51 protein-coding genes, 3 tRNA genes and 3 pseudogenes (1 of these 57 running past the window's edge) are annotated in these 57,671 nt (G+C 65.9%); 34 read left to right on the top strand and 23 right to left on the bottom strand.

The genetic code is table 11. The annotated features are described in order from the left end of the window. From murJ to NV2_RS27100, 6 genes are all read left to right on the top strand, one after another. On the top strand, window positions 1-2,590 hold the 3' portion of the coding sequence (gene murJ, locus NV2_RS27125) for a murein biosynthesis integral membrane protein MurJ (RefSeq protein WP_168436081.1). It extends 1,379 nt beyond the left edge of the window; the window shows 2,590 of its 3,969 coding nt (coding positions 1,380-3,969); its start codon lies off the left edge, out of view; the stop codon is at window positions 2,588-2,590. Window positions 2,591-2,899: 309 nt separating this feature from the next. Then, complete coding sequence (gene sigM, locus NV2_RS27120; RefSeq protein WP_067880542.1) at window positions 2,900-3,433, top strand: RNA polymerase sigma factor SigM; 534 nt, start codon at window positions 2,900-2,902, stop codon at window positions 3,431-3,433. 182 nt (window positions 3,434-3,615) lie between these two features. After that, entirely contained in the window at window positions 3,616-4,494 is an 879-nt protein-coding gene (locus NV2_RS27115) for an RsmA family anti-sigma factor (protein ID WP_157103118.1), read from the top strand. Between the two features lie 101 nt (window positions 4,495-4,595). Then, entirely contained in the window at window positions 4,596-5,582 is a 987-nt protein-coding gene (gene trxB / locus NV2_RS27110) for a thioredoxin-disulfide reductase (protein ID WP_067880506.1), read from the top strand. A gap of 56 nt (window positions 5,583-5,638) precedes the next feature. Further along, window positions 5,639-5,968, top strand: coding sequence for a thioredoxin (gene trxA, locus NV2_RS27105; RefSeq protein WP_067880503.1), 330 nt, complete (start codon window positions 5,639-5,641; stop codon window positions 5,966-5,968). 239 nt (window positions 5,969-6,207) lie between these two features. Continuing rightward, complete coding sequence (locus tag NV2_RS27100) at window positions 6,208-7,395, top strand: N-acetylmuramoyl-L-alanine amidase (RefSeq protein WP_067880500.1); 1,188 nt, start codon at window positions 6,208-6,210, stop codon at window positions 7,393-7,395. A gap of 97 nt (window positions 7,396-7,492) precedes the next feature. Here NV2_RS27100 and NV2_RS27095 read toward each other — a convergent pair whose 3' ends face one another. From NV2_RS27095 to rpmH, 9 genes and pseudogenes are all read right to left on the bottom strand, one after another. Beyond that, a complete protein-coding gene (locus NV2_RS27095; RefSeq protein ID WP_067880497.1) occupies window positions 7,493-8,233 on the bottom strand; it encodes a hypothetical protein in 741 nt (246 codons plus the stop codon). 223 nt (window positions 8,234-8,456) lie between these two features. Then, window positions 8,457-9,458, bottom strand: a complete 1,002-nt coding sequence (locus NV2_RS27090; RefSeq protein WP_067880493.1) for a ParB/RepB/Spo0J family partition protein — start codon at window positions 9,456-9,458, stop codon at window positions 8,457-8,459. 76 nt (window positions 9,459-9,534) lie between these two features. Continuing rightward, window positions 9,535-10,473: pseudogene (locus NV2_RS27085) on the bottom strand (ParA family protein); the annotation flags it as partial. A 384-nt stretch (window positions 10,474-10,857) separates the two neighbouring features. Next, window positions 10,858-11,601, bottom strand: coding sequence for a 16S rRNA (guanine(527)-N(7))-methyltransferase RsmG (gene rsmG / locus NV2_RS27080; protein WP_084475557.1), 744 nt, complete (start codon window positions 11,599-11,601; stop codon window positions 10,858-10,860). A 131-nt stretch (window positions 11,602-11,732) separates the two neighbouring features. Beyond that, window positions 11,733-12,323 (bottom strand): Jag family protein, encoded by a 591-nt coding sequence (locus NV2_RS27075; RefSeq protein ID WP_084475545.1) that lies wholly within the window; start codon window positions 12,321-12,323, stop codon window positions 11,733-11,735. Between the two features lie 73 nt (window positions 12,324-12,396). Next, complete coding sequence (gene yidC, locus NV2_RS27070) at window positions 12,397-13,590, bottom strand: membrane protein insertase YidC (RefSeq protein ID WP_067880488.1); 1,194 nt, start codon at window positions 13,588-13,590, stop codon at window positions 12,397-12,399. Window positions 13,591-13,594: 4 nt separating this feature from the next. Next, window positions 13,595-13,948: a membrane protein insertion efficiency factor YidD gene (gene yidD / locus NV2_RS27065; protein WP_067880485.1), complete on the bottom strand. Its 354-nt coding sequence runs from the start codon at window positions 13,946-13,948 to the stop codon at window positions 13,595-13,597. Then, complete coding sequence (rnpA, locus tag NV2_RS27060; protein WP_084475543.1) at window positions 13,945-14,352, bottom strand: ribonuclease P protein component; 408 nt, start codon at window positions 14,350-14,352, stop codon at window positions 13,945-13,947. Before rnpA ends, yidD begins: the two co-directional genes overlap by 4 nt. A gap of 85 nt (window positions 14,353-14,437) precedes the next feature. After that, window positions 14,438-14,581, bottom strand: coding sequence for a 50S ribosomal protein L34 (gene rpmH / locus NV2_RS31135; RefSeq protein WP_068159283.1), 144 nt, complete (start codon window positions 14,579-14,581; stop codon window positions 14,438-14,440). Window positions 14,582-16,130: 1,549 nt separating this feature from the next. Between rpmH and dnaA the strand changes: the two are divergent. From dnaA to NV2_RS27010, 11 genes and pseudogenes are all read left to right on the top strand, one after another. After that, window positions 16,131-17,225: pseudogene (gene dnaA, locus NV2_RS33060) on the top strand (chromosomal replication initiator protein DnaA); the annotation flags it as partial. Window positions 17,226-18,177: 952 nt separating this feature from the next. Next, complete coding sequence (gene dnaN, locus NV2_RS27050; protein WP_067880479.1) at window positions 18,178-19,347, top strand: DNA polymerase III subunit beta; 1,170 nt, start codon at window positions 18,178-18,180, stop codon at window positions 19,345-19,347. A 127-nt stretch (window positions 19,348-19,474) separates the two neighbouring features. Further along, a complete protein-coding gene (gene recF / locus NV2_RS27045; RefSeq protein ID WP_067880476.1) occupies window positions 19,475-20,698 on the top strand; it encodes a DNA replication/repair protein RecF in 1,224 nt (407 codons plus the stop codon). Window positions 20,699-20,936: 238 nt separating this feature from the next. After that, window positions 20,937-21,482 (top strand): DUF721 family protein, encoded by a 546-nt coding sequence (locus tag NV2_RS27040; RefSeq protein ID WP_067880533.1) that lies wholly within the window; start codon window positions 20,937-20,939, stop codon window positions 21,480-21,482. 430 nt (window positions 21,483-21,912) lie between these two features. Next, entirely contained in the window at window positions 21,913-23,964 is a 2,052-nt protein-coding gene (gene gyrB, locus NV2_RS27035; protein WP_067880473.1) for a DNA topoisomerase (ATP-hydrolyzing) subunit B, read from the top strand. A 60-nt stretch (window positions 23,965-24,024) separates the two neighbouring features. Next, window positions 24,025-26,523, top strand: coding sequence for a DNA gyrase subunit A (gene gyrA / locus NV2_RS27030; protein WP_067880470.1), 2,499 nt, complete (start codon window positions 24,025-24,027; stop codon window positions 26,521-26,523). A 79-nt stretch (window positions 26,524-26,602) separates the two neighbouring features. Then, window positions 26,603-27,583, top strand: a complete 981-nt coding sequence (locus tag NV2_RS31890; RefSeq protein WP_067880467.1) for a DUF3566 domain-containing protein — start codon at window positions 26,603-26,605, stop codon at window positions 27,581-27,583. Window positions 27,584-27,723: 140 nt separating this feature from the next. Continuing rightward, window positions 27,724-27,797 (top strand) — tRNA-Ile (locus NV2_RS27020). 32 nt (window positions 27,798-27,829) lie between these two features. Then, window positions 27,830-27,902: transfer RNA gene (locus NV2_RS27015), tRNA-Ala, on the top strand. A 104-nt stretch (window positions 27,903-28,006) separates the two neighbouring features. Further along, complete coding sequence (locus NV2_RS31975) at window positions 28,007-28,114, top strand: DLW-39 family protein (protein WP_210749024.1); 108 nt, start codon at window positions 28,007-28,009, stop codon at window positions 28,112-28,114. Between the two features lie 15 nt (window positions 28,115-28,129). Beyond that, window positions 28,130-28,202, top strand: a tRNA-Ala gene (locus tag NV2_RS27010). A 366-nt stretch (window positions 28,203-28,568) separates the two neighbouring features. Here NV2_RS27010 and NV2_RS27005 read toward each other — a convergent pair. The 3 genes from NV2_RS27005 to NV2_RS26995 form a co-directional block, all read right to left on the bottom strand. Beyond that, the gene (locus tag NV2_RS27005; RefSeq protein ID WP_067880464.1) at window positions 28,569-29,096 is read right to left on the bottom strand and encodes a DUF5994 family protein; all 528 of its coding nucleotides are present in this window, start codon (window positions 29,094-29,096) and stop codon (window positions 28,569-28,571) included. 44 nt (window positions 29,097-29,140) lie between these two features. Next, window positions 29,141-29,503 (bottom strand): DUF5994 family protein, encoded by a 363-nt coding sequence (locus NV2_RS27000; protein WP_210749025.1) that lies wholly within the window; start codon window positions 29,501-29,503, stop codon window positions 29,141-29,143. Between the two features lie 111 nt (window positions 29,504-29,614). Beyond that, window positions 29,615-30,118, bottom strand: coding sequence for a DUF5994 family protein (locus tag NV2_RS26995; protein WP_067880461.1), 504 nt, complete (start codon window positions 30,116-30,118; stop codon window positions 29,615-29,617). 281 nt (window positions 30,119-30,399) lie between these two features. Between NV2_RS26995 and NV2_RS26990 the strand changes: the two genes are divergently transcribed. Further along, complete coding sequence (locus NV2_RS26990; protein WP_051025538.1) at window positions 30,400-31,128, top strand: TetR/AcrR family transcriptional regulator C-terminal domain-containing protein; 729 nt, start codon at window positions 30,400-30,402, stop codon at window positions 31,126-31,128. A 7-nt stretch (window positions 31,129-31,135) separates the two neighbouring features. On the opposite strand, the gene NV2_RS26985 is transcribed toward NV2_RS26990, so the two are convergent. Then, window positions 31,136-31,915, bottom strand: coding sequence for a sigma-70 family RNA polymerase sigma factor (locus tag NV2_RS26985; protein WP_157103117.1), 780 nt, complete (start codon window positions 31,913-31,915; stop codon window positions 31,136-31,138). Window positions 31,916-32,278: 363 nt separating this feature from the next. Here NV2_RS26985 and NV2_RS26980 point away from each other — a divergent pair, with 363 nt between their 5' ends. Next, window positions 32,279-32,710: a DUF5994 family protein gene (locus NV2_RS26980; RefSeq protein ID WP_157103116.1), complete on the top strand. Its 432-nt coding sequence runs from the start codon at window positions 32,279-32,281 to the stop codon at window positions 32,708-32,710. Between the two features lie 181 nt (window positions 32,711-32,891). On the opposite strand, the gene NV2_RS26975 is transcribed toward NV2_RS26980, so the two are convergent. Then, a complete protein-coding gene (locus NV2_RS26975; RefSeq protein ID WP_063023213.1) occupies window positions 32,892-33,371 on the bottom strand; it encodes a DUF5994 family protein in 480 nt (159 codons plus the stop codon). Next, a complete protein-coding gene (locus NV2_RS33015; RefSeq protein ID WP_373863617.1) occupies window positions 33,368-33,775 on the bottom strand; it encodes a DUF5994 family protein in 408 nt (135 codons plus the stop codon). Before NV2_RS33015 ends, NV2_RS26975 begins: the two co-directional genes overlap by 4 nt. Window positions 33,776-34,133: 358 nt before the next feature. Here NV2_RS33015 and NV2_RS26965 point away from each other — a divergent pair, with 358 nt between their 5' ends. Further along, on the top strand, window positions 34,134-35,024 hold the full coding sequence (locus NV2_RS26965) for a phosphatidylinositol mannoside acyltransferase (RefSeq protein ID WP_036509911.1): 891 nt from the start codon (window positions 34,134-34,136) through the stop codon (window positions 35,022-35,024). A gap of 466 nt (window positions 35,025-35,490) precedes the next feature. Then, window positions 35,491-35,922, top strand: coding sequence for a DUF5994 family protein (locus NV2_RS26960; protein WP_157103115.1), 432 nt, complete (start codon window positions 35,491-35,493; stop codon window positions 35,920-35,922). Window positions 35,923-36,118: 196 nt separating this feature from the next. Here the strand turns inward: NV2_RS26960 and NV2_RS26955 are convergent, their stop codons facing one another. Beyond that, window positions 36,119-36,835, bottom strand: coding sequence for a TetR/AcrR family transcriptional regulator (locus NV2_RS26955; RefSeq protein WP_084475539.1), 717 nt, complete (start codon window positions 36,833-36,835; stop codon window positions 36,119-36,121). Window positions 36,836-37,002: 167 nt separating this feature from the next. Here NV2_RS26955 and NV2_RS26950 point away from each other — a divergent pair, with 167 nt between their 5' ends. The 10 genes from NV2_RS26950 to NV2_RS26905 all read left to right on the top strand — a co-directional run bounded on the left by NV2_RS26950 (window position 37,003) and on the right by NV2_RS26905 (window position 47,803). Further along, window positions 37,003-38,793, top strand: a complete 1,791-nt coding sequence (locus NV2_RS26950; RefSeq protein WP_067880449.1) for a multicopper oxidase family protein — start codon at window positions 37,003-37,005, stop codon at window positions 38,791-38,793. 5 nt (window positions 38,794-38,798) lie between these two features. Beyond that, a complete protein-coding gene (locus tag NV2_RS26945) occupies window positions 38,799-40,064 on the top strand; it encodes an oxygenase MpaB family protein (RefSeq protein WP_067880530.1) in 1,266 nt (421 codons plus the stop codon). A gap of 16 nt (window positions 40,065-40,080) precedes the next feature. Further along, window positions 40,081-41,145, top strand: a complete 1,065-nt coding sequence (locus tag NV2_RS26940) for a lipocalin-like domain-containing protein (RefSeq protein WP_157103114.1) — start codon at window positions 40,081-40,083, stop codon at window positions 41,143-41,145. A 119-nt stretch (window positions 41,146-41,264) separates the two neighbouring features. Further along, the gene (locus NV2_RS26935; RefSeq protein ID WP_067880443.1) at window positions 41,265-42,374 is read left to right on the top strand and encodes an AI-2E family transporter; all 1,110 of its coding nucleotides are present in this window, start codon (window positions 41,265-41,267) and stop codon (window positions 42,372-42,374) included. 110 nt (window positions 42,375-42,484) lie between these two features. Next, the gene (locus NV2_RS26930; protein WP_067880440.1) at window positions 42,485-43,492 is read left to right on the top strand and encodes an adenylate/guanylate cyclase domain-containing protein; all 1,008 of its coding nucleotides are present in this window, start codon (window positions 42,485-42,487) and stop codon (window positions 43,490-43,492) included. Between the two features lie 658 nt (window positions 43,493-44,150). Further along, the gene (locus tag NV2_RS26925; protein ID WP_084475537.1) at window positions 44,151-45,188 is read left to right on the top strand and encodes an ATP-binding cassette domain-containing protein; all 1,038 of its coding nucleotides are present in this window, start codon (window positions 44,151-44,153) and stop codon (window positions 45,186-45,188) included. Further along, on the top strand, window positions 45,185-46,027 hold the full coding sequence (locus NV2_RS26920; protein WP_084475535.1) for an ABC transporter permease: 843 nt from the start codon (window positions 45,185-45,187) through the stop codon (window positions 46,025-46,027). The genes NV2_RS26925 and NV2_RS26920 overlap by 4 nt, the downstream gene beginning before the upstream one ends. A 94-nt stretch (window positions 46,028-46,121) precedes the next feature. Further along, on the top strand, window positions 46,122-46,322 hold the full coding sequence (locus NV2_RS26915; protein WP_067880437.1) for a hypothetical protein: 201 nt from the start codon (window positions 46,122-46,124) through the stop codon (window positions 46,320-46,322). 73 nt (window positions 46,323-46,395) lie between these two features. Next, a complete protein-coding gene (locus NV2_RS26910; RefSeq protein WP_067880524.1) occupies window positions 46,396-46,923 on the top strand; it encodes a peptidylprolyl isomerase in 528 nt (175 codons plus the stop codon). Between the two features lie 28 nt (window positions 46,924-46,951). After that, window positions 46,952-47,803, top strand: a complete 852-nt coding sequence (locus NV2_RS26905; RefSeq protein WP_067880434.1) for a rhomboid family intramembrane serine protease — start codon at window positions 46,952-46,954, stop codon at window positions 47,801-47,803. A gap of 24 nt (window positions 47,804-47,827) precedes the next feature. Here the strand turns inward: NV2_RS26905 and NV2_RS26900 are convergent, their stop codons facing one another. Then, the gene (locus tag NV2_RS26900) at window positions 47,828-48,310 is read right to left on the bottom strand and encodes a PH domain-containing protein (protein ID WP_067880431.1); all 483 of its coding nucleotides are present in this window, start codon (window positions 48,308-48,310) and stop codon (window positions 47,828-47,830) included. Window positions 48,311-48,386: 76 nt separating this feature from the next. Further along, window positions 48,387-48,650 carry a cell division protein CrgA gene (gene crgA, locus NV2_RS26895; protein ID WP_067880428.1) on the bottom strand — a complete coding sequence of 88 codons (264 nt, stop codon included), beginning with the start codon at window positions 48,648-48,650 and terminating at the stop codon, window positions 48,387-48,389. 94 nt (window positions 48,651-48,744) lie between these two features. On the opposite strand from crgA, the gene NV2_RS26890 reads away from it, so the two are divergent. Genes NV2_RS26890 through NV2_RS26880 form a run of 3 tightly spaced genes read left to right on the top strand, consistent with a single transcriptional unit; the run spans window position 48,745 to window position 50,602 of the window. After that, on the top strand, window positions 48,745-49,383 hold the full coding sequence (locus tag NV2_RS26890) for an aminodeoxychorismate/anthranilate synthase component II (RefSeq protein WP_067880425.1): 639 nt from the start codon (window positions 48,745-48,747) through the stop codon (window positions 49,381-49,383). Next, complete coding sequence (locus NV2_RS26885) at window positions 49,380-50,102, top strand: RibD family protein (protein ID WP_067880422.1); 723 nt, start codon at window positions 49,380-49,382, stop codon at window positions 50,100-50,102. Before NV2_RS26890 ends, NV2_RS26885 begins: the two co-directional genes overlap by 4 nt. Next, on the top strand, window positions 50,099-50,602 hold the full coding sequence (locus NV2_RS26880; RefSeq protein WP_245662793.1) for a dCMP deaminase: 504 nt from the start codon (window positions 50,099-50,101) through the stop codon (window positions 50,600-50,602). Before NV2_RS26885 ends, NV2_RS26880 begins: the two co-directional genes overlap by 4 nt. Here the strand turns inward: NV2_RS26880 and pknB are convergent, their stop codons facing one another. The 5 genes and pseudogenes from pknB to NV2_RS31810 all read right to left on the bottom strand — a co-directional run. After that, a complete protein-coding gene (pknB, locus tag NV2_RS26875) occupies window positions 50,603-52,501 on the bottom strand; it encodes a Stk1 family PASTA domain-containing Ser/Thr kinase (protein ID WP_067880516.1) in 1,899 nt (632 codons plus the stop codon). Next, a complete protein-coding gene (locus NV2_RS26870) occupies window positions 52,498-54,030 on the bottom strand; it encodes a protein kinase domain-containing protein (RefSeq protein ID WP_084475533.1) in 1,533 nt (510 codons plus the stop codon). Before NV2_RS26870 ends, pknB begins: the two co-directional genes overlap by 4 nt. Before the next feature lie 70 nt (window positions 54,031-54,100). Continuing rightward, a complete protein-coding gene (locus tag NV2_RS26865; RefSeq protein WP_067880419.1) occupies window positions 54,101-55,567 on the bottom strand; it encodes a peptidoglycan D,D-transpeptidase FtsI family protein in 1,467 nt (488 codons plus the stop codon). After that, window positions 55,564-57,036 carry an FtsW/RodA/SpoVE family cell cycle protein gene (locus NV2_RS26860; RefSeq protein WP_067880417.1) on the bottom strand — a complete coding sequence of 491 codons (1,473 nt, stop codon included), beginning with the start codon at window positions 57,034-57,036 and terminating at the stop codon, window positions 55,564-55,566. Before NV2_RS26860 ends, NV2_RS26865 begins: the two co-directional genes overlap by 4 nt. Next, window positions 57,036-57,671, bottom strand: a pseudogene (locus NV2_RS31810) (serine/threonine protein phosphatase); the annotation flags it as partial. The pseudogene NV2_RS31810 and the gene NV2_RS26860, both read right to left, overlap by 1 nt.

Here is a 57,671-nt window from a genome sequence, read left to right as displayed (position 1 = left end):
CATTCTGGGCATTACCGGCGTCAAGATCGTCTTGTCGCTGCTCACTCCGGTGATCTTCAACGACGACCAGGTGGTCGTGGCCCTCGGCGTGGCCAATGGTCTCGGCTTCGTCGCCGGTGCCGTGATCGGCGGCTGGTTGCTGCATCGCAGTCTCGGTGACCTGCGGATGACCAATGTCGGGCGCACCGTGACCCGCGTCGTGCTGGCCTCGGTGGCCGGCGCGGCGGTCACGCTGATCGTCGACGAGGTTATCGGGCTGTCGCGGCTCGACGGCGGTATCGCGTCGGTGATCCGGGTCGGCCTGGACGCGATCGTCATGTTCGGTGTGGCCTTCGGGCTGATGCGCTTGGCCGGGGTGCCGGAGGTCGTGGCGATCACGGTCGCCATCTCCCGCCGGCTGGGGATCACCCCGCCGGCGCCGGATCTCGGTCTCGATGGAGATGCCGATATCCATGCCACCACCGTGCTGCCCCGCCCCGATTTCGACTCGCCGTACTACTACAGCTACGACCCGTACACCGATGCCCAGACCATGGTGCTGCCGGTGATCCGTCCTGATGCGATTGACCGCGCCGGACAGGGCGAGTTCCCGTACCCTGTTCGGCAGAGAAACGCAAATGTCGGTGGCCCACCGGCACAACGGACTTCGATATTCCCGGGCGAAGGAGGAGCGAGGGTGAGCGACGACGCGGCGGAAGGTAAGCCTTCCGCCGAGGCTGCCGATGCGGCAGGCGCAGTGCGCACCGACGACGTCTCACCCGGCAGGGTTCCGACGGCCGACCGCGCGCATGATTCCGATGATCCCGACGGTGCAGCGAGCGAAACCGGCCACGAAGGTGATGCCGGTCCGGCCGCGTTCTCGGGCGACGGTGCCGAGGAGGGGGCGGTTTCCGACCCCGTCGATCCCACGGAGGACACCGTCCGGCATGCGCCCGGCGCGGTGGCCGAGCCATCGCGCAGCGCGTCCTACGACACGGGCATGCTGCCGGCCGTTTCGCCGGAGATGCCGCCGATGCGAGTGGAGCCGTCGGCTCGGCAGGTGCAGCGCGGCCCCAAGCTGATCCCGGGCGCGTCGGTGGCCGGCGGCCGCTATCGGCTGCTGGCCGACCATGGTGGCGCGCGCGGACTGCGGTTCTGGCAGGCCCAGGATGTGAAATTGGATCGCGAGGTCGCGCTGACCTTCGTCGATGCCGACCAGAAGGCCGGTGACAAGCCCGGCCACGACGGCCCGCAGGCAATCCTGTCGCGCACCCTGCGCCTGGGCAAGATCAATTCACCGGGGCTGGCTCGGGTGCTCGACGTGGTGCGCGGCAGTTCGGGCGGCATCGTGGTGGCGGAGTGGACACCGGGCCGGTCGCTGCGCGAGATGGCCGAGACCAGGCCGTCGCCGATCGGCGCTGCCCGGGCTGTCCGAGTACTCGCCGCGGCGGCCGAGATGGCCCATCGCGGTGGTGGTTCGCTCTCGATCGACGATCCGGACCGGATCCGCATCAGCGCCTCCGGCGACGCGGTACTCGCCTTCCCCGGCACGCTCGCCGATTCCGACGCCCAATCGGATGTGCGAGGCCTCGGTGCCATGTTGTACGCGCTGATCACAGCGCGCTGGCCGATCCGGACCGGCGGGGTGAGCGGCTCGGCGGCTACGGTCGGCGGGTTGAAGCTGGCCGATTTCGGCAGCGACGGCTCCGCGGTGGAGCCGCGGCAGATCCGCCCGGAGGTGCCCTTCGAGATCTCCGCCGTCGCGGTGCGCTCCCTGGAATCGGACAAGGGGGTACGGACCGCCGCGACCGTACAGCACGTCCTGGAGCAGGCCTCGGTCGTCGATCAGAAGACCGAGTTCATCCCGGTACTACGGCTGGGACAGCGCGCGGTGGCGAATCCGGACGAATCCCTGGCGGATCCGGAACTGCTGGCCGCCGAGCGCGAACGGTCCCAGCGCATGATGTGGATTCTGGTCGGGCTGGGTGTGCTCGCGGCGCTGGTGGTCGGTGTGATCATCTGGTGGCTGCTGAGCATTTTCGCGCCCAGTACGTCCGACGAGCCGCTCAACGAGCAGCGCAAACTGGGATTGACCACGGCCAGCGTCGCTCCGCCGGCGCCGGCGGAGGCCTCGGAGGGCTCCGAGGCCGCCCCACCGCCGCCGGCTGCCGTGGTCCCCGTCGCCGCGACGGGCGTGGCGGTCTACTCGCCGGAGGGCACACCGGACAGCCCCGGGGACGTGGACGCGATCCTGGACAACAATCCGACCACCACGTGGCACACCGATCAGTACTTCCAGCAGTTTCCGGCGCTGAAGAAGGGGGTCGGCGTGCTCGCGACGCTGCCGGCCCCGAGCAAGGTCGCCAACGTCGTCATCGATTCGCCCTCACCGGGCACCGTGGTGGAGGTCCGCACCGCGCCCACGGCGGTAGCCACGCTGGATCAAACGCAGCTCGTCGGCCAGGCCACGCTGGCCGAGGGTCCCACCACAATTCCGGTGCGGTCCGACCAGCCGACCCGTTATGTCCTGCTCTGGATCACCCAACTGGGCACCGACGGTGGCAAATTCCAAACGTCGATCGGCGATATTCGCTTCGAGGCGGCTCCCTGATCGATGTTCTTCCGGTGGGAAACCACTATCTCGTAATATTTTCTCGCCCTGGTTGCTACCGATTCGTAATAAACGGTATGATTCCCAGCGCGCTCTCAGCAGGGGAGCTCCCTGGGACCTGGCGCCTCGGTCCTGGATGATGCGAAGTTTTCGGCCCGTCCGGGTGTAGGACAGCGGGCCGCCGTGAGCGCTGTCCAAGGGGTATGTGTGCCGTTCGAAGCGATCGAGGGATCCGGTGGGAGGACTTCCGAGCCGTCTACTGTCCGTCGTAGCTCGTTCGAGCCGGACGAGGCAGCCACCGATTTCGAGCTGCTGACCGCCCACGTCGCGGGGGATCGCGACGCCTTCGGAATTCTGTTCCGCCGCCACTACAACCGACTGTGGCAGCTGGCATTACGGACCTGCCGAACCCCGGAGGATGCGGCCGATTCCCTGCAGGACGCATTGTTGTCCGCGCACCGCAAGGCCGCCGGCTTCCGCGGCGACGCCGAGGTACGCAGCTGGCTGCATCGCATCGTGGTCAATGCGTGCCTGGACCGTATGCGCCGCAACAAATCCCGGATCAGTACCTCACTGTCGGACGAATCGGTCGCCGAGCCCGCGGTGGAGCGCGACGACATCGCACAACAGGAGGTCCGGATGGTGGTCGCCGCGGCGCTTTTCACCCTGCCACCCGACCAACGGGCGGCTTTGGTTGCGATCGATATGGAGGGGTATACCGTGGCGGAGACAGCCCAGTTGCTGGGCGTCGCCGAGGGGACGATCAAGAGTCGCTGCGCCCGTGGCCGTAAGCGCCTACAGCAGGAGTTGGAATTCTTGCGAAATCCGGGGAACCGGACGTAGCCGAGAAGCGTCATTACTAACAGACGAACAAATATTCGTGCTTACCCCCGCCTCGCTGCGGTCGCGGGTGGGCACTGCATCATCAGGCCGGCCCCGGAGAGGCGATGGACGATAAGGGCGAATTCACCGCCCGGCAACGCCGTTCGGGGGTACCGGACGCGGAAGCGGACACAGGAGGTGTGATGTCAGCCCGATCAGTGCCGCAGCCGCCGTTGTCCACCGATCTGCTGGCTGAGCTCCACGCCGACAACCTCCCCCCGCACGAGGCCGAACAGCTGCGGGCCCAGGTGCGCAAGGACCCTGCGGCCGCCGAATTCCTGCATTCGCTCGACGGTGTCAGCGCCGAACTCCACGCACTGGGCCGCGACGAGCACATCCTGCATCCGATGCCGGCTCAGGTGGCCGCCCGGCTCGACGCGTTGCTGGGCGAGCTGTCGCGCGGCGAGGAGTCCCAGCAGGTCGCCACCGTCCACCGCATCCATACCGAGCGCACCGCGCCGGGACCCGACGATGACCGGGAACCACCGTCGACCCGCCCGATGCCCGCTGTCGAGGCGATACCTGCGGACCCGTTCGAGGTACAGGCCGGGGAGGATCTCCCGGGACCGGACGAGGGCCCGGTACCGATCCCGCTGGACGAACACCGGTCCAAGCGGTTGCGCTGGTTCGCTGCGGCGGCCGCCGCGGTGGCAGTGGTGGCCGGCACTCTGGTCGGAGTGGATGCGATGCGCGATCGCACCGTGAGCCCGGACGCACTGCCCCTCGAACACTCCGCGCCGGTAGCACTGGGGGACGAGCTGTCCTCCGCGACCGTACTGAGTGTGATGGGCCGCAACGACGTCACCGGACCACTGTCCGGTCCAGGCGCAATAGCCGGATGTGTGAAGGCCACCGTGCCGAATCGCACCGTACTCGGCTCGACGAATGTCACATTCCACGGCGAACCAGCGGTGCTGATTCTGCTCACGGGCCCGCGACCACCGAAGATCACCGCACTGGTGGTCGGGGCGGGTTGCGGCCCGGAAGATCCCCAGATCCTCGAGACACGCGATATCGGCTGATCGGGGGCTGTCTTTCATCACAGCCGGTCGGTAAGGGGAACAACTCCGTTTACCCTGTTGTTGACCGACACGCCTGTGCACACACTCTTCGGAAGGGCACCATGAGTACGCCTGTTCGCGACCTGATCATTGTCGGCTCCGGCCCCGCCGGCTACACCGCCGCGGTCTACGCCGCGCGGGCCGAGCTCGAACCGCTGCTGTTCGAGGGCACCCAGTTCGGTGGTGCGCTGATGACCACGACCGAGGTGGAGAACTTCCCCGGCTTCCGTGAGGGCATCATGGGCCCCGATCTGATGGAGGAGATGCGCGAGCAGGCCAAGCGCTTCGGCGCCGACATCCGCACCGAAGATGTCGAGGCCATCGACCTGTCGGGGCCGATCAAGTCGGTCACTGTCGGCGGCGAGGTATACCGGGCCTACGCGATCATCCTGGCCATGGGTTCCGCCGCCCGCTACCTCGGCGTACCGGGGGAGCAGGAGCTGCTGGGCCGCGGTGTGAGCGCCTGCGCCACCTGTGACGGCTTCTTCTTCAAGGGCCAGGACATCGTGGTGGTCGGCGGCGGCGACTCGGCGATGGAGGAGGCGACCTTCCTCACGAAGTTCGCTGCCAGCGTCACCATCGTGCACCGGCGCGACGAATTCCGCGCCTCCCGGATCATGCTGGAGCGGGCCAAGGCCAACGACAAGATTCGCTTCCGCACCAACGCCGAGGTGGTGCGGGTACACGGCGACACTGCTGTCACGAGCCTCACGCTGCGCGACACGCGCACCGGCGAAACCTCCGAGCTGGCCGCGACCGGTCTGTTCGTCGCCGTCGGTCACGATCCGCGCAGTGAACTGGTCCGCGGCCAGGTCGACGTCGACGACGAGGGCTATGTGCAGGTGCGCGAGCCCAGCACCGCAACCTCCATCGATGGCGTCTTCGCCGCCGGCGATCTGGTCGATCACACCTACCGTCAGGCCATCACCGCCGCCGGAACCGGCTGCCGTTCGGCCATCGACGCCGAGCGCTGGCTCGCCGAGCAGGGTGACATCACCGACAACACGCTCGACCACGCCGGCGATCCGGTGGAAGTCACGGCCGGCTGACCAACTCGCAGATCTCGTTACCTCTCGTGTCACCGCACACCGCAAGGAGTTCCACCATGTCCGAAAAGGCCACCACAGACGTCACCGACGCGACCTTCAAGGAGGCCGTGCTGAACAGTGACAAGCCGGTGCTCGTCGACTTCTGGGCTACCTGGTGCGGTCCCTGCAAGATGGTCGCGCCGGTACTGGAGGAAATTGCCGCCGCCCATCCCGACAAGCTGACAATCGCCAAGGTGGACGCCGACAACAACCCGGTCACCGCCCGCGACTACGGCATCATGTCGCTGCCGACGATGGTGTTGTTCTCGGGTGGTAAAGAGACCAAGCGGATCGTGGGCGCCAAGGGTAAGGCGGCACTGTTGCGCGAACTCGAAGGCATTATCTGAGTCGTCCTCGTCGGGTTCCCGGTGCACGGCATGTCGCGAGCATGACCGTGCCCGGGAGCCGATGCGGATTCACCAGCGCATGCTCCGAGCCGCCGACGGCTGTGTACTATTTCGGCACTCGGAGAATTGCCGAAATTCGGCTCGGGTCTGAGACAATCGACCGATGCTCCGGTCGTGCGAGGGTATGTGCCATCGCATAAGTGGGTACCCGGGTTGGCGGAAGGAAAGGGCTCTCACGCATGCACCGACTTCGTCACGGCGATACTGGTCCAGCCGTCGCTGAGGTCCGGAGCACCCTGGCAAGTCTCGGATTCCATCCACACCCGGACGGGTCCGACGGGCAGGGGGAGTACTGGCAGGACGCCGATGCCGCCTTCGACAGTGAACTCGATTCGGCGGTGCGAGCTTTCCAGCAGCAACGTGGCCTCCTGGTCGACGGCGAAGTCGGCCCGGCCACCTACCGCGCTCTCAAGGAGGCGTCCTACCGGCTGGGCGCACGTACGCTGATCTACCAGCTGTCGGCGCCGCTGTACGGCGACGACGTCGCGACTCTGCAACGCCGCCTGCAGGAGCTGGGTTTCTACGTTCATCGCATCGACGGCTTCTTCGGTCCGCACACCCACGAGGCACTGACCGCATTCCAGCGCGAGATCGGTTTGGCCGCCGACGGTATCTGCGGCCCGGACACGTTGCGCTCGCTGGAATTACTGGGCTCACGCGTCACCGGCGGCAATCCGCACCGCATCGCCGAGGAAGAGGTCGTGCACCGCGCCGGCCCGCAGCTGACGGGTAAGCGCATCATCATCGATCCCGGAATGGGCGGGGAGGACAGGGGTCTGGCGGTTCCGACCGAGTTCGGCGATGTCTACGAGTCGGAGATCCTGTGGGATCTTGCCAGCCGGTTGGAGGGCCGTATGGCCGCCACCGGCATGGAGACGTTCCTGTCCCGCCCGTGGGGTGCCAACCCCTCCGACGCGGAACGTGCGGAGATCTCCAACACATTCGACGCCGACCTGATGATCTCCTTGCGCTGCGCGGCGAACCTCAGCTCGTCGGCGGGCGGCGTCGCCAGCTTCCACTTCGGCAATTCGCACGGCTCGGTGTCGATGATCGGCCAGGTACTCGCCGGATTCATCCAGCGTGAGATCGTTGCCAGGACCTCGTTGCAGGACTGCCGTACGCATGCGCGCACCTGGGACCTGCTGCGGCTGACGAAGATGCCGACGGTCCAGGTCGATATCGGTTACCTGACAAACGAGTACGACGCCTCGGTGCTGACCGATCCGCGCATGCGTGACGTCATCGCGGAGGCCATTCTGATCTCGGTCAAACGGCTGTATCTGCTGGGGCAGGACGATCAGCCCACGGGTACTTATACCTTCGCGGAATTGCTCGCCGAGGAGCTGGCGGCCGCCGACCGCATGTAGCGATCCGATACGAGAGCGGCGCCCCGGGATTTCCTCCGGGGCGCCGCTCTCGTGATTCGTCGTCGGATGAGTAGCAGGCGGATCAGCGGCAGGCCGATCAGTAGCAGACGACGCCCGGCTGTTCCTGTGCCGCAGCGGCGGCCAGAAGCTGATCCAGCGCGTGCTCGACGTCTTCCTTCCAGAAATGTTCGCTGTCGAGTTCCAGACGCAGTCGCGGGAAGTGGTGATGCGGCGCCACTACCTCGAAGCCGACGTCCTCCAGGAAATCGGCGTCGATCATGCAACTTTCGGGGGAGCAGTCACGCCGGGACCGGCGATTGCCTCCCGGCGGCATGCCGTATGCAGGCGTGTCGATGCGTTCCATGAAGAACATGGAGTTCACGCCGCGCTCCGGTAACGCGGTCGCGGCGGGATCGCTGCGGATGCCGAAGGCTTCGATCGCGCGGACACCGCGACGCATCAGATCGCCGACCACGGCCTGGATCAACCGGTGTGCGACATCACCGTCGTGGTACGGCGCTTCTGCGCGCAGCGTGGTCAGCAGCACGGCATCCGGGCTGACGGGGGAGGTGGGGAACAATGCGGCCCGCGGTACCGCACTCGGCGGGGCGTACAACGCACATCCGGCCGATCGTCCCTCGACGGTGGCGATCTGACCACACGATCCCCACTGCAGCAGAACCGTCGACAGCCATGCCTCCTTTTCGAAGACCGGATCGCTGAATTCCCGGGAGTCCGCGGCAACGGCCGGATCGATCTCCCAGAACACACACCGCCGCGCGTGCGCGGGGAGTTGGTCCAGTCCGCCGAGTGTCAATGCGGTCACGCTGGTCGACACCGCTCTATTCAGCCTCCAGCTCTCCGACTCGTCTATGCTCACGCCGCATCAAAATTTTCTCGCCGGCGAGAATATGCGATCACAGCGAACGCCTCTTTTCCCATCCCTAATCGATCGCTGGGGACCTCGAGAATCGACCCGAAAAATATGGCGTCACAGTGACGTTTCTTCCGTAGGTCTCTGGTCCTTGCTGATCATGATGACTTTCGGCCCGTATCGGTCCTCAGAGCTCTTGCTTCTCCATCAGCCCGACGATGCGTTCCAAATCGTCCACCGATCCGAACTCGACGACGATCCGGCCCTTCTTCTTGCCCATGCTGACGGTGACCCGGGTATCGAACGAATCCGCCAATCGCTCGGCAACCTTGTCGAGTCCCGGGGCATAGATCGGCTTACGCTTCGGAGCCGGCTTGGGCTCTTCTTCGGGGTAGCGGTTGGTGAGAGTGACAGCTTCTTCGGTAGCCCGTACCGACAGGCCCTCGGCCACAATGCGCTCGGCCAACCGCTCCTGCGACTCCGCACCGGCTTCCAGCCCCAGAAGTGCCCGTGCGTGCCCGGCCGACAAAACTCCCGCAGCCACCCGGCGCTGCACCGGAATCGGCAACTTCAGCAGACGGATCATATTCGTGACGACCGGACGGGACCGGCCGAGCTTGTTCGCCAGTTCCTCGTGGGTGACCCCGAACTCCTCGAGTAGCTGCTGATAGGCCGCCGCCTCTTCGAGCGGGTTCAGCTGCACCCGATGGATGTTCTCCAGCAACGCATCGCGCAGCATCGCGTCGTCGGTCGTATCGCGCACGATGGCCGGGATCGTCTCGAGACCGGCTTCCTGGCATGCCCGCCACCGGCGCTCGCCCATCACCAACTGGTAGCGCGGGGTAGGGGAGGACTCGAGCAGCCGCACCACGATGGGCTGCATCAAACCGAATTCCCGCACCGAGTGGACGAGTTCGGCCAGCGCCTCTTCCTCGAAGACCTGCCGGGGTTGTTTGGGATTGCGTTCGATCTGATCCGGCGGGATCTCGCGATAGACCGCACCGGTCCCGGATTCTTCGGTCGACTCCGGGACACGATGCAGATATGCGGAGGCCGGATGCGGACCGATCGGATCCAGCCCGATCACCGCATTGGCCGCCGCGCTTCCCAACCCCTGAACCTCGGTGGGACCGGTAGGAATCAGCGCGGCCAGACCGCGCCCCAATCCACCCTTCTTCGCCTGACTCATCGGCTTACCGACCCCTTTCCTGTACTGCGCCAGCCGTACCGACCGCCGGGCCTCCGTGGCCCTGGGACGCGGACGATTCCTCGGTCTGCGTCGCTGCCGTTCGGGCAGCGATCTCCCGTCCGGCGTCCAGATAACTCATGGCGCCACGGGAACCCGGATCGTAATCGAGAACGGTCATGCCGTATCCCGGTGCCTCGGAAACCTTCACGCTGCGCGGAATCACGGCCCGCAGCACCGCTTCGCCGAAGTGTGCGCGGACCTCCTCCGCGACCTGATCGGCGAGTTTGGTCCGGCCGTCGTACATGGTGAGAACGACGGTCGACACATGCAGTTCGGGGTTGAGATGGGATTGCACCAGACCGATGTTCCGCAGCAGCTGCCCGACACCTTCCAGTGCGTAGTACTCACACTGGATAGGAATCATCACTTCCTTGGCCGCCACCAACGCATTCACCGTCAGCAGGCCGAGCGAAGGCGGGCAGTCGATCATGACGTAATCGATGTCGTAGCCACCGAGGTTGGCTTCCTGAATCGCAGCCTTCAGCCGCCCCTCGCGCGCCACCATCGACACCAATTCGATCTCCGCGCCGGCAAGGTCGATGGTGGCTGGAATGCACAGCAGGCGTTCGTTGTGCGGGCTGCGCTGAATCGCCTCCCCGACAGTGGTCTCACCGATCAGCAGTTCATAGCTCGACGGCACGCCCGAGTGGTGGTCCACTCCGAGCGCAGTACTGGCGTTGCCCTGCGGATCGAGATCGATAACCAGAACTGTCATTCCCTGCAACGCCAGCGCGGCAGCGAGATTGACAGCCGTGGTCGTCTTCCCGACACCACCCTTCTGGTTGGCGATCGTGATGATGCGCTGCTCGCGCGGCTTCGGGATGCTGAGCGATCCCGGATGCAGAACCTGACTGGCGCGATGCGCCTCGGCGGCAATCGGTGTTTCCGCCGCGGAGATGCTGCCGAACGCGGTCTTCGCGAAGTCATCTCCCTCGGGGTTGCCGTTGTCCAACATTCCCCGCACCCGGGACGTTGTTTCCCGTGAAACATTCGCCGGACGGTTCGACATACAGGCTCCTAACCCCGAGAACTTCAGACACGTGCCCAGGCAGCACCGGCGCCGCAAGGCTCGAACAAGCTGAGCGCGGTCAGGATCACGGCCAATCCTGTGGAGCCTCATCCTTCCCGGACTGTGGCCCTAACCGACGAACTTGCCCTAACCGACGAGCTACCGGGAACCGCGAATCCGCGCTCACGCTCGACGACAACTAGCTTGCCAGCACGGGCCACAATACGGAAGTTGAACCGCGGCAATCACTCTGCGACACGCACGGAATGACTGATTCGAGAGGGTCTCCACCGCCCCCAGAGCGCTGTGTTTCATGTGAAACATCGACAGCTAGTGCGCACGCCGGGCGCGTCGACTCGCTCCCTTGTTCGCTCGCTTCTCCGCCCGCGGCAGCCGCTCGACGCTCAAGACGACCGTCGGCGGCGACACGATGCCGGCACCGCATTCCAGGATCTGCGCATGCCCCGCACCGGCGCGCACCAACTCCTCACGGTCCCGCTCCAACTCCTCGGCCACGCTGGATCCCTTCAGTGCCAACATGTGACCATGCTCGCGCACCAGCGGCAGGGACCATTTCGCCAACTTGCCCAAGGGAGCGACCGCACGAGACGTCACATAGTCGGCGCCGCCGGCTTCTTTGCGGACGTCCGGCTGTTCGGCCCGTCCGCGCACGACCGTAATCTCGAGCCCGGCCGACTCGATGAACTCGGCGAGAAATTTGGTCCGCCGCAACAATGGCTCGACAAGAGTGATGCGCAGATCCGGCCGGGCGATCCCCAGTGGAATACCAGGGAGTCCGGCACCGCTGCCCACATCGACGATCGACGCTCCGGTGGGAATCAACTCACCCAGCACGGCACAGTTGAGGATGTGGCGATCCCACAACCGCGGCACTTCACGGGGACCGATCAAACCGCGCTCCACCCCGGCCGTCGCGAGTGCGGCGTGGTACTGCTCCGCGAGCGGCAGTCGATCACCGAACACCTCGAGCGCCTCGGGTGGGGGAGTCGAATCTACGGCCTGCCCGTCGCCGGGGGAGTGGGTATCACCCGCGCCTCGTTCCACGTGAAACATCCTTCCGGACCGCGTGCGGTCCACGGTATGCGGCCACCGCCGCGCGATCGAATCCCGCTATCGAACAACTCATGACAAAGAGTAGGCCCCCGGTTCCGAGAACCGGGGGCCTACCTTATCCGCCTATCACATCAGGCCGGCACAACAACCACATGCCGGTTGGGCTCGGCGCCCTCACTCTCGCTCTCCACGCCGTCCACGGCCGCCACGGCATCGTGGACGATCTTGCGTTCGAACGGAGTCATCGGCGCCAGCGGCTCCGGCTTACCCGACTCGGCCACGCGCCGGGCTGCCTCGGTACCGAGCGAGCTGAGCTCCTCGCGACGCTGCGCACGCCAGCCCGCAACGTCCAGCATCAGCCGGCTACGCACACCGGTCGCCTGCTGCACGGCCAGGCGAGTCAGCTCCTGTAGCGCATCCAGAACCTCACCGCGGCGACCGACCAACTTCGACAGGTCGCGGCCGCCGTCGATACTCACGATGGCGCGGTCACCTTCGACGTCCAGATCGATATCCCCGTCGAAGTCCAGAACATCCAGCAGCTGCTCCAGGTAGTCGCCGGCGATCTCGCCCTCTTCGATCAATGCCTCTTCGGCGTCACCCGCGTCATCAGCGTCCACCACATCGGATTCGACCGCATCCGAACGGTCGTCGGCCGCTGCCGCATCTTCCTGCACACCGAGGGCCACAGTGGCATCCCCTCCATCGGTCTCAACAGTCATAGTCGTTTCCTTCAATCCGAATCATCCGTCGTGTCCGGCGCCTGCACGCCGGAAAGTCGCAATCGCAAGGCAGTTATCGGCGCTTCTTCTGATTGGCTCGGCCTCTGTTGCCCGATCGCTTGCGGTTACCGGATCCGGCCGATTTCCCGGATGCTCCCGACTTAGCAGCACCGGACTTCGCAGTGCCCGACTTAGCGGTCCCGGACTTCGCAGTGTCGGATTTGGCCGTGCCGTCCTCGACGGTATCCGCGTCGGAGTCCGCTCCCGTTCCATTGGCTTCCGGGCCCGCGCCGGCCTCTGTAGTAGCGGCCTTCTCCGGCTGTCCGGACTTCTTCTTGGTCGCCGCGGGTTTGGCTCCGGGCTTGGGCGCGTTCTGCGCCTTCCGCTCGACTGCCTCCTGCTTCTTCTGCTCTTCTTCCTTCTCCATCCGGCCGAAGACCAGATGCTGCTGCCCGTAGGTCCAAATGTTGTTGGACACCCAGTAGAGCAGGACGGCGATGGGAAGGAACGGACCACCGACAACGACACCGAGCGGGAACACCCACAACGCCAGCTTGTTCATCAAAGCGGCTTGCGGATTCGCCGCCGCCTCCGCGCTCTGACGCGCCACCGAAGCCCGCGCGTTGAAGTGCGTCGCGACGCCCGCAATGATCATCAGCGGGACGGCCACCGCCACCATGTTGGCGACACTGGGAATGCCGCCGTAGCTGGCGAACGCGTCCAACGTCTCCTTGGGGGAGGTGATGGCAGCAGAGATCGGCGCACCGAAGATTCGGGCACTCAGGAACGACTGGACATCATCGGCATTGAACACATAGTTGGGGGTCTGCGCGTTCAACTCCGGGCTCATGCCCAGCTGACCGATACCGGTACCCGTGCGGTTGAACGACCGCAGCACGTGGAACAAACCGATGAACACCGGCACCTGAGCAAGTACCGGCAGGCAACCCATCAGCGGATTGAAGCCGTGGTCCTTCTGCAGCTTCTGCATTTCGACCGCCATCTTCTGGCGATCGTTCTTGTACTTGCGCTGCAATTCCTTGATCTGCGGCTGCAACTCCTGCATCTGCCGCTGGGTGCGAACCTGCTTGACGAACGGCTTGTACAGCACGATTCGCAGGGTGAACACCAGGAACACCACAGCCAGGGCCCAGGCGAACCCACTGCTGGCGCCCTTGTCGAAATCTCCGAGTCCGAAGACATACCCGAAGACCCGATGCCAGAACCAGAGGATCCAGGACACCGGGTAATAGATGAAGTCGAGCACGGCTCTAAGTACTCCCGTCGGTCGTGTCGCCGGTCACCGCATGCGGCGACCCTTTACAAGCCTTCTGTTCAGCCGCCTCGTCGTAGGCTCGGCTACTCCGATGAGCGCGCGACCGCCGGGCCGGGACGGGATCCCATCCACCAGGGTGCCAGGGCGCACATTTCGCCAGACGAACGGCCGTCAATCCGAGCCCCACGAAGAGGCCACGGGTGCGTAGGGCCGTCACCGCGTACTCACTACAGGTAGGGGTGAAACGGCACACCGGGAGGCGCATGGGGGAGACATAGGTTCGGTACAGCTCGATCAGGAAGATCAAGAGCTGCGCGGGGAGCCGCATCACCGTGTGCAGGCGGCTCATGACACATCACTCGGAGCTGTGCGCGCGTCGGCGACATCGAACGACAATTTCCGCAGGGCGGATCGCAGCTGGCGATCCAGTTCGACAGCGGAGGCCGTAGCGGCACCGGGAAGTGCCCGGATGACGACATCGGCCTCGGTGGGTAGTTCCGCGGCGATCCCGGCACAGATATGACGCAGGCGGCGGGCTACGCGGTGTCGTACTACCGCGATGCCCACCGCCTTACTGACGATCAGGCCGAACCGAGGACCGCCGAATCGAACGAGCGCCGAGCCGGTGGAGTCGAACGTCGCTTCGCACAGCACTACGTGCACAACGATGTCGCGCCTCCCGATTCGTCGGCCACGCCGCACCGTCCGGGAGAAGTCGGCACGATGATGCAGCCGGTACGGCTCAGGCAACACCTGAGTGTCCGAGCGTGTAACGGGGAAACGGAAGGGGCGAGACGAACGACGAGTCAGGCATGGCGGCGATGCCGATGCCGAGCGATCAGGCCGTCAGGGAGGCGCGGCCCTTGCGACGACGCGCCGAGACGATCGAGCGCCCGGCGCGGGTACGCATACGGAGGCGGAACCCGTGGACCCGCGCACGACGACGGTTGTTCGGCTGGAACGTCCGCTTGCCCTTGGCCACGGTCAACACTCCTCGAGTAGGTGGGCACCACGCGGCGCCCGAAGTTGTTCGGTGAAACGTATGTAGTCACGATGGAAATGGCTTCCATCGGCACAAAACCCGCTGTGTGGTGGTCCGCTGGATCGAAACCGACCGGCAGCAGGCAGCCAACACCGTGTCAACGGGTGACTGTCTGAGGGTACTGACCAGCTTCGAGAGGGTCAAACTCGGGGTGCCGCCTGAGACGCGCACCACGTCCGCAACCCGCACGCGACAGGCCGTGAACCACCCTTGTCACCGTCGCCACACAACCACTAGTCTCCATAGCTAGATAATTGCTGCTGAAGCGCAGGTCGAGGCGCTGACCGGGGGGTTATGGCAGCAGGTCAGGTGTCACCGGAGTTCTCCACATCTGTGGATAATTGTGTGGAAAGACCCCTGGAGTGGCATATTCGTATCGCTGGCGGCCAGGCGACCGTGGTGCTCCTATCGACTTGCTCCGGGGAGGAAATGTTACGTGGACGACGAGCAGAATGTGTTGACCGCCGTCTGGCCCGAGGTGGTCGCCGAGCTTACCGCCGGCTCCACCGATGGCGCCATTCCGCCGGTCACCAACGCGCAGAAGGCGTGGCTCGGTCTGGTGAAACCATTGACGGTCGCACAGGGGTTCGCCCTGCTCTCGGTCCCCTCCTCACTGGCCCAGGAGGCTATCGAGCGTGACCTGCGGGAACCCATTCTGCGATCGCTCGCCCGGCGCCTGGGGCCTCAGGTCGAAGGGCTCGGCGTCCGGATCGCGGCGCCGGCCAATCCGCCGCCGGACCGCCCCGGCACGACCGCGCGCCACGCCCGGCTGACCTCCCGGCCGGAACGGATGCGCGACAAGCCGCGCGAACCGGCCGGCTTCCCGGCGCCGCCGCAGTACGCCGACACGGCAGAATTCCCCACCCCCAGGTATCTCGCCCCGGCCGACTATCAGGCTCACACCGCCTATCCCCAGGGTGATTATCCCTCGGCTCCGATGGCCGGGGAGTTGCCGGACAGCCTCGGGCCGACCTCACCGCTGCGCCGGGAACCCGAATCACAGCTCCACGGCGAGCCGCTGCGCGAACCCGATTCTCTGCGCCGGGCACCCGAACCCCTCCGCCGCGAAACCGACTCCCTGCGCCGGATCCCGGAACCACTGCGCCGTGAACCACCGCCGGTACCCGGTCCGGACCCGATGCACGGCCTGCCCGGCCCCGGAACAGAGTCCCTGTCCTTGCACGGTGGTGTACCGCTGCACGGTCGGGAACCGTTCCAGGATCCCGATTCGGCTCGCAGCGCCGAGTCGCTACGGCACGAGCAGGAAGTCCGTGGGCCCGAGGCCCGGCATCACCCGCAGGAACAGCTGAGCCCGGAAACCGATCTGCTGCGCCACGAGCAGCAGGCGCTACGCCATGAGCAGGAGATATCGCGCGGCGGCGGCCATCCCGGACAAGAATCGCTGTTCGCTCCGGATCCGGAGAGCGCGCCCCAGCAGCGGCCCGGTGCCGGCCGAGCGAGCGAACCCGACGAGGCAGTGGTCAACGCGCGCAGTTCCTGGCCGACGTACTTCTCGAAGTCACCGGAGCCCTCGCCGACGGCTCCGGCCACCTCGGCGGCCAGCCTGAACGCCAAGTACACCTTCGAGACCTTCGTCATCGGCGCCTCGAACCGCTTCGCGCATGCGGCGGCGGTGGCCATCGCGGAAGCGCCGGCCCGGGCCTACAACCCGCTGTTCGTCTGGGGTGCCTCGGGGCTGGGGAAGACCCACCTCCTGCACGCGGCCGGCCATTATGCACAGCGCCTGTTCCCGGGGATGCGGGTCAAGTACGTCTCGACCGAGGAATTCACCAACGACTTCATCAACAGTCTGCGTGACGACCGCAAGGTGGCGTTCAAACGCCGCTACCGCGAAACCGACATCCTGCTGGTGGACGACATCCAGTTCATCGAGGGCAAGGAAGGCATCCAGGAGGAGTTCTTCCACACCTTCAATACGCTGCACAATGCCAACAAGCAGATCGTGGTGTCCTCCGACCGGCCGCCCAAACAGCTGGCGACCCTGGAAGAACGGCTCCGTACCCGCTTCGAGTGGGGTCTGATCACCGATGTGCAGCCGCCGGAACTCGAGACCCGGATCGCCATCCTGCGCAAGAAGGCACGGATGGACCGGCTCGATGTCCCGCACGACGTGCTGGAATTGATCGCCAGCCGGGTCGAACGCAATATCCGCGAGCTGGAAGGCGCCCTGATCCGGGTGACCGCGTTCGCCTCGCTGAACGGCCAGCCACTGGACCTGTCGCTGGCCGAGGTCGTGTTGCGCGATCTGATGCCCGACACCACGACGATCGAGATCACGGCATCCACGATCATGGCCGTGACCGCCGAGTACTTCAACACCACGCTGGACGAGCTCACCGGACCGGGTAAGGCCCGTCCGCTGGCTCAGGCCCGTCAGATCGCGATGTATCTGTGCCGCGAGCTCACCGATCTGTCCCTGCCGAAGATCGGTCAGGCGTTCGGGCGCGACCACACCACCGTGATGTACGCGGAGAAGAAGGTGCGCAAGGAGATGACCGAGCGCCGCCGGGTCTACGACCAGGTCCAAGAACTCACAGCCCGCATCAAGCAGCGCTCACGCTGATCAACAGCCTTCGCGCTGATCTCTGTACACAAGCCGATCCACCCCGTTGACCTGGGGGGATCGGCTTTTTCGTGTTGTGGATTCCTCGAGGAATCCCTGTGGAATCCTCGAGGAATCCACCGTTTGTCCTCGAGGTTGCCCACAGGCCTGTGGGTGAACTGTGTACACATTCATCAACACCCGTTGATCCACAGTTTGCACAGGCAGATTCATCCACCGGCCCTCAGCTGCGGAAAGGCCCGAAAAGCCCTGTGGATTCCTCGAGGACTTCCTGTCAGGTCCTCGAGGAATCCCCCGGTAGTCCACCGATCGGCGCACAGTGTGCACAACAGGGGCAGGATCGGGGGAGAACTCGAGGATGACTCGAGGATGAACGGTGGACAGTTTTCGAGTCTCCACAACCACGCACAGTTCATCCTCGAGTCACTCACCGGACATCCACACGCCGCCACGCCTGCTCACCTGGGCAGACAGCTCAAGTCCACAGATTCCACAGCGCCTATTACTACTTGAGTTCTTCTTCATTAGATTTCTTCTTTGAAACAGGTTGTGTGGAAACTCGGCTCGGGGAGCCGACGGGACGGTGGGCAGTACTCCACATCCGAACGAGGCATCGAGAAGATCCGGGACGGGCCGAGAGACGTACGCGGACTCGCTGCACCGGACAGTGGGTGAAGCGCGGGCAGGCTCGCGGCGACCCCGTACGATGAGCTGACATACGGTTCGGATCCGCTCCGGCGGACGACGCACCGGCGTGAGGGTCGGCGTGGTGATCGGTGGTCTTCGCGGGTACGGTTTGAGGTCGGTCGTTCGTGTCGGGCCGGAGGTACCTGCGGGCGAGCCGTTCCACCGCATCGCCGCTCCACACGAGCCACGCCGATCAGCCGAGCAGATCACCACCGCACCGAGACAGATCACGACCGATCGAGACTGGGAGAGGACATACCGAGCGATGGAGCTTGCAAGTATGAAGTTTCGGGTCGCTCGCGAGGATTTCGCGGAATCCGTCGCCTGGGTGGCCCGTAGCCTGCCGTCTCGCCCGCCCGTACCCGTGCTGGGTGGGGTGCTGCTGGTAGCCGATGAGGACGGTCTGACGGTCTCCGGCTTCGACTACGAGGTGTCCGCCCAGATGCGGGTTGCCGCCGAGGTCGCCGGGCCCGGTCAGGTCCTCGTGTCCGGTCGCCTGCTGGCCGACATCACCAAGGCGCTGTCCAACAAGCCGGTGGACGTCTCCGTGGACGGCACTCGCGTGCTGATCGCCTGCGGTAGTGCGAAGTTCTCGCTGCCCACGATGCCGGTCGAGGACTATCCCCAGCTGCCCGAACTGCCGCCGCAGACGGGTGAATTGGGAGTGGATGTGTTCTCCGAGGCCGTCAGCCAGGTGGCGGTGGCCGCGGGGCGCGACGACACCCTGCCGATGCTCACCGGTATCCGGGTCGAGATCGAAGGGGCCGGGGTGGTCCTGGCCGCCACCGACCGCTTCCGGCTTGCTGTGCGCCATCTGGAGTGGCAACCGGGCCGCGAGGATGTGGAGACCGCGGTACTGGTGCCGGCCCGCACCCTCTCGGAATCGGCCAAGACCCTCGGCCCGTCCGACGCGCCGGTCCAACTGGCCTTCGGCACCGGTACCGACGGGCTACTCGGCATCGTGAACGGCGGGCGGCGCACCACCACGCGCCTGCTCGACGCGGAATTTCCCAAGTTCCGCCAATTGCTCCCCAAGGAACACACTTCGGTGGCGACCCTGCAGGTCAGTGCGCTGATCGAGGCGATCAAACGTGTTGCCCTTGTGGCCGAACGTGGTGCCCAGGTCCGGCTGGAATTCTCCGATCAGGGCCTGCAGCTGTCCGCCGGCGGCGACGATGCGGGGCGCGCCGAGGAGTGGCTGGAGGCCGAGTTCCGTGGTGAGCCGCTGACCATCGCCTTCAACCCGAGCTATCTCAACGACGGTCTGTCGGCCCTGCACTCGGAACGAGTGACCTTCGGGTTCACCACCCCCAGCCGTCCGGCCGTGATGTGCCCGACGACCGATGAGGAGACCGAGCAGTCGGAGTCCGGTACCTTCACGGCGTTGTCGAGTAACTACATCTACCTGTTGATGCCGGTGCGTTTGCCGGGCTGACCGGTCTCGGCGCCGCGGCACTTGTCCACTCCGATGTGTGGAGTTGTTGATAAACCTGTGAAAAACTCCGGGCCCGTGCGGTTTTCGGTCAGCCCGACGCATAGTGCCTGGTAACGGCGGTCAAGTTATGCACATTCGAAACCTCACGCTGCGTGATTTCCGGTCTTGGGAGCACGTCGATCTCGAGTTACCCACAGGCAGAACCGTTTTCCTGGGGGCGAACGGCAACGGGAAAACGAACCTGGTGGAGGCCGTCGGTTACCTGTCCACACTCGGTTCTCACCGGGTGGCAGGCGACGCACCACTGATCCGGTTGGGGCAGCAGCGATCCCGGATCGGCGCCACCGTGGTGAACGGTGGCCGGGAGCTACGCATCGATGCCGAGCTGAATCAGGGCTCGGCCAACCGTGCCCAGATCAACCGCTCGCCGGTACGGCGGCCGCGGGAAATCCTCGGAATTCTGCATACGGTGCTGTTCGCGCCGGAAGATCTGTCGTTGGTCCGTGGCGATCCGTCCGAACGCCGCCGCTTTCTCGACGAACTCGCCACGGCCCGCCTGCCGCGGCTGGCGGGGGTGCGCTCGGACTACGACCGGGTTCTCCGGCAGCGTTCGGCGTTGTTGAAAACCGCTGGGCGGCAGGCCCGTTCTCGTTCCGGATCACCTGCGGACCTCAGCACGCTCGATGTCTGGGACGGACATCTGGCCGCGCACGGAGCGCAATTGCTGGCCCAGCGCTTGCGCCTGGTACACGAGCTGCACCCGTATCTCGAGCAGTCCTATCGCGCCATCGCTCCGGAATCCCGGACCGCTGCCATTCGGTACCGCAGTGCGACCCTGCCCGAGGAATTCCTCGATCCACAGCGCTCTCCCCAGCCCGACGATGTGGCGGCACTGGAGTCGAATATGGTGCGTGAGCTGGCCGCCGCCCGCCCGAAGGAACTCGAACGTGGAGTGTGCCTGGTCGGTCCGCATCGTGACGACCTGGATCTCATGCTCGGCTCGGCGCCCGCGAAAGGCTTTGCCAGCCATGGCGAGTCCTGGTCGTTCGCGCTGGCGTTGCGGCTCGGCGCGTTCGAACTGCTGCGCAGCGCGGGGACCGACCCGGTGCTGTTGCTCGACGATGTCTTCGCCGAGCTCGACCGTCGGCGGCGTACCGCACTGGCCGCCGTTGCCGCCGGTGCCGAGCAGGTGTTGATCACCGCGGCCGTGCCCGAGGATGTACCGGCCGAACTCGAGGCTCACCCGGTTCGGGTGACGACCGACGGCATCGCCGACGACCGGACCTCCCGCATCGACGCCGACGAGGAGCCGATGCGGGAGGCCGGGGAGCACGACACCGTTACACCGTGACTCGCCGATCCGAGACATCCGGGCCGGCCGTGCGGTGCGATCGCCGCGAGCTGTCGTACCCAGGAGTTAATCTGACCGAGCGCCCGATCCGGAGACCGTCTTCGCTGCTCCGGCACTGTCCGGGTGAGTTGCCAACAAAGGCTGTGGATAATTCCGCAGTACTCGATCGACCGAACGATCGACGGGAAGGGAGTCGCCTGTGGCCGCGGACCAAGGCGCTGGAGGTGCCGGCGATCCCGTGACGTCCGGCGCCGATTCCGAACCGGAACTGCGTGGCGTGGATCTGGCTCGCCGGGCGCTGGAAGAAGCGCGCGCGGCGGCGCGGGCGAGCGGTAAGGCCGTCGGCCAGGGGCGTGCCTCGCCGCGTAAGGGCGGGGTGCGAGCCCTGCGCCGTCGTCGTTCCGGCTGGTCCGGTGCCGGCCCGGACGACCGCGACCCGCAGCCGCTGTCGGCGTTGGCCGGTTCCTTGGCGAAGAGTCGTGGCTGGTCCGGCAAGGTGGCGGAAGGAACGGTGTTCGGCCGGTGGTCGGCGGTGGTCGGCGAGGATATCGCCTCCCATGCCGACCCGGTCTCGCTCACCGACGGGGTGCTGAGCATCCAGGCGGAGTCGACCGCCTGGGCCACCCAGTTGCGCATGTTGCAGGCGCAACTGCTGGCGAAGATCAACGCCGCGGTCGGACAGGGAGTGGTGACTTCGTTGAAGATCAGCGGGCCGGCCGCGCCGAGCTGGCGTAAAGGGGAGCGGCACATCAAAGGGCGCGGCCCACGCGATACCTATGGCTGATTCCGGCTGATGCCGTGTCGGTTTCACGTGGAACGAATGGGCGCCGAACGGCTGTGGACCCGCTTTCCGCGCGATGGTCGGTGGAACCACATTCGCGTAACTTTCCGGCGCGGGAACCGCATGCCGTAGTTCTTCGCTGAGGCTTCCGGGGCGGCCTCGGCCCATAACCGGACCCGGAGATGGCTGATTTCACGCACTCACGGAGCTCTCAGGGGTGTCATAGGTGCATCCTGTGTCGGGGGTACCAGTAAGATGGAAGAGTAACTAGCGGCGATACCTTCGATGCGCTCCGCGCAGCCCGCGCACGGACCCCGGCCGTCCGCCTCTCGAGTAGTTCCGAAAATCTCGAGCGGATGTCGTACGGCCCCGGCCCGAATGTGGTGTCCGACGTCGCGTCGAGGGATCAGCAAGTAAGGAGAGCTACCGAGCAGTGGCTGCCAACGACTCCAATGCAAGCGGCTCGTCCAGGGCGACAGCGGGCAACAAAGACTACGGTGCCTCCAACATCAAGGTCCTCGAGGGACTCGAGGCGGTCCGTAAGCGCCCGGGTATGTACATCGGTTCTACCGGTGAGCGCGGTCTGCACCACCTGATCTGGGAGGTTGTGGACAACTCGGTCGACGAGGCGATGGCCGGCTACGCCAGCAGGGTCGATGTCACCCTGCTGGCCGACGGCGGTGTCGAGGTCGTCGACGACGGCCGCGGCATTCCGGTGGAGATGCACCCCTCGGGCGTGCCCACCGTCGAGGTCGTCATGACCCAGCTGCACGCCGGCGGCAAGTTCGATTCCGACGCCTATGCGGTCTCGGGCGGCCTGCACGGTGTCGGCATCTCGGTGGTCAATGCGCTGTCGACCCGCATGGTCGTCGATATCGACACCGATGGTTACCACTGGACCCAGGAGTACAAGGACGCCAAGCCGGGCAAGCTCGTCCAGGGCGACCCGACCAAGCGCACCGGTACCACCCAGCGGTTCTGGGCCGATCCGAACGTATTCGAGACCACGGTCTACAACTTCGAAACGATCTCGCGCCGGTTGCAGGAAATGGCGTTCCTGAACAAGGGACTGACCATCACGCTGACCGATGAGCGGGTGACCGAGGCCGAGGTCACCTCCGAGGTCGTCAGTGAGAAGGCGGAGGCTCCCAAGACCGACGAGGAAGTGGCGTCGGAGGCGGCCGAGCCCAAGGTCAAGACCCGCACGTACCACTATCCGGGTGGGCTCGAGGACTTCGTCCGGCACATCAACCGGACCAAGCAGCCGATTCACAACTCGGTGGTGGGGTTCACCAGCAAGGGCACCGGGCACGAGCTCGAGATCGCGATGCAGTGGAATTCGGGCTACTCCGAGTCCGTCCACACCTTCGCCAACACCATCAACACCCATGAGGGCGGCACCCACGAGGAAGGCTTCCGCGCGGCGCTGACCACGGTGGTGAACCGGTACGCCAAGGAGAAGAAGCTCCTCAAGGAGAAGGACGGCAACCTCACCGGCGACGATATCCGCGAGGGTCTGGCCGCCATTGTGAGCGTCAAGGTCAGTGAGCCGCAGTTCGAGGGCCAGACCAAGACGAAGCTCGGTAACACCGAGGTCAAGTCGTTCGTGCAGCGCACCTGCAACGAGCATCTGGCGCACTGGTTCGAGGCCAATCCCGCGGACGCCAAGACCATCGTGCAGAAGGCGGTGTCCTCGGCGCAGGCACGGGTGGCCGCGCGGAAGGCTCGTGAGCTGGTCCGGCGTAAGAGCGCGACCGACCTCGGTGGCCTGCCGGGCAAGCTGGCCGACTGCCGGTCCAAGGATCCGGCCAAGTCCGAGATCTACATCGTCGAGGGCGACTCCGCCGGCGGTTCCGCCAAATCCGGGCGTGACTCGATGTATCAGGCGATCCTGCCGCTGCGCGGCAAGATCATCAATGTGGAGAAGGCCCGAATCGACCGGGTTCTCAAGAACAACGAGGTCCAGGCGATCATCACCGCCTTCGGAACCGGTATCCACGACGAGTTCGACATCTCCAAGCTGCGCTACCACAAGATCGTGCTGATGGCCGACGCCGACGTCGACGGCCAGCACATCGCGACCCTGCTGCTCACCCTGTTGTTCCGCTTCATGCGGCCGCTGGTCGAGCACGGGCACGTATACCTGGCCCAACCGCCGCTGTACAAGCTGAAGTGGCAGCGTACGGATCCGGAATTCGCCTACTCCGACCGGGAGCGCGACGGTCTGCTGGAGGCCGGTCTGGCCGCCGGCAAGAAGATCAACAAGGACGACGGCGTCCAGCGCTACAAGGGTCTGGGTGAGATGAACGCCAAGGAACTGTGGGAAACCACCATGGATCCCTCGGTGCGGGTGCTTCGTCAGGTGACGTTGGACGACGCAGCCGCCGCCGACGAACTGTTCTCGGTGCTGATGGGCGAAGACGTCGAGGCGCGTCGCAGCTTCATCACCCGCAATGCCAAGGACGTTCGCTTCCTCGATGTGTAACCGGCACCGCGCGGTTTCGCCTGCGCGCCCGTTGCACCCCCGGCCTGCCAAGGAGAATTGATGACTGAGACAACCCTGCCGCCCAGCGGTGGCTCGGGCGACCGGATCGAACCGGTCGATATCCAGAACGAAATGCAGAACAGCTACATCGATTACGCGATGAGCGTGATCGTGGGCCGTGCGCTGCCCGATGTGCGCGACGGCCTCAAGCCGGTGCACCGGCGGGTGCTCTACGCGATGTACGACAACGGGTACCGGCCCGATCGCGGCTATGTGAAGTCCGCGCGTCCGGTCGCCGAGACGATGGGTAATTACCATCCGCACGGCGACTCGTCGATCTACGACACCCTGGTGCGCATGGCGCAGCCGTGGTCGCTGCGGTATCCGCTGGTCGACGGCCAGGGCAACTTCGGCTCGCGCGGTAACGACGGCGCGGCGGCGATGCGGTACACCGAGTGCCGGCTGACCCCGCTGGCGATGGAACTGCTGCGCGAAATCGACCATGAAACGGTCGATTTCAGCCCGAACTACGACGGCCGCTCGATGGAGCCGGTCGTTCTCCCCAGCCGGGTGCCGAACCTGTTGATGAACGGGTCCAACGGCATTGCGGTCGGTATGGCCACGAATATCCCGCCGCACAATCTCAACGAGCTAGCCGAGGCCATCTACTGGGCGCTGGACAATTACGAGGCCGATGAGGAGACCACCCTCGCCGCGTGTATGGAGCGGGTGAAGGGTCCGGACTTCCCCACGCACGGCCTGATCGTCGGCACCCAGGGCATTCACGATGCCTACACCACCGGCCGCGGCTCCATCCGGATGCGCGGTGTGGTGGAAATCGAGGAAGACAATCGGGGTCGCACCACGATCGTCATCACCGAACTGCCGTATCAGGTCAACACCGACAACTTCATCAACTCGATTGCCGAGCAGGTCAAGGACGGCAAGATCGCGGGTATCTCCGATATCCACGACGAGTCCTCGGACCGAGTCGGCATGCGGATCGTGATCACCGTCAAGCGGGACGCCGTGGCGAAGGTGGTGCTGAACAACCTCTACAAGCACACCCAGCTGCAGACCAGCTTCGGTGCCAACATGTTGTCCATCGTCGACGGTGTGCCGCGCACGCTGCGGCTGGATCAGATGATCCGCCTCTACGTCGACCATCAGTTGCAGGTCATCGTCCGGCGGACCCGCTACCTGCTGCGCAAGGCCGAGGAGCGGGCGCACATCCTGCGGGGCCTGGTCAAGGCGCTGGATATGCTCGACGAGGTCATCGCGCTGATCCGCCGCTCGGCCAATACCGATACCGCGCGGACCGGCCTGATGGAGCTGCTGGATATCGATGAGATCCAGTCGACCGCCATTCTCGATATGCAGCTGCGCCGGCTGTCGGCCCTGGAGCGGCAGAAGATCGTCGACGAGTTGGCCCGCATCGAGGCCGAGATCGCCGATTTGAAGGACATCCTGGAGAAGCCGGAGCGTCAGCGTGCCATCGTGCGCGACGAACTGGCCGAGATCGTCGAGAAGTACGGCGACGACCGGCGGACCAGGATCGTCGCGGCGGACGGCGATGTCGCCGACGAGGATCTGATCGCCCGCGAGGACGTCGTGGTGACGATTACCGCGACCGGTTACGCCAAGCGCACCCGGACCGACCTGTACCGCAGCCAGAAGCGTGGCGGCAAGGGGGTGCAGGGCGCCGGGTTGAAGCAGGACGACCTGGTCAAGCACTTCTTCGTCACCTCGACTCACGACTGGCTGCTGTTCTTCACCAACCTCGGCCGGGTCTACCGGGCCAAGGCCTACGAGCTGCCCGAGGCCAACCGCACCGCGCGCGGTCAGCATGTGGCGAATCTGCTGGCGTTCCAGCCGGACGAGAAGATCGCTCAGGTCATTCAGCTGACGACGTACGAGGATGCGCCGTATCTGGTGCTGGCAACGCGTAACGGTTTGGTCAAGAAGTCGCGGCTGACGGACTTCGATTCCAACCGGTCCGGTGGCATCGTCGCGGTGAACCTGCGGGGCACCGACGAACTGGTCGGTGCCGCGCTGTGTTCGGCCGATGACGATCTGCTGCTGGTGTCCGGCAAGGGCCAGTCGATCCGCTTCGCCGCCAACGACGAGGTGTTGCGCCCGATGGGCCGGGCGACCTCCGGCGTGCAGGGCATGCGGTTCAACACCGACGATGAACTGTTGTCGCTCAATGTCGTCCGCGACGGAACGTATCTGCTGGTGGCAACGTCGGGTGGCTACGCCAAACGCACTGCGATCGAGGAGTACACGGCGCAGGGACGCGGCGGTAAGGGTGTGTTGACGATCCAGTACGACCCGAAGCGTGGCAGTCTGGTGGGAGCGCTCATCGTCGACAACGACGACGAGCTCTACGCGATAACGTCCGGTGGCGGTGTCATTCGGACGGCCGCGAATCAGGTCCGTAAGGCCGGTCGACAGACCAAGGGCGTGCGGTTGATGAACCTGGGCGCCGGCGATACGTTGCTCGCGATTGCGCGAAACGCCGATGAGCCGGACCAGGTTCTCGGTGAAGACGAGGCCTGAGACTCGGATGCGCGTTAGGTTCTGGAAGCGGTAGGTTCTCCACAAGCAGCGGCGCCACGACGGATCGAAGGATTCTGCATTGACCACTCCGAATCAGCCGAACGACGAGCGACACCACACCAACGGTGTGACCGAGCGGGTCGCACCGTCACCGATCCCGCCGCGGCCGTCGCCGCAGGCCGGGGCGTCGGCCGACAAAGGCTCGGACAATTCGTCCGAAAAGTCTGAGCCTCGAAGCGATTCCGGGAAAGCCGATGTCCCGGCTCCGGAAGCCGCGGAAGGGAATGGCTCCCGGTTCGAGGAGGGGTGGTCGCAGCAGAAGCCGCAGTCGAATCTGAATCGTCCGGGGCAGGCGCCGGTGCGCGGCCGGTCGAGTTCGGTCGGCCTCGGCGGTAACAACGGGGTGAGTAACGCCCGCACCACTACCGATCTCGCGGCCAAGGCCGCGCGTAAGGAAGCGGCGATGGTGAAGTCCGTCGGGATCGACGGACCCACCCGCAGTATCTCGCGGCCGGAGCTGATCAAGGATCTTCCGGATTTGTCCGAGCTGCGCCATCCGCTTCCGCACTCGGAAGCTCCTGCGGCCCAGTCGGTGCCGAGGGCACAGACGGCGGCGTCGGCGCCTGCGGGCCCGTCCGCGCCGTCCCCGTCGCCGTCGGCCCGGTCGGCGGTGAGCCAGTCCGTCCAGGGCGGGGAGCCGCTGCGGGCGACCGTGCAGGTGCGCCATATCGATCCGTGGTCCACGTTGAAGGTCTCGCTGGTGATCAGCGTTGCCATGTTCTTCGTGTGGATGCTGGCAGTCGGATTCCTCTACATCGTGCTCTCCGGCATGGGGGTGTGGGATCGGCTGAACAGCACCTTCACCGATATGGTCGCCGACAACAACTCCTCGTCCTCCACGGGGTTGATCGATGCCGGCAGTGTCTTCGGATATGCCTCGGTGGTCGGCCTGATCAACGTGGTGCTGTTCACTGCGCTGGCCACGATCGGTGTGTTCATCTACAACCAGTGCACCGACCTGGTCGGTGGCGTGCAGGTCACGCTGGCCGATCCGGACTGATTCACACTGTCGACAGGTGGCCGGTCCCGCGCGGCGGGGCCGGCCACCTCTCGTTTACGGGTGCTTTGACCAGGCGTTTTGGAGAGCAATCGGTACGTTGTGTAATCTCTACCGAGTCGAGTGAGACACGGTTTCACCACGGGCCTATAGCTCAGGCGGTTAGAGCGCTTCGCTGATAACGAAGAGGTCGGAGGTTCAAGTCCTCCTAGGCCCACATCTCAATACCTGGTCGCGTCAGCGGCCGAGGGGGCCTTAGCTCAATTGGCAGAGCACTGCCTTTGCAAGGCAGGGGTTAGGGGTTCGATTCCCCTAGGCTCCACTTCATTCGATCAGGGACCCGGGGGGGGATCCCGTCTGTTCCCCGGAGTTCACCGGCACAGGTCGCCACCGACGTGCCCGACTCGGCACAGTAGTGTGGACAGCATGAAACTTCTTGTGATGATCGGTGTTGTTGCCGCAGTTGTTCTCGCTGTCACCAAGGTTCGCAAGCGCAGCGGCGGGGACGTGTGGCACGAGGCCACCGCGAACTGATTCGCGGGCATGACCGGGGCCTTAGCTCAATCGGCAGAGCACTGCCTTTGCAAGGCAGGGGTTAGGGGTTCGATTCCCCTAGGCTCCACTTCACAGCGAATCCGCAGGTCACTGACCTGCGGATTCGCTGTTATGTGGCATCGCGCGAACTCGTTGCGCTAGTTGATCGCCGAAGATGAGTACGACGAAGCCGGCGATCACTGCGGATGCTTCGCTGGGGTCGATGTGCCTGTGCGCGGGTTGCGGCAACAGGCCCTCGACGAGCGACAGTCGGTTTGGGTCGCTTCCGTTCGGGTATGGGCTGGGCAGATCACCGCATCTTCCCGGGAATATGCAGCGATCGAGAACGCGTCGGTTCAAACGAGTAGCCGACGCGTTCGACCGGCCCAGTGTGTGTGCCGGTTGACGAGCCCGCGACGAGTCGGCGCGGCGGGCACGCGCCCGCTGCGATTTTTCATTGGTCGTGCGGATTCGGATCGCCGGTTCGCCATCGCCGCACTGCGTCCGCTTGTGCGGTGCGGTTGCGCCGTTCTCGCGGGGTGATCATCAGCAGTTCGTCCACGGTTGAGGCGTCGCCGGTGGTGGCGGCGGCGTTCATCGCGGCGAGGGCCCGATCGTCGTCGGTGTAGGGCGGGACGACCAGGATGACCAGTCGACGGTCGCGGGTGCCCAGCATTTCGATCGTGTTGACGGTCCCGTTGCGGTGGCCTTCGAGGCGGATGGCCAGCCCTTCGACAACCAGATCGCTGGGCGCGTTCGCCCACTCACCGAGGCGGTAGGTGATCCGGCGGACGGGTCCGAGCCGGCCCGACACGCTCGCCAGCAGCGCGGGCAACTCGACAACGAGGTCGTCGCTGCGCGGCCACCACGCTCCGTCGACGTAGCCGATCTTCGCCGAGTCCGGTTTCAGCCGCAGCCGCGGTACCAATTCCCCGACCGAGCCCGAGTTCTCCCTGTTCGGGTGAACATTCTCCGGTGTCATGGTCGACGCTCCTGTCTCGAGCGGGTATCGGTCCGTTGCTGGTGTCACGGTCCGGGTGGTGGGCCGAGATGGCCGGCCGCGGCAAGCCGCATGCGTTCCCGGGCGACCTCGGGCGCCGTGGCGGCGGGGATGACGAGCAGCGCGAGTGCGGTGTTGTGCGCTCCGTAGAGATGCACGACCTCGGGCGGTTGGTCGTCGCTGCGGCCCTTTATGCGAATGTGGTCGTCGGTACCGATGCGTCGTTGGGCGAGACTTGTTGCGTTCCATTCGAATCCGACGCGCATCGTGGTCCCGAGGCGTGGGGCGACGGCGCTGATCAGGTCGTGCAGTTCCGACGTGAGATTCGGGGTCCACGGCCACCAGGCGCCGTCGACGTTTCCGGGGACGGCACCGCGTTCGCGGAGCATCAGACGGGGTGTGCGTGTGGGTGTGCGGAAGGGCTGTCGCTCGTCCGAGGCGGACGTGTCCGTCTCGAAGTGGTTGACGATCGGACGTCGTGTATGGAGGCGGGGCATGATCTATCCCTCCCGTGGAGTGCCGGCGGCCACCAATTGGGAGTGGGCGGCGCGGGCGTCGGTGGATGGAAGGATCACGCGGAGCACCATGACGGCGGTGTCGGCGCCGACGACATACATCGTGTTGCGCAAGTGGAACGGATAGGGCTCGAGGCCGATCGAACGACTTCCGACCGTCATCTGCCGGGGTGGCCGTGACCAGCCGTCCGGGTCGTAGACGATCCGATCGACCGGACCCAGCCGAATCGTCAAGACAGCCAGTAGATCCGGGAGTTCGGTAGCGAGGTCGGCGGACTCGGGCCACCACGCACCGTCGATGTAGTCCGAGTGACGATTTTTCGGCTTCAGGCTCAGTCGCGGTGGGTGGTGGGTCACCGCGGCTTCGGGCGGGCCCGTCGAGAGGGGAGCCGGGGCGGGGGAGGCGCGTTCCGGTAGGGGATCGAGGTAGCGGCGAATTGCTTCCGGAAAAGCCTTGGTCTTCGTTGCGATTGTGTGAGCGATGGTCATGATGGACCGGTCCTTACTCGTCGAGGCGGGATGTGGTGGCAATGATCGGCATGTCGACTGTTGCCTGTGCCCGAATCCGTGGCTGCCGACTCGCCGAAAGAAGAGGGACGCGGGTGCCGACGCTCGAATGGGAGTGACTACTCCAGTAGACGCCCATGTCGAGACAATGTCAACGCTGTAGGTATACAGTTTATATCTACGGTTGTCGGCATCGGAGGAAATGAGCCCGCGTCATGAACGAAACGTCATCGGAGGTCCAAGATCCGACAGGTGGTGCCCGCATGGGTCGTGCCGCGAATGGTCGTGGCGCCGGTCGGGTCACCCGCGTGGGAGTACTCGCGGCGGCGCTGGCGATCATCGACAGTGACGGCGTCGAGGGATTGTCGATGCGCCGCTTGGCCGAGGCGGTGGGCCGGGACCCGATGGTTATCTACCGGCATGTACCGAACAAGGCGGCGGTGCTCGACGGTGTTGCCGAGATCGTCTTCGCGCAACTGCGAGTGGACAGCGCCGACCCGGACTGGGCCGGCGGGCTACGGAAGGTCGCTCGCGATTTCCGTGCCCTGGCGCTGGCGCATCCCCGGGTGGTGCCGTTGCTGGTGACGCGGCCGCTGGCGACACCGCTCGGGCAACGTTCCCCAGCGGTGGTACGGCCGCTCGAGGACGTACTGGCATTGCTGACCCGTGCCGGTTTCTCCGGAGCCGATGCTCTGCACATCTATCGTGCATTGTTCGGCTTCCTCTACGGCCATGTGCTCAATGAGCTCCAAGAATTGGTGGAACGCCCGGAAGAGACCGACGAAGTGCTGCGTCTCGGTCTGCATCGGTTGCCGGTCACAGAATTCCCGTTGCTACGCCGACTCGCCCCGCTGCTGGCCGATTACGACGGCCGCGCCGAATTGGAACGTGGACTCGACATCCTGCTGGCCGGCCTCACGGCCACACTGTCACATCCCCGCGCGGATCCCGCCACACGCGATGCCGCTGCCCGCGGGGCGGAGGAAGGATGACCGCCTTTCACGGAAGGTCGTGCGAGCTTGATGACAGGCGGCGGCCGAGGGTTTTCAGTCCGGCTCGGATCCGCGCTTTGGCGGTCGGTAGCGGGATGTCGAGGTCGATGGCGACCTGAGCGTAGGTGCGGTCACCGTAGAAGGCCAGCTCGATGGCTTCGCGCTGGCGGCTGCGAAGTTTGCACACTTCCCCGGCGACGGCGCGTTGTTCGAGGCGCTGGCCGACCTCGTCGTAGACCACGTCATGGTCGGGTGAGAACTGTCTGCGGCCGAAAGCGCGTTCGCGGTCGGCCAGCGCTTGCTCCGAGCGCACCTGGTCGACAGCGCGACGATGCGCGAACATCATCAGCCATGCCATCGGACTTCCGCGGTCGGCATCGTAGTCCCCGGCCGCGATCCAGATGTGAAGATATATTTCCTGGCTGACTTCCTCGGCCAGAACCGGACTGTGCAGGATGAAGGTCAGTCTGGCGAGCAACCGAGGTCTGGTCGATCGATAGAACGCGGCGAAGGAATCGGTGTTGCCGTTCGCGGTCTCTTGCAGCAAGGTAGTCAAACTTGCAGAGTTGGTCGTCGAAGTACCGTTACGGGGACGGAGCTCGTCCTTCATCGCACACCGTTCGTCTCGCGAAATAGGTGATGCCGGGCGGCGAAGGTGCGTGCCACCTGGCCGAACCGCCGAGCTGATACTGGCGCCGCGCACCGCTGAAATTCGCCCCGACGCGTATCGAGGGTCCACGTCCGGGTCGGCAGAAGCGGCCGGACTGCGTCGTCGGATCGGCGACACCTACACCATCGCTCAAGGATGCCGGGTGTTAGCAGCGTGAGGGGCGTCGTTACCGGACCGACACCGGTTCGCCGCTGATTTCGATGTCTGGCTACCGAGAATTTATGCGAGCGGCCGCCGGAACCGGATCGCCCGCACCATCCGGTGAATTGTGCCGATCCGCAGGCCCGCACTCGCCGAAAGGCGCTCGCTGCCACGCCCGGGGCGGATAACAGGGGGACGGGTCTGCGGGAGCGGACTTGCGCCGAGCGCTGCGTGTAGAGTCGAGGCATTCGGCGGCATCACGTGCGCTGACCAGCAGAGGTAGCGACGTCCCCCGAATGCGATATCCGGTCTTCGCGGAGGCCGCGGCAGGAGCGTCCCATGACGCCACCATCACTGAACGCGTCTGTGTCCGTCCGTGATCGAACGCTCACCGACCCCCCTCGATTCCGTCCGCGCCCGGATTCTGATGCGAGTGGCTATATCGATGCGACTTGGTGGCCACGATCGAGCAATCTGACAGCCGAGCTGCCCGATCTGATTGCCGCAGTTCGGCCGCGAGCAGAACAGATATGGCGCATCGTCTACGATCCGCGCACCTGGTCGACCACCGACCGGCATCCGGTCGTCGCGGGACGCGCTGTGCGACTGGACCGGTACCCGTTCGAGTTGTTCGGCATCATGTATCTGTGCGCGACCAACGGCACCGTGATCGTGTTGCGAGCCATCCCGGAGGGCACCGATCCTGCCGTCGCGACATCGGTACTCGCGGCGGCCGGGCGAACCGCTCGGAACGACGCTGCCCGGCAGTGACGGCCGCGAACCCTGAATCGCGACCACGTTTCGTCACGAATATGCCGCGACGAGGCGCGACGACCGAGCCGTCGATGTCGGTGCCGCGGAGATACAGGGGTCCCGATCGAGAACCTCACCATCGGACAGCGGCGGGCAGCGGCATGGCACGGTGGCCGGCAATGTCGCCACCCGGGGTAGTTCATGATTCCGGCTTGTCGGCGCCGGCGCTTACGGCCCTGCGCATCTGCGCGTGTGCCTGGTCTGCGGGGGTGGCGGGATTGATCACCAGCAATCGAAGGTGCCGATCGTGTGGGCCGAAGACATACATCACTTGGGGTGGCTGGTCCGGAAGCGGGCCGGTGACCTCGATCCCGTCGGGCGCGTCGATGCGACGTTGGGACAGGCTCAGCGCATTCCAGTCGAAGCTGATCCGGGCGGTCGCGCCCAGTCGCGCGGTGAGGGCGGTGACCAGGTCGTGCAGTTCGGTGGTGAGGTTGTCGGTTCTGGGCCACCATGCGCCGTCTACGCCGCCGGATTCCTCGTCACCCTCGCGCAGCAGCAGCCGCGGTGTGCGGGTCGGTTTGTCGAATGGTTGCCCACCGTCGGCGCCGGCCCGGAATCGGCCCGGGCCGCGGTCGGCGGCGGCACCGCCGCTGTCCTGCGGTGGGTTCTGTGTCATATCAGGCCTCCCACACGGGACGCGGATCGGGCGCAGGATGGGCTGCGTGTGCCGCGGTCTGCCGGGTCCGTCGGGTCCGGTCTCAGGACACAGAGTGTGTGGGCGGGCAGGTGCCGGTATCCGTCCAGGCGAACCGAACGTCCGCCGATCATCGCGCGCCTCGGTGCCGGCTGCCAGGCGTCCATGCTGTACATGATTCGGTCGATGCTGCCTGCCCGCCGGCCCAGCGCCTCCAGATCGGACAGTTCGGCGACCAAGTCGGTCGTGCGGGGCCACCGGGCCCCATCCACCGAACCCGGGCGCGGTGCTCGCGGTGTCGGTAACCGGCGTGATACCGGCGGTCGGCTGAGGAGGGTAAAGCGTGGCGAGCGGTCCTGCGGGATCGGCTCGTATTGTCGCGTCATCACGACGCTCCTGACCGGGGCCGCGTGGCGGGCCCTGTTCATTGGCCGGGCGACGACGAGATCACGGGTGGTTTCGTACGAAAAGCCCCCGGCATCTTCCATCCTACCCACGCCCGCGGCGCCCACCGGGCCGATAGCGCGCGTACGCACAAGCCGACGTTCGAAGCATCGCAGGTAACTTCCTCCGCGGGGGTGTCGTCCCGTCGGATGGGGTATCTCCGACTCATAAGGCCCGCACCCGACCGGCGTTGGAGGCCGTCATGATCATCACTTTCGGGCTCGGCGTGCTGCCGGCTGCTGCATGCCTCCCGACGGCCGCGGCTACGAGAACTGTGACGTTATCGGCCGGTGGTGGCCGATGACCACGAAGGACCGAGCCTGGGATCTCGGGTATGCGGCCGGCTGGCGGCTGGTGCGGGCCCTGCCGCAGCAGTGGGCGATGCGATCGTTCGAGGTCGCGGCCGATCGCGCTGCTCGCGGTGGTGGTCCGATTCAGCTGCGGCGAAATCTGGCCCGGGTGCTGTCCACCACCGCGGCGCAGGTGCCCGACGATCTCGTGCGCGCGAGCCTACGCTCCTACGCTCGCTACTGGTGTGAAGCGTTCCGGCTGCCGTCGATGGATCCGGTGCGGCTCGCCGCGACCATCGACTCGGCGGCCACCGGGCTCGAACACATCCACCAGGCGGTCGGGCACGGGCGCGGGGCCGTGCTGGCGTTACCGCACAGCGGCAACTGGGACCTGGCGGGAGTGTGGCTGGTCCAGCGGGTCGGCACACCGACCGTCGTCGCCGAGCGGCTGCAACCGGAATCGCTGTTCCACCGCTTCGTCCGATTCCGGGAAAGCCTCGGATTCGAGATCGTCCCTCTCACCGGCGGCGCCGCACCGCCGTTCGCGCAGCTGACCGCGCGGCTGCGGCAGGGGCGGATCGTCGGGCTGCTCGGTGAACGCGACCTGACCGGCGCGGGTGTGCCGGTCACCTTCTTCGGTGAACCGGCCTGCATGCCGGCCGGCCCGGCTCGGCTGGCGATCGACACCGGTGCACCCTTGCTCCCGGTGCACTGCTGGTTCACCCCCGACGGCTGGGGTTTCCACGTCGGCGCGCCGATCGACACCACCGATGGTGTGCAGGCCACGACCCAAGCCCTGGCCGACCGGTTCGCCGCCGGTATCGCCGCGCACCCGGCCGACTGGCACATGCTGCAACCGGTGTGGACCACCGACCATCGTGCCCGTGAGCGCGCGCAGTAATCCGCACCACTGATCCGGCTCCGCAGCCGGGAATGCCGCAATTGATGCAGCGTGTGCCGGCCGTCGTCGAGACACTCGGTGTGGGCCTCGAACTCGCATGTCTGCAGATTCGCTCCCGCACGGTATCCGGGTATACATGGCGCGAACCAGTTGTATCGACCCGAGAGGTGAGGAACGCGGTCGGCTGGTGGGTGTCCCCCCAGCGCGGTGCGGCCCGGCGGGCCGGGCGACGATCAGGGCCTTGCCAGCCGAGCCGACCCAGTTCACCGATGATGATCAACATAAGCGCGGAATCCGACAGGCGATGCGGCATGCGCCATCCCTCGATTCCATTCGCGCAGGTCGTCCGGCAGATGTCAGCGAGTAGGCTGGACCATATCCGGAGGCATCCCGCATGTCGACCAGTCGAGGTCGCGTCGTCTCCGATTCGGATTCCGGCCCTGGCGGGCTGTGACAGGAGCGTCTCATGGCGCAGCCATCGGCAACCTTGCATCCCGCACCGCCTCGTCGCCCACCGCTCTGTACACCACGATTGCGATTGCGTCCGCGCCGCGATGGCACCGGCCACATCGACGGTGTCTGGTGGCCCCGCACACAAGACCTGGCCGCCGAACTCCCAGGACTGCTCACCGCCCTCCGGCCGCGCCTCGGACTGGTGCGACAGGTCGTCTACGACCCGACCGGATGGTCACCCTCTGCTCGGCACCTGCAGCTCGGCAGTCATCGAACCCACTTGGACCCCTATCCTTTCGAGCTTTTCAACACGATGCACGTATGCAGCGCGCACGGCATCGTCGTCATACTGCGGGTTATCCCCTCTACCGCCGACGGTACCGCGGCCAACGCGGCGCTGGCAGCTGTACCGGGTGCAGGGAAGCGGGTCGATCACGATCGCTGACAGCGCACCACCTCCTCTCACCGTGCCGGCCGACGAGGCGTATGCCCATCGCCGTCGCGCCCTGTTTCAACTTGTCGAACGCCTACTGGCCTCATCCGAATCGCCGGCCCCTCGACGGTCATAGTGTTCGGATTGTGGAGCGTTAGGCCCACTTCATTACTCGGCTTCACTATTCTCGGCTCCACCGGCACCGTTCTCACGGTCTGGTGAGTAGGTCGATCACTGCCTGCATCTCGTCCGGAGTGGGAGTCGGCAAGTTCTCCCGGCCGTGGATCATTCCGATTCCCAGATAGACCATGGCGCCCGCACGTAGTCGCGCCTGCGCCGGATCGAAGCCCAGGTCGATCATGATGGTGCGCACCGTTTGAAAGACACGCTGATCCAGTGCGCGGACCGCCTGTGCGACCTTCTCGTCGGTGCGTGACCATTCCCGTATCGATGCTTCCACCATCCAGTGCTGCGGGTCGACGAGCATCGCGCCCATCTGCTCGATGCGGCGCTCGACCGGAATCGAATCCAGCGCGGCCAGTGCCCGCACGGCCTCGGTCTGCATAGCGCCCCACCGATCGACCATCGCGGTCTCGAGTTGTCCGAGATCGTCGAAGTGCCAATAGAAACTGCCCTTGGTGACGCCCAGTTCCCGGCACAGCCGGGGGATCCGCACGGCGGTCACCCCTTCGCGGGCGAGTAGATCCAGTGCGCCGTTCACCCAGTCCTCGTAGGACAGGCGGGCGGTGTGCCGGCGGGTACGGTGTTGGGCCTCCGCTTTTTTGGTGAGCGGGGCCTTTGTGGCGAGTGGGGTCTGCTTGCTCGTGGGAGCCGGGCGTGGGGCGCTCTCCGGGGCCGCCGCCGCGGACGGTTCCTGGGGTGTCGCGTCCTTCGCCACCTTCGTCTGCCTCGGTTCTGCCGTCATCGGACCACTCTTGCCTTGCCCAGGTGCATAACTCTGATGGTAGGGGAGCGCGCGACCTGCAGTTCCGGTGTGAAGAAATCCATCCGAATCAGTACCGTCGACTGTACCCGATGGTATGGTCCCTTCCGACGGGAGACGAAGCGATTGTCACCCCGGAAGGTGCGAGGATGTATCGACCGATCGGCCGCCGTGCGATGTTGCGAGGGGTAGGCGCGGGACTGACGGCTGTGTTGGCGGGGCAGGCCGTGGCGGCGGCCGACCCACCGCCACCCGGGGGTTTCGAGAGCCCGCTGCTGTTCCATTCGCCGCCGCTGCGGCGTTTCGTGCAGGAGATGCCACGGTTGCCGGTGCTGACGGGCAGTCGGCTGGATATGGTCGCCTCCACCACCGCACATCGTTTCCATCCCGACCTGCCGGCGGTCCCCGCCTTCGGTTACAACGGGGAGAGCTATCTGGGCCCCACCATCGAGCACGAGGCCGGCAGTCCGCTGCACGTCCGGTTCCGCAACGAGCTGGGCGCCCATCCATTCGCAGCCGACCTCGACACCAGTCTGCACGGAGTCCCGGAGAGCTACCGGACCACGGTGCCGGCATCACTGCATCTGCACGGCGGTGTGACACCACCGGCGAGTGACGGTAATCCCGAGCAGTTGGTACTGCCCGGTCAGCAGCTGGACCACGAATTTCCGCTGCGCCAGCCGGCCGGGCACCTCTGGTACCACGACCACGCGATGGGTATCACCCGCGCCAACGTGTACGCCGGTCTCACCGGAATGATGTTGCTGCGCGACGAATTCGACACCGGCCTGCCGGACAATCCGCTCGGTCTCCCGGCCGGCGACTTCGAGCTGCCACTGGTCCTGCAGGAGAAGATCTTCACCCCCGAGGGACGACAAAGCCTGCGTTCGACCGTCGTTGTGCCGCAGGGTCTGTGGGAAGGCGGCGCGGTCGGTGATGTCGGGCTGGTCAACGGCGCGGTCTGGCCGCGGCTGTCGGTGGCGCGGGGTCTCTATCGCTTCCGGGTCATCAACGCGGCCTCGTTCAGCACCTGGAATCTGTTCTTCGGCAATCACATGCGCTTCTGGGTGATCGGTAACGATCAAGGGCTGCTGGATGCACCGGTTCCGGTGCGCAATCTGCGCCTCACTCCTGCCGAACGGGTCGATCTGCTGGTCGATTTCGCCGATCTCGCGCCGGGGGAGACGGTCGAGCTGTGCAACGACGAACCCCCGGTGTTCCAGGCCGCGGTGCTGGGTGAGGTCGCCATGCCCGTGTTCTGCCGGTTCCGCGTCGAGGACACCACCGGCTTCCGCGGCCCGGTGCCACAGACCTTGCGCGGCGGGCCGGGCCGCCCGCCACCGCTACCACCCGTGCAGACGCCGGCCCTGGTGCGGAATCTGACCGTCACCCAGCCCTACGAATTGCGGCTGCCACCGGCGATCATGTCGCTGAACAATCTGCGCTACTCCGACCCGGATATCGAGATGCCCCGGCAGGGCACCACCGAGGTGTGGAACATCGTCAACATCACGCCGGATCCGCATCCGATCCACATCCATCTGGTGAACTTCCGGATTCTCAGCCGCACGCCGCTACGGACGGTGGAGTACCAGGCCGCTCATCCACAGCCGCCGATAGGTACGCGGTGGACGCCCGACCCGGAGGGGTTCCTGGCGGGAGCACCGGTGCCGCCGGCGCTGTGGGAGAGCGGGCACAAGGATGTGGTGCGGGTAGACGGTGGCACCGTCACCCGCATCGTGGTGCGCTTTCCCACGGCCGACGAACTCGGCTTCGACCCCGATGCCTCTTTCCCCAGGCTCAATCCGATGCCCGCCGTCTCACCTGCGGGACACCATGACGCACACGGCAATTCCGAGCTACAAGGCTTCGTCTGGCATTGCCACATACTCGACCACGAGGACCACGACATGATGCTGCGATTCCGAACGGTGCGGTGAATTCGATGACCCAGACCCAGACTCCGGCACAGAGCCTTGAATGCCCCAGCGCCTTCCGCTTCTGGGAGGCGAAGCAGCAGCCCGTCGTCGCGCGGATCGACTCGTTCGTGCGAAAAGTGACCGGCGCCGGGATCTTTCCCACCGATGAACAGGCGCGGGCACTCACCGAGGATCTGTTCGCGGGTGATCCGGTGGCCGAACGGTTCGTCGCCGAGGTGATGAACGGCCCCGGCGGTTCGGCGGCCGGCCGCCGCCTGCTCGACCGTGCCCTGACCGAGGGTATCGATGCGGTGCCCGAGGCCCCCGAGTCGATGCGGGAGTTGTTCGCCGAGTTCGACACCGTTCCCGACTGGGTGCGGCCCGAACTCGTCGAACAGGGTGCCGCCATCTGGCGTCGCTGGGGGACCATGCTGTTCAGCTTCGCCGGTGCCGAAACCTTGGAGATGTACACCGAATCCGCGGTGGCGACGCCGTTGTCGCTGGCCGGTGGCTATGCCGGAAACAGTGCACTGCGCCGATATCTGGAGACCTGCCGGTTCTGGATGGACGTCTCGCAGCCGAATGCATTGCTCACTCCGGGGTCGACCGGCCGCGGCACCGCGCTGAAGGTGCGGGTGATGCACGTGTCGGTGCGGGCGAAGGTGGCCGAGCACAGCGAATGGGATATCGACAAATGGGGCCTGCCGATCAGCCAGACCTATCAGTTGCTGACCCTGATCGCCGGCAGCGTGACCCCGGGGCTCGGGCTGTGGGCCTTGGGATACCAGACAACGCCCGCCGAAATCCGTGCACTGCTGCACTTTCAGCGGTACATGGGGTATCTGCTGGGAGTGCGGTTGCAGTGGCATCCGGAAACAGTGCTGGACTCGTTGCGGGTGCTGGCCATGACGATCGCCTCACGCTCCTACGACGCCGGTGCGCACGGTGCCGAGCTGATCGAGTCCTACCCTGCCGCTTTCGCACCACGACCCGAACACCACGGTCTGGCCAAGGTGCGCGCCGCCTACAACTTCCGGATCAATTCGGTGTACTCGGCGATGTACATGGCTCCCGGCACCCGGCGGAAATACCGTATGCCCCCGGCATTTCCGTGGTTGCTGATTCCGATGCTGCGGTGGCCGTTGATCACCGTCATGGAATTCGCCCGGCGAGTGCCGCCGGTCGGCCGGGTGCACGAGAAGGTGATGGTCCGGCATCGGGAGAACTGGTACCGCGCCCAGATGCGGGGCCGGGAAGCGGAATTCGATGCCAGCGGCGCGTTGCGTCGATGAGGGGAGTGGATCAGCCATGAACAGCACCGCCATTGTCGAAGCCTGGAACGGGCCCGGTCGCCGCGACGGCGAGCTCACGACCGTCGAGCCGCGCCACAACGCACTGCACCGTTCCACCAGCAGACTCGCGTTCGAGCATTGGTACTTCGATGCGCGGCTCGATACCGGACATACCGTCGTCGGCTTCCTCACCAAGCGTCGTCCGGAGGATCCGCCCTTCTCCCGGCCGTGGGTCGAGTTGATGGTCTACGACCCCGACGGCAGCCGGCGCCAGGTCTCGCGCAAATATCCGAAGGACCAGGCCTCGTTCGGTACCGAGGCGTGCGATGTACGGATCGGGAACAACCGGGCCTACACCGAATTCCGGGACGACGGCCTGCCCACCCATCATCTGCGGCTGGCCGAGGACGGCCTGGAGTTCGACCTGCGCTTCGACAATGAACTGCCGAGCTGGATGCCGGGGCAGGGGGAGACCCATTTCGGCGGCGGGGACAGCTTCGGCTGGGTGGTGCCCGCGCCGCGCGCGCGGGTGAGTGGCACGGTCACCATCGACGGCAGCCGCACCGAAGTCACCGGACGTGGATACGCCGACCACAACTGGGGTGTCGGTGATATGCGCAAGATCATCGATCGCTGGCATTGGGGCCGACTGTATGTGGAGGACTATTCACTGCTGTTCGCCGATGTGCTGACCCAGCAGCGTCGCGGCGGGCACGAGATCGCCCCGTTGATGCTGGCCCATCACGACCAGGTCGTGCTTTCGACCGGGGAGATGCGGCTGTCGGAGGGGCCCGCGCACTTCGACGCCACGGCCGGACGCACCTATCCGGAGTGGATCGAGCTCCAGGTGCCCGGTGCGGTGGATCTGCGGCTGACGGTACAGCGGGTGATCCACGCACACGACCTGCTCGACGACATTCCGGTGGTCGGATCACGTCTGTTGAAGCCACTGGCGTACAAGCTGATCGGACATCCCGGCTACTTCCGCTTCGAGTCGGAGTTCGAGTTGACCGTGCACGGCCGGGACGAGCTGGTGCGCCGGACCGGCACCACGCTGCACGAGCTGGTGGCTCTGGCCTGACCCGGGCCTGATCCGGTCCGGCACCGGCCGACGGCGTGGCGTGCGGGGTACCGCCCTCGACCGGGACGTAATGTCGCCGATGAGTATCGGTAGGACATTGTCCAGGCGGCGAGGTAATCATGGAATCGCGACGATCCGCGCAGCAGGAGTCGGCCGGGCCGCCGCCGGCCTCCGGACAGACCTGGTCGTTGCCGCGCGGGCTGATCGTGGTGTTGACCGCGGCCGGTGCGGTGGTGGCGATCGCCGGGATGAAGGCGTTCGCGGGCGTCCTCGGGCCGACATTCCTCGCGCTGATGCTGACGATGGCGGTGCAACCGGTACAGACGTGGGCGCAGCAGCGTGGCTGGCGGCCGTGGATCGGCATGCTCGGCGCGTTGGTTTCGGTGGTGCTGATCCTGCTCGTACTGCTGGGTTCGCTGGTGCTCTCCGCAGCCCAGCTGGCCTCCGAATTGCCCAAGTACTCCGACGAGTTCAACGATCTGTTCGACGGCCTGCGGTCCACCCTCGCCGATCTGGGGGTCAGTACCGATCAGATCCAGAATGCCCTCAGTGGCGTAGATGTCGGTAAGGCCGTGGATGTGCTGTCGATGGCGCTGAGCAATGCGTTCGGCATCTTCACCAACACTTTCTTCGTGCTGGCACTGCTGTTGTTCATGGCGATCGACGGCATGATGATCGGCCGAAAGCTGGACGTGGTCGCCAAGGCCCGGCCCGAAATCGCCTACGCATTGACCGCATTCGCCAAGGGCACCCGCAAATATCTGGTGGTGTCGACGATCTTCGGTCTGATCGTTGCGATATTCGACGGTGGCGCACTGTGGCTGATGGGAGTGCCGCTGCCGGTGCTGTGGGCGCTGCTGTCCTTCATTACGAACTACATCCCCAATGTCGGCTTTGTGCTGGGGCTGGTGCCGCCTGCCCTGCTGGCGCTGCTGGACAGCGGTCCGATGCTGATGATCTGGGTGATCGTGGTCTACTCGGTGATCAACTTCGTAATTCAGTCGATCATTCAGCCCAAGATCGTCGGGGATGCGGTGGGGCTCAGTGTCACGGTGGCATTCCTGTCGCTGGTCTTCTGGTCGTGGGTGCTGGGTGCGCTCGGTGCGTTGCTGGCTATTCCGCTGACCCTGTTGATGAAGGCGGTACTGCTCGATATCGACCCGTCCACCAGATGGATCGGCGTGCTGATTCAGGACCGGCCGCCGGACCCGCAGGAGCAGCCCGGGTAGGGCCACCTTCGATCGAATCGAGGGCCACGGCGTGGTTCCACGTGGAACCCGGACTGTGACAAATCACCGCTGCGGGGTCGATCTCGGCACGGAACCGTATCGTCGACACCATGGCCTCTCCCGAGCTGTCGAAGCTGGTTCAGTCGGTTGTCGAGCCCTATCTGCTCGACGGTCCCCGGCGCTATGCCCGGAAGCAGGTCGCCCAGCTGTCCGGCGTTCCCTCGGAACTGTCACAGCGGCTGTGGATTTCGCTGGGCTTTCCCGCCGGTGCCGATCCCGAGGCGGTGGAGTTCACCGAGGGTGACGTTCGTGCGGTACGCAATTTCAAGAGCCTCCAGGCCCTGGCCGATGTGGATGTCCGCCGGCAACAGGCGGCCGCGCGCACGCTCGGACAGTCCATGGCGCGGTTGGCGGAATGGCAGGTGGATCTGGTCGCAGAGGAGATCACCAACCGCACGCGGTCGATGATCGCCGCCGATCCGGCCCTGGACCACGAGGAGGCTGCCCGCGCCGCTACCGACGAAGTGGTGTCGGCACTGCAGCAGCTGCAGGCCTATGCCTGGCGGCGCCACCTGGCGGCCGCGCTGGCGCGGTCGATGGCCGGCGACGGCACCGGAGAAACGTTGCGCGAGTTGGCTGTCGGATTCGCGGATATGGTCGGCTACACCCGTCTCACCCGGCATCTGGACCCCGACGAACTGACCGAACTGCTGGAGTCCTTCGAGACCATCACGACCGATGCGATCACCGCGAACGGTGGCTGGGTCATCAAGAATGTGGGCGATGAGGTGATGTTCGCGGCGGAGACACCGGTGGCGGCCTCGCGCATCGCACTGGCAATCCAGGAAGCGACCATAGATGCCCGGTCCACACCGGAATTGCGGGTCGGTCTGGCCTACGGGCAGGTGCTGCAGCGCTTCGGCGATCTGTACGGGTCGGTGGTCAACACCGCGGCCCGGCTGACCGGTGTGGCCCGGCCGGGCACGGTTCTGGTGGACGACGGTATGGCCGCCCGGCTGGAGGAGCGGCACGAGTTCGCGATGCGCCATCTGCGCAGTGTGCGGGTGCGCGGAATCAGCCGACTGCGCCCGCATGTGCTGCGGCGGGTCGGGCGGTGAAAACCGTAGTTGCCCAGACGTTTATCGATGCGAACGAACTGAGAAAAGAGTCCGGGAATTAGAAGCGGGCCTCGGCGAAGGGGGGGAGTTAGCCGAGGCCCGCGTAGGGTCGGCCCGGGGGGGAGGGGCCGACGTGATTGATCCTACGCGACGTTTCTCGATTGTGTATGCATGAGGGCCGCTAGTTTTGGAAAATTTTTCTCTGGTGTGTTGCGGGGTACTGCTGCCGGTCGCGTAGCGGTTCGCCCGGTGGTGCCATCAATTCTTCGAATCTTGTTGTCTCCCAACGATATAAACTGATTCCACCTGGAATCACGGGTGTGTTTCCGGGGTGTGGTGAGCATTTCGGACCGGTAGCTACGCAACTCCCGTAGCGGATGATGGTGGGCGTTTTCACATTTTTGGGTGGATTCGCGCGGAGCCAGGTAGCCCGGGCGGGTACTTTCGGGTACTGCACTACTCACGACCGCCGGCCCTCCCGCGGGGGAGTATCTACTCGGTCGCATCCCCCCGGCACCCCCGAGCACCGCCGGGCCGGGATGCGACCACCTACTTCCACATTTCTTGCCGCCGGTTCGGGTGGACTTGTCGGTGGTTCGGGAGATACTGCACGGCAGTAGCAAACTCCCATCCACATCGAACGGCAGGGGAAACGCACATGCCCGACGCCATCATCGCCGAAGGGCTGGTCAAGAAATACGGACATGTCGTGGCGCTCGACGGTCTGGACCTGACGGTTCCGGAAGGGACGGTCACCGCACTACTCGGACCGAACGGCGCCGGGAAGACGACCACCGTCCGGGTACTCACCACGTTGCTGACACCCGATTCCGGGCGCGCCACCGTCGCAGGCATCGACGTGCTGCGGGAGCCGCAGCGGCTGCGCGCACATATCGGTGCCTCGGGCCAGTACGCGGCGGTCGACGAATACCTCACCGGATTCGAGAATCTGGAGATGGTGGGGCGGCTGTACCACCTCGGAATTCAGCGCAGCAAACAACGCGCCCGCGAACTGCTGGAGCGGTTCAGCCTCGCCGACGCGGCCGATCGGCCGGTGAAGGGGTACTCCGGGGGGATGCGCCGCCGGCTGGACCTGGCCGGTGCCCTGGTGGCGAATCCGCCGGTGCTGTTCCTCGACGAACCGACCACCGGGCTCGACCCGCGAGCCAGGCTGGATCTCTGGGACGTGATCGAGGAATTGGTTGCCGGGGGTACCACGCTGCTGCTGACCACTCAATACATGGAGGAGGCCGACCGACTGGCCGATGCCATCGCGGTGATCGACCGTGGCACGGTGATCGCCCGGGGTACCGCCGACGAACTGAAGTCACTGGTGGGCGGCGACCGAATCGAGCTCACCGTGGAACAGGCCGACGATCTCGCGGTGGCCCGGCAGGCGCTCGCCGGGCTGGCGGTGGGGGACATTCACCTCGAGCCGGGCTTGCGCCGCGTCACCGTCCCGGTGGACGACGGTTCCCAGGCGCTGGTCGACACGATCGAACGACTGTCCGCGAATCGGGTGCGGATTCAGGATGTGGGACTTCGCCGGCCCTCGCTCGACGATGTGTTCCTGACTCTGACCGGCCACGAAGCCGAACAGCCGACCGGGTCGGACGAGGCCGAGAGCGCCGGCGATATGTCGTCGGACCCGCCTCACGCCACAGCCCGGCACACGTCGGAAGGACAGCGCCGATGACCACCGCGGCAATCGATACCGGTCGGCCTTCGGTCGTCGGGCGCCTGGCGATGGCGGCGGGGGACAGCATCACCATCGCCAAACGCAACATCATCAAGATCAAGCGCGTGCCGGATGTGCTGATCTTCTCGACGCTGTCGCCGATCATGTTCGTGCTGCTGTTCGCCTACATCTTCGGTTCGGCGATCACCGTGGAAGGAACCTCGTACCGCGAATTCCTGATCGCCGGAATCTTCGCCCAGACCTCGGTTTTCGGTGCCACCTTCACCGGGACCAGTCTGGCCGAGGACATGCAGCGCGGCATCATCGACCGGTTCCGCACGCTCCCGATGGCGCCGTCCGCGGTGCTGATCGGGCGCACGGTCGCCGATGTCGTGATCAATGTGGTGAGCCTGATCGTGATGTCGGTGACGGGGCTGATCGTGGGCTGGCGGATTCACGGCTCGTTCCTGCAGACCGTGCTGGCCTATGTCCTGCTGCTGCTGTTCGCCTACGCGATTTCCTGGATCATGGCCGTCGTCGGTTTGCTGGTGCGCGCTCCCGAAGTGTTCAACAACGCGAGTTTCATGGTGATCTTCCCGCTCACGTTCATCGCCAACACCTTCGTCCCCAGCGATGTCCTCCCCACCGGCCTGCGGGTCATCGCGGAATGGAACCCCGTATCGGCGGTCACGCAGGCGACTCGTGATCTGTTCGGCAACACCAGTGCCGCCAATCCCACACCCGACGTGTGGTCGCTGCAGCATCCGGTCGCGACGACGCTGATCTGGGTGGTGGCGATCCTGGTCGTGTTCGTACCGCTGGCGCTGCGACAGTTCCGCCGGTCGGTCAGCCGCTGACTCGGCATTGCGGCAGCTGCGTGCCACCTGCCGGTCGTCGGGTCCCCTACCTGCGGTTACTGCGTTCATGAAGCCGCTGTGACAGCATAGTGACATGCAATTGGGGACTTCCCGGAAATCAGGCCGGCTACGCAATCGGCTCGTCGTGGGCGGTATCGCCGCACTCGCGGGCGGCACCGCCTGGGTGGCCGCCACCCGGCGCCCGCAGTTGCCGCAGCCGGCCGCCGAGCCACCCCGGCTGGGACATGCGGTGGAGGCAACGGGTGGTGACCCTGCAGCTGTCGACGCCGGGTAAGGATCGGCACCGCCGGTACCTGCCACCGGCACGCCGTCTCGCCCCGCGCGGCGGCCATGGCACGATATTCGGCGTGACCTCACCGAATCAGACAGCAGTGGCCGTCCTGCACACCAACCTCGGCGATATCAAGATCTCGCTGTTCGGTAATCACGCCCCGAAGACGGTGCGCAACTTCGTCGCCCTCGCCGATGGCAGCGCCGAGTACACGGCGAAGAATGCCTCGGGCGCGACGAGTGGCCCCTTCTACGACGGCAGCGTATTCCACCGCGTCATTCCCGGCTTCATGATTCAGGGTGGCGATCCGACGGGTACCGGGCGAGGCGGCCCGGGCTACGAGTTCGCCGACGAATTCCACCCCGAGTTGCGCTTCGATCGTTCCTACCTGCTGGGTATGGCCAACGCCGGACCGGGCACCAACGGGTCCCAGTTCTTCATCACGGTCGGCCCGCAGCCGCACCTCAATCGCAAGCATTCCATTTTCGGCGAGGTGGTCGACCCGGATTCGCGCAAGATCGTCGACGCGATCGCCACCACCGCCACCGACCGCAACGACCGTCCCAAGGAGGCGGTCGTGATTTCGAGCATCACCCTGAGCTGACATTTCAGCGTAACGACATCGGAGTTTTGTGAATCCGCAACCGCCCGCACCGACCTGCTACCGCCACCCCGATCGCGTCACCGGACTGGCATGCACGCGGTGCGGGCGGCCGGCCTGCCCGCAATGCCTGCAGTCGGCCGCGGTGGGACAGCACTGCAACGACTGTGTGTCCCAAGGGCGCTCCGATGTCCGGCCGGTGAGTACCGCACCCACCCGCACCACGCCGTACGTCACCTATGCGCTGATCGCGATCAATGTGGCGATCTTCGCCGTGACCGCCAGCCAGGCGCACAGCATCACCGATAACCACTTCTCCCGGCTGTTCTACGACTGGATGCTGGTGCCGCCGGCGGTCGCGCAGGGCGAATGGTTCCGGGTGATCGGTTCCGGCTTCCTGCATTACGGGCCGTTGCATCTGCTGGTCAACATGTTCGCGCTCTACATCCTCGGACGCGATACCGAGATGGTGCTCGGCCGGGCCCGGTTCGTCGCGGTCTATGCGGTGTCGCTGCTCGGTGGTTCGGCGGCGGTGATGTGGTTCGCCACCGATGCGTTCACCGCCGGGGCGTCCGGTGCGATCTACGGCCTGTTCGGTGCGATGACCGTCATTCTGCTGCGCCTGCGCCAGAGCCCGGTACAGATGCTGGTGCTGATCGCGGTCAACATCCTCATCAGTGTGTCGCTGCCCGGGATTTCGCTGTGGGGCCATCTCGGTGGACTGCTGGCCGGCACCCTCGCCACGGCCGGAATCCTGTTCCTGCCGGAATGGCTGAAGGCCGGAAGCCGGGATGCCGTGGTGCGGATCGGCTGGGGGTCGATGGCGGCGATCGGGGTGCTGGTGCTGGCCCTCATCGGCGGCGCAGCCGCAGTTCTGGCGTAGGCACCCGCCGGGCGTACGCGCCGCTCAGTGGTGCTCGGGTTCCGTGGGCACCAGGCCGTGCACGGTCATGACATCCAGCACATCCTGTGGATGAGTGCCGAGATCCCAGCGCCCGAAGATCACCAGCCGTTCGTCACCGCGGTGCCGCACGTCCAGTTCCAGATTGGGGACACGGCGGCCCAGCCGCCGGAACGCCACCACCCGCGCCCGCAGGATCTGGTCCGGACCGTAGGAGACGGGGCCGAACAGGCCGCGCACCACCAGTTGCGCCGGGGTACCGGGTACCACGGTCAGCCGCGGACGCTGCCTGAAACCGAGCCCTGCCAGGCACAACAGCAGTACGGCGGCCAGCCCGACCAGGAGCCGCCCGGGTGCATCGGAGACGAGGACCGCCGCGGCGATCGCCAGTGCGATGCCGCCCAGGGTGACGGCGAGGAGTGCGGATCCGGGAGTGGACCACTCGAGACGAGGTGCCGGTTCGATGCCATCGGACTCGGATGTGCTCACGGTCCCCAATTACTCCTCGAGTTGTCCACAGACTTATCCACAGGTGTGTATGAATAACACGCGTGTAATCAGTCGGTCAGCGCCACCGCATCGTCATGATCAGCCCGATCACCATCAGCCCGAAGCCGATGAGGAAGTTCCAGGCGTCGAGATCGCTCATCCACTGGATGTGCGGTCCGGCCAGGTAGTAGACCAGCAGCCACGCCAGCCCGGCCAGCATGAAGCCGAGCATGATCGTCACATACCAGACCGGCGACGGGCCGCCCTTGACCTTCACCGGAGTGCGGCTGGTCGGGTTGATCGTGTAATCGGTCTTCTTGCGGACCTTCGACTTGGGCATGACGTCCTCGTATTCGGCGTGCAGGTCTGCCTAAAGGCTATCTCAGCTGCGTATCGATGGTGGTGCGGCGTGCTGCTGGAAGTACTCTCGAACCATGCGTGTTCTGGTCGTCGACAATTACGACAGCTTCGTATTCAACCTCGTGCAGTATCTGGGCCAGCTGAGTGTGGATGTGGATGTCTGGCGCAACGACGACCCGCGCCTCGCCTCGCCCGACGCCATGGTCACCGATTTCGACGGCGTGCTGATCAGCCCCGGGCCCGGTACCCCGGAACGGGCCGGCGCGAGCATCGAACTGGTGCACGCAGCTGCCCGCCACCGTACCCCGCTGCTCGGGGTCTGCCTGGGGCATCAGGCGATCGGCGCCGCCTTCGGCGCCACCGTGACCCGGGCACCGGAACTGCTGCACGGCAAGACCAGTTCGGTATTCCACATCGGTGCGGGAGTGTTGGCCGGGCTGCCGGACCCCTTCACCGCCACCCGTTATCACTCGCTGACGGTCCTGGAAGACACCCTGCCCGCCGAACTCGAGGTGATCGGGCGGACCGAGAGCGGCATCGTGATGGCGGTACGCCACCGTGAGCTGCCCGTTCACGGCGTGCAGTTCCATCCCGAATCGGTACTGACCCAGGGCGGGCACCGCATGCTGGCGAACTGGCTCGAGGTGTGTGGCAAGCGTCCGGCCGAGGGGCTGGTCGAAGCACTCGAGGCCGAGGTCGCGGCATTGGTATGAGTTCGCGCCCGTACGTGACGTTGTCGGTGGCCACCAGCATCGACGGATATATCGACGATGCCGGGCCCGAACGACTGCTGCTGTCCAACGCGGAGGACTTCGAACGCGTCGATCGGGTGCGGGCCGAATCCGACGCCATCCTGATCGGCGCCGAAACACTGCGTAAGGACAATCCGCGGCTGCTGGTCAACAGTGCCGAACGCCGCGCCGCGCGACTCGCCGCGGGCGATCCGGAATTTCCGGTCCGGGTCATCGTGAGCGCCGGCGGTGACCTGTCGCCCGAACTGCGGTTCTGGCATGTCGGCGGGTCACGGCTGGTGTACACGACCGCGGCCGGTCGGCGCCGGATAGGAGATCGGCTCGACAACTTTGCCGAGGTCGTGGAGCTGGGCGAGGTCATCGATTTCGGTGCCTTGCTCGACGATCTGGGCGCCCGCGGTATCGCGCGGCTGATGGTCGAGGGCGGTGGCCGTATCCATACCGCATTCCTCGCCGCCGATCTGGCCGATGAGTTGATCGTGGCGGTCGCGCCGGTACTCGTCGGCGACGATGCCGCCCCGCGGTTCCTGCATCCGGCGGACTTCCCGGGAGGTTCGCGGCGCAGAATGGCCTTGGCGGAGGTGAGCAGCCTGGGCGATGTCGCGGTATTGCGCTACCGGGCCCGGCATCGCCGCGAACTCGACGACGGAAGCGCAGCGGAGCGGGAGAACACGCGGTGACCACGGATTCCACACCGGGCAGGTCCGGCACCCCCGGCCGCGTCCCCGGGCAACCGGGATCGGACCGGTTCTGGATGCATCATGCGATCGGTCTGGCACGGTTGTGCCCGCCCAGTGATACCGCCTTCTCGGTGGGCGCGGTGATCGTCGGTGCGGACGGGGTGGAGATCGCGCACGGCTACTCGCGCGAAACCGACGCGAAGGTTCATGCCGAGGAATCGGCGCTGAACAAACTCGCACCCGGCCTGCCGCCGCCGGGTGCCACCGTCTACAGCAGTCTCGAGCCGTGCTCGCAGCGTGCGTCCCAGGACCGCGCGCCATGTACCGACCGCATCCTCGCGGCCGGCATCACGCGCGTGGTCATCGCCTGGCGGGAACCGGGAACCTTCGTCGTGAACTGCGTCGGGGTGGAGAAGTTGCGCGAACACGGCGTCGAGGTGGTGGAACTACCCGACCTGGCCGACGAGGCCATGTCGATGAACCGCCACCTCACGCTGTGATCACGGCGGCGCCAGTACCGCGGTGACGATCCGGATCCGGCCGTCCTTCGCGATCGAGGATCCCGCCGCCGGGTCCTGATCGACGATATGTCCGATCATCGTGGCATCGAAGGTGCCGCGGGTGCTCTGGTCGATCTGGCTCGCGGTCCCCGTCCAGCCCACCGACTGCAGCTTCGCCAACGCCTGCGACGGCGTCAGGCCCTCCAGCGACGGCATCGTGATCTGATCGCTGGACACGCGCACGGTGATGGTGGAACCCTTGGCGGCCATGGAACCGCCGGACGGGTCGGTGGAGAGCACCTCACCCGCCGGCTTCGACGAGCTCACCTTCTGGACGACCACCTTGAACCCGGCGCTCTTGGACAGCGTCGGCTCCGCGGTGTCGATCTGCTGACCGACGACATCGGGAACGTAGACCTCGTCGGGCCCCTTGCCGAGGGTGATCGTGACCTTGGTCCCGGCGTCGGTCTTCGCGCCCGGCGCGGGGTTCTGGTTGATCACCTTGTCCTTGTCCTCTGGACTGGACGCATCCCGGGCGATCTGCGGATCCAAGGTCAGGCCGACGGCGTTGAGATTCTGTTCGGCCTGCTGCTGGGACAACGTCGCGAGCCGCGGCACCGGAACCTGCTGCGGACCGGACGAAATCTGCAGGGTGACGGTGGAACCCTTGTCCACCCGCGCACCGCCCAGCGGCTGGGTGGATACGACATTGCCCTCGGCGACCTTGCCGTCCGGTTTGTGTTGAGTGTCGACGTTGAAGCCGAGGCCCTCCAGATCGTCGCGGGCCTGCTGCGCCGATTCGTTCGCCAGATCGGGAATCGCGATCTGTTCGGGACGGCTGCCCGGACCGATCAACACCCAGAACAGCGCGACGAGCACGACCACCAGTGCCGCCGAGCCGATGGCGAGCCACGTTCGGCGGGAACGACCGGAATCGGGTTCGGGTTCGTCGTCGCCGTCGTTGCGCTCGACCGTGCGGTAGCTGCGCGGCTCCGGTTCCATGGTGCCGAGCATGGTGGTGCGGTCTTCGTCGGTCATCACCATCGGGGCGTGCGGCTTCTGCCCGCCGAGCACCCGGATCAGATCGGCGCGCATCTCGGCGGCGGACTGATAGCGGTTGGCCGGATTCTTGGCCATCGCCTTGAGGATCACCGAATCGAGTTCCCGCGGCACCCCGGGGTGCACGAGCGACGGCAGCTTCGGATCCTCGCGCACATGCTGATAGGCAACCGCCAGCGGCGAGTCGCCGATGAACGGCGGCTGCCCGGTGAGGATCTCGTACAGCACACAACCGACGGAGTACACGTCGGAACGGGCATCCACCTGTTCACCGCGGGCCTGCTCCGGCGACAGATACTGCGCGGTGCCGATGACGGCCGCGGTCTGGGTCATCGGATTGGAGCTGTCGGCGATTGCGCGCGCGATACCGAAATCCATCACCTTCACCGCACCCTGGCGGTTGATCATGATGTTGGCTGGCTTCATATCGCGATGCACGATGCCGTTCTTGTGGCTGAAATCCAGCGCGGCGGCGACATCGGCGATGATCTCCATCGCCCGGCGCGGCGGCAGTGGACCCTTGCCGCGCACGATATCGCGCAGCGTCTCACCGTCGACGTACTCCATGACGATGTAGGGCAGCGGACCACCGTCCACCTCGGCCTCGCCGGTGTCGTACACCGCCACGATGGCCGGGTGGTTCAGCGCCGCGGCATTCTGCGCCTCACGTTTGAAACGCAGATAGAACGTGGGGTCGCGGGCCAGATCGGCGCGCAGCACCTTGATCGCCACGTCCCGGCTCAGTCGCAGGTCACGAGCTTTGTGTACCTCCGACATACCTCCGAATCCGATGATCTCGCCCAGCTCGTAGCGAGAAGACAGATTCTTCGGGGTCGTCATGGCCATCCTTGTGAGGAGGTGTCGGTTTCGGTGTCGCTCTCGTCGCCGCTGCCGGCTTCCGTCGTGCTGGCCGGGTCGCGAGTGCCCTCGACCTCGTGTGCGCCACCGGCTCCCGGTAATGGTAGGTCGAGAGACGGATAGGACGGGCGCGTTGTCGGCAGCGACGGCAGTGTCGGGCGCTCCCGGGTCGTGCTCGACGAGGTGGTCGGCGGCGGTGTCGTCGTGCTCGGCGGTGCCGTCGTGGTCGTGGTCGGTTCCGGTGTCGTCGTGGTCGGCTCCGGAGTCTGCTCTTCGGTCGTGACCGGCGGCTCCTCGGAGGTGGACCACACACTGGTCGGCGGCGGCTCCACGACCGCGGAGCGCGTCGTGGTCGTCACCGGCGAGACCTTGGGATCCGGTGCCTCACCGCTGAGCAGTACCCAGGCGGCCAGGCCGCCGAGCAGCACCGCGCCCGCCCCGAGTCCGGCCATCACCTTCTGTCCGGTGGTGAACCGGCGCCGATCCGGATCCGTGGCCGGGTCGTCCGGGCCGGACATCATGGCGGTAGCGCCGGCCGCCGGCTCGGCGGCCTGATGACGCACCGTCGCACCGTCGTATTCGTTGCGCGGAATGACCGCTGTCGGCCCCGGTGGCGGCATGACGCGCGCGGCAGCCGTGGGAGCCCCACCTCCGGGCGGGGGTGGCCGGCGCCCGGCCCGGACCGCGGCCACGGCATCGGCGAATTCACCACCGCTGCGATAGCGTCCGGCGGGATCCTTGGCCAGGGTGATCTCGATCAGCTCGCGCACATTCGGCGGCAGATCGGTCGGCATCGGCGGCGGGGCCTCGCGCACGTGTTTCATCGCGACCGTGAGTGCACCGTCACCGCTGAACGGCCGATGTCCCGACAGTGCTTCGTAACCGACGACGCCCAGTGAATACACATCACTCGCCGAGGTGGCGTCCTCGCCGGTGGCCTGTTCGGGCGCGATGTACTGCGCCGTCCCCATCACCATGCCGGTCTTGGTGACCGGTGAGGCGTCGACCGCCTTGGCGATGCCGAAATCGGTGATCTTCACCTGGCCGGTGGGAGTGACCAGGATATTGCCGGGTTTCACATCACGGTGCACCACGCCCGCGGTATGTGCGACCTCGAGTGCGCGGCTGGTCTGCTCGAGCATGTCCAGGCCCTGACCGACCGACAGCCGTCCGAGCCGGTTGAGCACTGCGTTGAGCGGTTCGCCCTGGACCAGCTCCATCACCAGATAGGCGACCTCACCGCCCTGCGGATCGTAGGTTTCGCCGTAGTCGTACACACCGGCGATACCAGGGTGGTTGAGCTGCGCGGTGGTTTTGGCCTCGGTCTTGAACCGGTGCCGGAAGGTGGGATCAGCGGAGAACTCCGCCTTGAGCACCTTCACCGCGACACGCCGGTCCAGCCGGGTGTCCAATGCGTCCCACACCTGGCCCATACCGCCGGTGGCGATCAGTCGCTGCAGCCGATACCGATCGGCGATCAGGGCGCCGTTGTTCAGCACGGTCGCCCCCATCGGTAGGTTCGCAGATCGCGATGTTGTTGCATGTGCACCTGGGGTCCTGGTCCTCGCTCATTCATAGTGGTCAGCCCCCCTGCAATCCGGCATCGAGTACTGCCCGCGCCACCGGTGCCGCGACCGATCCGCCGGTGGCGGCCAGTGCACGGTCACCACCGTTCTCCACGACGACCGCGATGGCGATCTTCGGGTTCTGGGCCGGTGCGAAAGCTATGTACCACGCGTGTGGCGGAGTATTGCGCGGGTCGCTGCCGTGTTCGGCGGTGCCGGTCTTGGATGCGATCTGGTACGACCGCGGTTGGTTTCCGCCGGTGGTGGCCTTTTCGGAGGCGATCATCATCTTCGTCAACTCACTGGCGACCGGAGCGCTGACCGCCTGCCCGACCGACACCGGCTTGGTGGTGGACAGATCCCGGAGATCGGGGCCTTGAGTCCGGTCGACCAGATGCGGTTCCATCCGAACACCGCCATTGGCCACGGTAGCCGCGATCACCGCATCGTCGAGGGGGGTGAGAGCCACATCTCGTTGTCCGATACTGGTCTGGGCGAGTGCCGGGTTGTCCGGTATCGGCCCGACCGTGCTGTCGGCGACCGGAATCGGAATGCCCTGATGGGTGCCGATGCCGAAGGCGGCGGCCTCGTCTTTCAGCTTGTTCGCCCCGACCTTCATACCGATCTCGGCGAAGGCGGTATTGCACGAGAGCCGGAACGCGTCGTACATGCTCGCGGTCGAACCGCTGCCGCACGGGGTGCCGTTGTAGTTCTCCAGCTGAGTCTTCGTGCCGGGCAGTTCCATGGTCGGCGCGGCGGTGAAGCTGTCGTCGGGCTTGATGCCCATCGACAATGCGGCCGCCGCGGTCACGACCTTGAACGTCGAGCCGGGTGGATAGGTCTGGGACACGGCACGATTCAACATCGGCTGCTCGGGATCCGCACTGAGCGAATCCCAGGCCTGGGTGGCGTGCGCACCGTCGTGGGTGGCGAGCTGATTCGGGTCGTAGCTGGGGGTCGACACCATGGTCAGGATGCGTCCGGTGCCGGGTTCGATGGCCACCACCGAGCCGGTGTACCCCTTACTGGTCAGCTGGTCGTAGGCCACTTTCTGCATGACGGGATTGATCGTGGTCACGACATTGCCGCCCCGCGGATCGCGGCCGGAGATCATATCCATCAGCCGCCGGCCGAACAGCTGGCTGTCGGAGCCGTTGAGGACCGAATCCGCCGAGCGTTCCAGACCGGTGCTGCCGTACTGCATGGAGTAGAAGCCGGTCACCGGCGCGTAGGCGGACGGGTCGGTGGGGTAGGCGCGCAGGTACTTGTATCGGTCGTCGGTGGCGACCGAACTGGCCAACACGGTGCCGTCGGCCGAGATCTGGCCGCGCTGGCGGCTGTACTCGTCGAGCAGCACGCGGGAGTTGCGGGGATCGTTGCGCAGGCTGTCGGCCTTGATCACCTGAACGTAGGTGGCGTTCAGCAGCAGCGCGACGATCATGACCATGACCGCGAGTGCGACCCGGCGCAGCGGGGTGTTCATGCCGGATCTCCCTTCTCCGGGCGGATCATCTCGGTCTGCGCTTCGGCGATGGGCGCGGCCTCCCGGCGCCGGGACGGTGCCGGGGCGCGGGCGGCGTCGGAGACCTTCACCAGCAACGCGAGCAAGGCGTAGTTGGCGAGCAGTGAGGAGCCACCGTAGGACACGAAGGGCGTGGTGAGTCCGGTCAGCGGAATCAGTTTGGTCACGCCGCCCACCACCACGAATACCTGAATGGCGATGGTGAAAGCCAATCCCGCGGCGAGCAGCTTGCCGAAGCTGTCACGGATCGCCAGGGCGGTGCGCAGCCCGCGCAGCACCAGCACGGTGAACAGCATCAGCACCGCGGCCAGGCCGATCAGGCCCAACTCCTCGCCGATGGTCGCTACGATGAAGTCGGTTTTGGCGAACGGCACCTGCGACGGCCGGCCACTACCCAGCCCGGTGCCGGCCAGTCCGCCGGTCGCCAAACCGAACAGCGACTGCGAGATCTGGTAGCCGGTGTCGTTGTAGTCGTCGAACGGATGCAACCAGGTCTCGACCCGGACCTGAACGTGCCCGAACGCGTTGTAGGCGACGAAGAACCCGAGCGCCAGCAGGCCGATACCGACGACCAGCCAGCCCACCCGCTCGGTGGCGATATAGAGCAGTGCGAGCACAGTCGCGAAGATCAGCAGCGAGGTGCCGAGATCCTTCTCGAAGAACAGCACCACCAGGCAGGTCGCCCACACCAGCAGGATCGGACCCAGGTCACGCGGGCGCGGCAGCTCCATCCCCAGCACGTGCCGCCCGGCCGCGGTGAACAGATCACGCTTGGCGACCAGGACCGAGGCGAAGAAGATGATCAGCAGGATCTTCGCGAATTCACCCGGCTGCACACTGAAGCCCGGCAGCCGGATCCAGATCTTGGCACCGTTGGTCTCGGAGAACCTGCCCGGCAGCAGCGCCGGAATCATCAATGCGACCAGACCCACCAGCCCCAGCGTGTAGCTGTAGCGGGCCAGCGTGCGGTAATCGCGCAGGAACACCAGCACACCGACGAACAGGGTGATGCCTAATGCCGTCCACAGCACCTGTGAGTTGGCATCGGGGGAGGGGAGCTCCCAGGAGTTGTAGATCGCAGTCTGCTCGTCGGCGAGATCGAGGCGGTGGATCAGGACCAGCCCCAGGCCGTTGAGCAGCGCCGCGATCGGTAACAGCAGCGGATCGGCGAACGGCGCGAACCGCCGCACCGCCAGATGCGCGACCCCGAGCAGCGCGAGATAGGCGAGACCGATTTTGGCCAGGTCCCAGGTGAGTTCCTGTTCCTGGCTGGCTTCCACCAGCACCAGTGCGATCGTCGTGATGGCCACCGCCGCACCCAGCAGCAACAGTTCGACGTTGCGGCGGGTCGACGGTGGTGGCGCGGGAGCGAATCCGCCCGGCGGACTGGGAAACGCTCCGGCGGACGACGACGGTGCCGGTGCGGACATCAGTCCGCCTTCCTGCAGTTCTCCCCCGGAGTCTGCGGGGCCGGTGCCGCGGTGGTGGGTGCCGGCGCTTCGGTATGGGCCGGGTCGCCGGGCGGCTTCGGCGCCGCGGTGCCGTTCGGTGTGGGGGCCGGGCCACCCGGTGCCACCGCGGTACCACCGTCGGTCGGCGGGACCGCAGGTGTCGCAGGCTTGGCCGGCTTCTCCTCTTTCACACAGACCGGCAGCAGGTCGGTGGCGGCCAGCTTCTCGAGCTGCGCCCGGGTGGCGTCGAAGGCCCCCGGCGGCAGCAGGCCGTTGTTGACCTTGTCCCGCCCGGTCTGTTGCAGATCGGCCACCGCCAGCCGTTGGCAGCCGCTGGGGAAGCCGGCGCCGGAACGAGTCACGCTGACCTTGTCGTCGCGGTTCACGCAGACGACCTGGTCGACATCCTGGATCGAATAGCCCAGCACCGAGCCGGGGAGGCCACGCATGATCACCACATTGCCGTTGTCGGCGCCGACGTAGTAATTACTGCGGATCATCTTGTAGCCCACGATGAGTCCGACCGCGACCGCCACGATCAGCGCCACACCGAGCGCGATCCACCGGCCGGTGTGCCGTTTGCGCGGCGCGGGCTGCTCGGCGGTCACCGTGGC

The sequence above is a fragment of the Nocardia vermiculata NBRC 100427 genome (genome assembly GCF_001613265.1).
GTDB lineage: Bacteria > Actinomycetota > Actinomycetes > Mycobacteriales > Mycobacteriaceae > Nocardia > Nocardia vermiculata.
The sequence above is the reverse complement of the archived record's forward strand: the minus strand, read 5'-3'. Positions and strand labels throughout refer to the sequence as shown.

Coding starts and splice junctions, on each gene's coding strand:
- rsmG (WP_084475557.1), bottom strand. CDS start 11,601: ATGTTTCACGTGGAACGAGGCGCGGGTGATACCCACTCCCCCGGCGAC.
- NV2_RS26935 (WP_067880443.1), top strand. CDS start 41,265: ATGGAATCGCGACGATCCGCGCAGCAGGAGTCGGCCGGGCCGCCGCCG.
- NV2_RS26990 (WP_051025538.1), top strand. CDS start 30,400: ATGGGTCGTGCCGCGAATGGTCGTGGCGCCGGTCGGGTCACCCGCGTG.
- gyrA (WP_067880470.1), top strand. CDS start 24,025: ATGACTGAGACAACCCTGCCGCCCAGCGGTGGCTCGGGCGACCGGATC.
- NV2_RS26860 (WP_067880417.1), bottom strand. CDS start 57,036: ATGTCCGCACCGGCACCGTCGTCGTCCGCCGGAGCGTTTCCCAGTCCG.
- NV2_RS27000 (WP_210749025.1), bottom strand. CDS start 29,503: ATGCTCCGCGAACGCGGTGCCGTCCCCGGAAACGTCGACGGCGCCTGG.
- NV2_RS31975 (WP_210749024.1), top strand. CDS start 28,007: ATGAAACTTCTTGTGATGATCGGTGTTGTTGCCGCAGTTGTTCTCGCT.
- trxA (WP_067880503.1), top strand. CDS start 5,639: ATGTCCGAAAAGGCCACCACAGACGTCACCGACGCGACCTTCAAGGAG.
- NV2_RS26865 (WP_067880419.1), bottom strand. CDS start 55,567: ATGAACACCCCGCTGCGCCGGGTCGCACTCGCGGTCATGGTCATGATC.
- NV2_RS26965 (WP_036509911.1), top strand. CDS start 34,134: ATGACCACGAAGGACCGAGCCTGGGATCTCGGGTATGCGGCCGGCTGG.
- NV2_RS26950 (WP_067880449.1), top strand. CDS start 37,003: ATGTATCGACCGATCGGCCGCCGTGCGATGTTGCGAGGGGTAGGCGCG.
- NV2_RS26945 (WP_067880530.1), top strand. CDS start 38,799: ATGACCCAGACCCAGACTCCGGCACAGAGCCTTGAATGCCCCAGCGCC.
- NV2_RS26940 (WP_157103114.1), top strand. CDS start 40,081: ATGAACAGCACCGCCATTGTCGAAGCCTGGAACGGGCCCGGTCGCCGC.
- NV2_RS27090 (WP_067880493.1), bottom strand. CDS start 9,458: ATGAGTCAGGCGAAGAAGGGTGGATTGGGGCGCGGTCTGGCCGCGCTG.
- NV2_RS26870 (WP_084475533.1), bottom strand. CDS start 54,030: ATGGGGGCGACCGTGCTGAACAACGGCGCCCTGATCGCCGATCGGTAT.
- NV2_RS26930 (WP_067880440.1), top strand. CDS start 42,485: ATGGCCTCTCCCGAGCTGTCGAAGCTGGTTCAGTCGGTTGTCGAGCCC.
- NV2_RS26975 (WP_063023213.1), bottom strand. CDS start 33,371: ATGACACAGAACCCACCGCAGGACAGCGGCGGTGCCGCCGCCGACCGC.
- NV2_RS26915 (WP_067880437.1), top strand. CDS start 46,122: ATGCAATTGGGGACTTCCCGGAAATCAGGCCGGCTACGCAATCGGCTC.
- NV2_RS26955 (WP_084475539.1), bottom strand. CDS start 36,835: ATGACGGCAGAACCGAGGCAGACGAAGGTGGCGAAGGACGCGACACCC.
- NV2_RS27115 (WP_157103118.1), top strand. CDS start 3,616: ATGTCAGCCCGATCAGTGCCGCAGCCGCCGTTGTCCACCGATCTGCTG.
- yidD (WP_067880485.1), bottom strand. CDS start 13,948: ATGAGCCGCCTGCACACGGTGATGCGGCTCCCCGCGCAGCTCTTGATC.
- NV2_RS27075 (WP_084475545.1), bottom strand. CDS start 12,323: ATGACTGTTGAGACCGATGGAGGGGATGCCACTGTGGCCCTCGGTGTG.
- recF (WP_067880476.1), top strand. CDS start 19,475: ATGCACATTCGAAACCTCACGCTGCGTGATTTCCGGTCTTGGGAGCAC.
- crgA (WP_067880428.1), bottom strand. CDS start 48,650: ATGCCCAAGTCGAAGGTCCGCAAGAAGACCGATTACACGATCAACCCG.
- NV2_RS26885 (WP_067880422.1), top strand. CDS start 49,380: ATGAGTTCGCGCCCGTACGTGACGTTGTCGGTGGCCACCAGCATCGAC.
- NV2_RS27100 (WP_067880500.1), top strand. CDS start 6,208: ATGCACCGACTTCGTCACGGCGATACTGGTCCAGCCGTCGCTGAGGTC.
- NV2_RS33015 (WP_373863617.1), bottom strand. CDS start 33,775: ATGACGCGACAATACGAGCCGATCCCGCAGGACCGCTCGCCACGCTTT.
- pknB (WP_067880516.1), bottom strand. CDS start 52,501: ATGACGACCCCGAAGAATCTGTCTTCTCGCTACGAGCTGGGCGAGATC.
- NV2_RS26960 (WP_157103115.1), top strand. CDS start 35,491: ATGGCGCAGCCATCGGCAACCTTGCATCCCGCACCGCCTCGTCGCCCA.
- NV2_RS26925 (WP_084475537.1), top strand. CDS start 44,151: ATGCCCGACGCCATCATCGCCGAAGGGCTGGTCAAGAAATACGGACAT.
- trxB (WP_067880506.1), top strand. CDS start 4,596: ATGAGTACGCCTGTTCGCGACCTGATCATTGTCGGCTCCGGCCCCGCC.
- NV2_RS27005 (WP_067880464.1), bottom strand. CDS start 29,096: ATGACACCGGAGAATGTTCACCCGAACAGGGAGAACTCGGGCTCGGTC.
- dnaN (WP_067880479.1), top strand. CDS start 18,178: ATGGAGCTTGCAAGTATGAAGTTTCGGGTCGCTCGCGAGGATTTCGCG.
- NV2_RS26995 (WP_067880461.1), bottom strand. CDS start 30,118: ATGACCATCGCTCACACAATCGCAACGAAGACCAAGGCTTTTCCGGAA.
- NV2_RS26920 (WP_084475535.1), top strand. CDS start 45,185: ATGACCACCGCGGCAATCGATACCGGTCGGCCTTCGGTCGTCGGGCGC.
- NV2_RS26980 (WP_157103116.1), top strand. CDS start 32,279: ATGACGCCACCATCACTGAACGCGTCTGTGTCCGTCCGTGATCGAACG.
- NV2_RS26890 (WP_067880425.1), top strand. CDS start 48,745: ATGCGTGTTCTGGTCGTCGACAATTACGACAGCTTCGTATTCAACCTC.